Annotated in this window: 52 protein-coding genes and 1 pseudogene (2 of these 53 only partly in view); 25 read left to right on the forward strand and 28 right to left on the reverse strand. The window is 44.4% G+C overall.

From position 1 onward, the window contains the following. The 3 genes in view from E5Y90_RS07105 to E5Y90_RS07115 are tightly spaced (at most 9 nt apart) and all read left to right on the forward strand, a layout consistent with a single transcriptional unit that may run on beyond the window. Positions 1–162, forward strand: partial view of a cytochrome ubiquinol oxidase subunit I gene (locus E5Y90_RS07105; protein ID WP_151207663.1) — the 3' portion only. The gene continues 1284 nt to the left of window position 1, outside the view; the window shows 162 of its 1446 coding nt (coding positions 1285–1446); the start codon falls outside the window, past its left edge; the stop codon is at positions 160–162. Then, complete coding sequence (cydB, locus tag E5Y90_RS07110; protein WP_151205199.1) at positions 159–1163, forward strand: cytochrome d ubiquinol oxidase subunit II; 1005 nt, start codon at positions 159–161, stop codon at positions 1161–1163. Before E5Y90_RS07105 ends, cydB begins: the two co-directional genes overlap by 4 nt. A gap of 9 nt (positions 1164–1172) precedes the next feature. Continuing rightward, positions 1173–1280, forward strand: coding sequence for a DUF2474 family protein (locus E5Y90_RS07115; RefSeq protein ID WP_151205200.1), 108 nt, complete (start codon positions 1173–1175; stop codon positions 1278–1280). A 60-nt stretch (positions 1281–1340) separates the two neighbouring features. Here the strand turns inward: E5Y90_RS07115 and E5Y90_RS17640 are convergent, their stop codons facing one another. Together E5Y90_RS17640 and E5Y90_RS07125 are read right to left on the reverse strand one after the other, a co-directional pair. Next, positions 1341–1865, reverse strand: coding sequence for a thermonuclease family protein (locus E5Y90_RS17640; protein WP_227548237.1), 525 nt, complete (start codon positions 1863–1865; stop codon positions 1341–1343). Between the two features lie 251 nt (positions 1866–2116). Then, complete coding sequence (locus tag E5Y90_RS07125) at positions 2117–3034, reverse strand: LysR family transcriptional regulator (RefSeq protein WP_174659812.1); 918 nt, start codon at positions 3032–3034, stop codon at positions 2117–2119. A gap of 89 nt (positions 3035–3123) precedes the next feature. On the opposite strand from E5Y90_RS07125, the gene E5Y90_RS07130 reads away from it, so the two are divergent. The 6 genes from E5Y90_RS07130 to E5Y90_RS07155 all read left to right on the forward strand — a co-directional run bounded on the left by E5Y90_RS07130 (position 3124) and on the right by E5Y90_RS07155 (position 8613). Next, positions 3124–4368 carry an acyl-CoA dehydrogenase family protein gene (locus E5Y90_RS07130; RefSeq protein ID WP_174659813.1) on the forward strand — a complete coding sequence of 415 codons (1245 nt, stop codon included), beginning with the start codon at positions 3124–3126 and terminating at the stop codon, positions 4366–4368. Between the two features lie 126 nt (positions 4369–4494). Continuing rightward, positions 4495–5616: a phosphotransferase family protein gene (locus tag E5Y90_RS07135; protein WP_174659814.1), complete on the forward strand. Its 1122-nt coding sequence runs from the start codon at positions 4495–4497 to the stop codon at positions 5614–5616. Then, positions 5613–6311 carry a histidine phosphatase family protein gene (locus tag E5Y90_RS07140; protein ID WP_174659815.1) on the forward strand — a complete coding sequence of 233 codons (699 nt, stop codon included), beginning with the start codon at positions 5613–5615 and terminating at the stop codon, positions 6309–6311. The genes E5Y90_RS07135 and E5Y90_RS07140 overlap by 4 nt, the downstream gene beginning before the upstream one ends. Positions 6312–6341: 30 nt before the next feature. Then, positions 6342–7085 (forward strand): SDR family oxidoreductase, encoded by a 744-nt coding sequence (locus E5Y90_RS07145; protein ID WP_174659816.1) that lies wholly within the window; start codon positions 6342–6344, stop codon positions 7083–7085. Between the two features lie 200 nt (positions 7086–7285). After that, positions 7286–7996: an SGNH/GDSL hydrolase family protein gene (locus E5Y90_RS07150; protein ID WP_174659817.1), complete on the forward strand. Its 711-nt coding sequence runs from the start codon at positions 7286–7288 to the stop codon at positions 7994–7996. 32 nt (positions 7997–8028) lie between these two features. Then, positions 8029–8613 carry a uracil-DNA glycosylase family protein gene (locus E5Y90_RS07155; RefSeq protein ID WP_151207681.1) on the forward strand — a complete coding sequence of 195 codons (585 nt, stop codon included), beginning with the start codon at positions 8029–8031 and terminating at the stop codon, positions 8611–8613. Positions 8614–8766: 153 nt separating this feature from the next. On the opposite strand, the gene E5Y90_RS07160 is transcribed toward E5Y90_RS07155, so the two are convergent. Both E5Y90_RS07160 and E5Y90_RS07165 read right to left on the reverse strand, forming a co-directional pair. Further along, a complete protein-coding gene (locus tag E5Y90_RS07160; RefSeq protein WP_174659818.1) occupies positions 8767–9204 on the reverse strand; it encodes a hypothetical protein in 438 nt (145 codons plus the stop codon). Positions 9205–9377: 173 nt separating this feature from the next. Further along, positions 9378–10931, reverse strand: a complete 1554-nt coding sequence (locus E5Y90_RS07165) for a phospholipase D family protein (protein ID WP_174659819.1) — start codon at positions 10929–10931, stop codon at positions 9378–9380. 120 nt (positions 10932–11051) lie between these two features. Here E5Y90_RS07165 and E5Y90_RS07170 point away from each other — a divergent pair, with 120 nt between their 5' ends. From E5Y90_RS07170 to E5Y90_RS07180, 3 genes are all read left to right on the forward strand, one after another. Further along, positions 11052–12164 (forward strand): S-(hydroxymethyl)glutathione dehydrogenase/class III alcohol dehydrogenase, encoded by a 1113-nt coding sequence (locus tag E5Y90_RS07170; protein WP_151207687.1) that lies wholly within the window; start codon positions 11052–11054, stop codon positions 12162–12164. A 404-nt stretch (positions 12165–12568) separates the two neighbouring features. After that, positions 12569–13099, forward strand: a complete 531-nt coding sequence (locus E5Y90_RS07175) for a hypothetical protein (protein WP_174659820.1) — start codon at positions 12569–12571, stop codon at positions 13097–13099. 519 nt (positions 13100–13618) lie between these two features. Continuing rightward, a complete protein-coding gene (locus E5Y90_RS07180; protein ID WP_151203380.1) occupies positions 13619–14668 on the forward strand; it encodes a 3-deoxy-7-phosphoheptulonate synthase in 1050 nt (349 codons plus the stop codon). 453 nt (positions 14669–15121) lie between these two features. On the opposite strand, the gene E5Y90_RS07185 is transcribed toward E5Y90_RS07180, so the two are convergent. The 10 genes from E5Y90_RS07185 to E5Y90_RS07230 form a co-directional block, all read right to left on the reverse strand. Next, on the reverse strand, positions 15122–16294 hold the full coding sequence (locus E5Y90_RS07185; protein ID WP_174659821.1) for an MFS transporter: 1173 nt from the start codon (positions 16292–16294) through the stop codon (positions 15122–15124). A 254-nt stretch (positions 16295–16548) separates the two neighbouring features. Next, positions 16549–16923 carry a glycine cleavage system protein GcvH gene (gene gcvH, locus E5Y90_RS07190; protein ID WP_151203382.1) on the reverse strand — a complete coding sequence of 125 codons (375 nt, stop codon included), beginning with the start codon at positions 16921–16923 and terminating at the stop codon, positions 16549–16551. 81 nt (positions 16924–17004) lie between these two features. Then, positions 17005–18033: an AraC family transcriptional regulator gene (locus E5Y90_RS07195; RefSeq protein ID WP_151203383.1), complete on the reverse strand. Its 1029-nt coding sequence runs from the start codon at positions 18031–18033 to the stop codon at positions 17005–17007. Positions 18034–18413: 380 nt separating this feature from the next. Beyond that, entirely contained in the window at positions 18414–20270 is a 1857-nt protein-coding gene (locus E5Y90_RS07200; protein ID WP_151203384.1) for an ABC transporter ATP-binding protein, read from the reverse strand. A 274-nt stretch (positions 20271–20544) separates the two neighbouring features. Beyond that, positions 20545–21801 carry a mechanosensitive ion channel family protein gene (locus E5Y90_RS07205; RefSeq protein WP_151203385.1) on the reverse strand — a complete coding sequence of 419 codons (1257 nt, stop codon included), beginning with the start codon at positions 21799–21801 and terminating at the stop codon, positions 20545–20547. Positions 21802–21997: 196 nt separating this feature from the next. Then, a complete protein-coding gene (locus E5Y90_RS07210; protein ID WP_151203386.1) occupies positions 21998–22534 on the reverse strand; it encodes a DUF2058 domain-containing protein in 537 nt (178 codons plus the stop codon). Between the two features lie 15 nt (positions 22535–22549). After that, positions 22550–23224 carry a YoaK family protein gene (locus E5Y90_RS07215; RefSeq protein WP_174659822.1) on the reverse strand — a complete coding sequence of 225 codons (675 nt, stop codon included), beginning with the start codon at positions 23222–23224 and terminating at the stop codon, positions 22550–22552. 44 nt (positions 23225–23268) lie between these two features. Next, the gene (gene sstT, locus E5Y90_RS07220) at positions 23269–24465 is read right to left on the reverse strand and encodes a serine/threonine transporter SstT (protein WP_174659823.1); all 1197 of its coding nucleotides are present in this window, start codon (positions 24463–24465) and stop codon (positions 23269–23271) included. A gap of 326 nt (positions 24466–24791) precedes the next feature. Beyond that, complete coding sequence (locus E5Y90_RS07225) at positions 24792–26540, reverse strand: SulP family inorganic anion transporter (RefSeq protein ID WP_174659824.1); 1749 nt, start codon at positions 26538–26540, stop codon at positions 24792–24794. Between the two features lie 210 nt (positions 26541–26750). Further along, the gene (locus tag E5Y90_RS07230; protein ID WP_151206368.1) at positions 26751–27071 is read right to left on the reverse strand and encodes an ArsR/SmtB family transcription factor; all 321 of its coding nucleotides are present in this window, start codon (positions 27069–27071) and stop codon (positions 26751–26753) included. A 282-nt stretch (positions 27072–27353) separates the two neighbouring features. Between E5Y90_RS07230 and cysK the strand changes: the two genes are divergently transcribed. From cysK to E5Y90_RS07250, 5 genes and pseudogenes are all read left to right on the forward strand, one after another. Beyond that, entirely contained in the window at positions 27354–28352 is a 999-nt protein-coding gene (gene cysK / locus E5Y90_RS07235) for a cysteine synthase A (RefSeq protein ID WP_174659825.1), read from the forward strand. Positions 28353–28605: 253 nt separating this feature from the next. After that, a pseudogene (locus tag E5Y90_RS17685) lies at positions 28606–28713 on the forward strand (cation transporter); the annotation flags it as partial. Positions 28714–28806: 93 nt separating this feature from the next. After that, positions 28807–31239: a heavy metal translocating P-type ATPase gene (locus tag E5Y90_RS07240; RefSeq protein WP_416377167.1), complete on the forward strand. Its 2433-nt coding sequence runs from the start codon at positions 28807–28809 to the stop codon at positions 31237–31239. Then, positions 31236–31661, forward strand: coding sequence for a Cu(I)-responsive transcriptional regulator (cueR, locus tag E5Y90_RS07245; RefSeq protein WP_151203393.1), 426 nt, complete (start codon positions 31236–31238; stop codon positions 31659–31661). Before E5Y90_RS07240 ends, cueR begins: the two co-directional genes overlap by 4 nt. A gap of 54 nt (positions 31662–31715) precedes the next feature. Next, positions 31716–31913, forward strand: coding sequence for a heavy-metal-associated domain-containing protein (locus E5Y90_RS07250; protein WP_174659827.1), 198 nt, complete (start codon positions 31716–31718; stop codon positions 31911–31913). A 15-nt stretch (positions 31914–31928) separates the two neighbouring features. On the opposite strand, the gene E5Y90_RS07255 is transcribed toward E5Y90_RS07250, so the two are convergent. Next, the gene (locus E5Y90_RS07255; protein ID WP_151203395.1) at positions 31929–32558 is read right to left on the reverse strand and encodes a TetR/AcrR family transcriptional regulator; all 630 of its coding nucleotides are present in this window, start codon (positions 32556–32558) and stop codon (positions 31929–31931) included. A gap of 312 nt (positions 32559–32870) precedes the next feature. Here E5Y90_RS07255 and E5Y90_RS07260 point away from each other — a divergent pair, with 312 nt between their 5' ends. The 3 genes from E5Y90_RS07260 (at position 32871) to E5Y90_RS07270 (ending at position 37531) form a co-directional block, all read left to right on the forward strand. After that, positions 32871–34652: an acyl-CoA dehydrogenase C-terminal domain-containing protein gene (locus E5Y90_RS07260; protein WP_174659828.1), complete on the forward strand. Its 1782-nt coding sequence runs from the start codon at positions 32871–32873 to the stop codon at positions 34650–34652. A gap of 98 nt (positions 34653–34750) precedes the next feature. Then, a complete protein-coding gene (locus tag E5Y90_RS07265) occupies positions 34751–35920 on the forward strand; it encodes a thiolase family protein (RefSeq protein ID WP_174659829.1) in 1170 nt (389 codons plus the stop codon). Positions 35921–36034: 114 nt separating this feature from the next. Then, positions 36035–37531 carry a succinate CoA transferase gene (locus E5Y90_RS07270; protein ID WP_174659830.1) on the forward strand — a complete coding sequence of 499 codons (1497 nt, stop codon included), beginning with the start codon at positions 36035–36037 and terminating at the stop codon, positions 37529–37531. Positions 37532–37613: 82 nt separating this feature from the next. Here E5Y90_RS07270 and E5Y90_RS07275 read toward each other — a convergent pair whose 3' ends face one another. Continuing rightward, positions 37614–38681 (reverse strand): zinc-binding metallopeptidase family protein, encoded by a 1068-nt coding sequence (locus E5Y90_RS07275; RefSeq protein ID WP_174659831.1) that lies wholly within the window; start codon positions 38679–38681, stop codon positions 37614–37616. Positions 38682–39277: 596 nt separating this feature from the next. Between E5Y90_RS07275 and E5Y90_RS07280 the strand changes: the two genes are divergently transcribed. Next, positions 39278–40159, forward strand: a complete 882-nt coding sequence (locus tag E5Y90_RS07280; RefSeq protein WP_174659832.1) for a DMT family transporter — start codon at positions 39278–39280, stop codon at positions 40157–40159. A 59-nt stretch (positions 40160–40218) separates the two neighbouring features. Here the strand turns inward: E5Y90_RS07280 and pcaD are convergent, their stop codons facing one another. The 12 genes from pcaD to E5Y90_RS07340 form a co-directional block, all read right to left on the reverse strand. Then, positions 40219–40998, reverse strand: coding sequence for a 3-oxoadipate enol-lactonase (gene pcaD, locus E5Y90_RS07285; protein ID WP_174659833.1), 780 nt, complete (start codon positions 40996–40998; stop codon positions 40219–40221). A 67-nt stretch (positions 40999–41065) separates the two neighbouring features. After that, a complete protein-coding gene (gene pcaF, locus E5Y90_RS07290) occupies positions 41066–42271 on the reverse strand; it encodes a 3-oxoadipyl-CoA thiolase (RefSeq protein ID WP_174659834.1) in 1206 nt (401 codons plus the stop codon). Between the two features lie 148 nt (positions 42272–42419). After that, positions 42420–43073: a 3-oxoacid CoA-transferase subunit B gene (locus tag E5Y90_RS07295; protein WP_174659835.1), complete on the reverse strand. Its 654-nt coding sequence runs from the start codon at positions 43071–43073 to the stop codon at positions 42420–42422. A gap of 23 nt (positions 43074–43096) precedes the next feature. Beyond that, positions 43097–43765, reverse strand: coding sequence for a 3-oxoacid CoA-transferase subunit A (locus E5Y90_RS07300; RefSeq protein WP_151203404.1), 669 nt, complete (start codon positions 43763–43765; stop codon positions 43097–43099). A gap of 27 nt (positions 43766–43792) precedes the next feature. Further along, a complete protein-coding gene (gene benE / locus E5Y90_RS07305; RefSeq protein ID WP_174659836.1) occupies positions 43793–45010 on the reverse strand; it encodes a benzoate/H(+) symporter BenE in 1218 nt (405 codons plus the stop codon). Between the two features lie 52 nt (positions 45011–45062). Then, positions 45063–45848 (reverse strand): benzoate diol dehydrogenase BenD, encoded by a 786-nt coding sequence (benD, locus tag E5Y90_RS07310; RefSeq protein ID WP_174659837.1) that lies wholly within the window; start codon positions 45846–45848, stop codon positions 45063–45065. A gap of 16 nt (positions 45849–45864) precedes the next feature. Beyond that, positions 45865–46881, reverse strand: coding sequence for a benzoate 1,2-dioxygenase electron transfer component BenC (gene benC / locus E5Y90_RS07315; protein ID WP_174659838.1), 1017 nt, complete (start codon positions 46879–46881; stop codon positions 45865–45867). Between the two features lie 90 nt (positions 46882–46971). Next, complete coding sequence (gene benB, locus E5Y90_RS07320) at positions 46972–47463, reverse strand: benzoate 1,2-dioxygenase small subunit (protein ID WP_151206351.1); 492 nt, start codon at positions 47461–47463, stop codon at positions 46972–46974. Next, on the reverse strand, positions 47460–48848 hold the full coding sequence (gene benA, locus E5Y90_RS07325) for a benzoate 1,2-dioxygenase large subunit (RefSeq protein ID WP_174659839.1): 1389 nt from the start codon (positions 48846–48848) through the stop codon (positions 47460–47462). Before benA ends, benB begins: the two co-directional genes overlap by 4 nt. Positions 48849–48925: 77 nt before the next feature. Beyond that, positions 48926–49846 carry a catechol 1,2-dioxygenase gene (catA, locus tag E5Y90_RS07330; protein ID WP_174659840.1) on the reverse strand — a complete coding sequence of 307 codons (921 nt, stop codon included), beginning with the start codon at positions 49844–49846 and terminating at the stop codon, positions 48926–48928. Between the two features lie 157 nt (positions 49847–50003). Beyond that, positions 50004–50294: a muconolactone Delta-isomerase gene (gene catC / locus E5Y90_RS07335; protein WP_174659841.1), complete on the reverse strand. Its 291-nt coding sequence runs from the start codon at positions 50292–50294 to the stop codon at positions 50004–50006. Positions 50295–50309: 15 nt separating this feature from the next. Further along, complete coding sequence (locus E5Y90_RS07340; protein WP_174659842.1) at positions 50310–51419, reverse strand: muconate/chloromuconate family cycloisomerase; 1110 nt, start codon at positions 51417–51419, stop codon at positions 50310–50312. A 116-nt stretch (positions 51420–51535) separates the two neighbouring features. On the opposite strand from E5Y90_RS07340, the gene E5Y90_RS07345 reads away from it, so the two are divergent. The 4 genes from E5Y90_RS07345 to E5Y90_RS07360 all read left to right on the forward strand — a co-directional run. Continuing rightward, on the forward strand, positions 51536–52447 hold the full coding sequence (locus E5Y90_RS07345; RefSeq protein WP_151203413.1) for a LysR family transcriptional regulator: 912 nt from the start codon (positions 51536–51538) through the stop codon (positions 52445–52447). A gap of 224 nt (positions 52448–52671) precedes the next feature. Further along, positions 52672–54051 carry an MFS transporter gene (locus E5Y90_RS07350; RefSeq protein ID WP_174659843.1) on the forward strand — a complete coding sequence of 460 codons (1380 nt, stop codon included), beginning with the start codon at positions 52672–52674 and terminating at the stop codon, positions 54049–54051. Between the two features lie 103 nt (positions 54052–54154). Then, on the forward strand, positions 54155–55486 hold the full coding sequence (locus E5Y90_RS07355) for a DcaP family trimeric outer membrane transporter (RefSeq protein WP_174659844.1): 1332 nt from the start codon (positions 54155–54157) through the stop codon (positions 55484–55486). 678 nt (positions 55487–56164) lie between these two features. Then, positions 56165–57671: the 5' portion of a long-chain-fatty-acid--CoA ligase gene (locus tag E5Y90_RS07360; RefSeq protein ID WP_174659845.1), read on the forward strand. The gene runs 137 nt beyond the window's last position; only the first 1507 of its 1644 coding nucleotides appear in the window; it begins with the start codon at positions 56165–56167; its stop codon lies beyond the right edge, outside the window.

The following is a 57671-nucleotide window of genomic DNA, read 5'->3' on the forward strand; positions in this document are numbered from 1 at the left end:
TACATACTCCGTCTCATGCATAAAGGCCCGGAATTTATTCATTCCGCACCGGAAGATAAAACAGATAGTGCCGTCATTCAGGCTTCCCGTCGACCTCTCAGCAGTATTCGTGAACGCATTGAAGATGTGGCTGAAGACCCAAATCAGGGGGATAAAAAATGATTGATTTATCACTAGTTTGGATTGTCATCATTGCTATTGGCGTATTTATTTATGTCATTATGGATGGCTTTGATTTGGGTATTGGTATCTTATTTCCTTTCTTTTCACATCAGGATGAGCGCGATGTGATGATGAATACCGTGGCACCTGTATGGGATGGAAATGAGACCTGGATGGTACTCGGTGGAGCAGGGCTGTTTGCAGCCTTTCCACTGGCCTATGCAACGGTATTATCTGCTTTATATATGCCGATTATTCTCATGGTTATTGCCCTGATTTTTCGTGGGGTCGCGTTTGAATTCCGCTTTAAGGCCCAACATAGCAAACACTGGTGGGATAAAGCCTTTATTTGGGGCTCTACCTTGACCAGCTTCCTGCAAGGCGTAATCCTGGGAGCCTATATTCAGGGAATAGAAACACGTAATGGCGTATATGTAGGTGGTGGATTAGATTGGTTGACGCCATTTAGTTTATTCACAGGCGTGGGTGTGGTTGTCATGTATGCTGCACTAGGGTGTGGATGGCTAATCTTTAAAACTGGTGACAGCCTGCAGGATCGTATGTACCAGCTAATGCCAAAGCTGATTATTGCCTTGCTGATCATTCTGGGCGCAGTCAGTATTTATACGCCGTTGACCCATCCGGCAATTGCCGAGCGCTGGTTCAGTCAACCGCAGTTAACCTATTTTATGCCAGTACCGGTTCTAGTCTTGCTCTTTACCTGGTTGGCTTTACGCGCCTGTAAAAAACGCAGTGAATTAGGGCCATTTTCCTATATGCTAATTCTGGTATTTCTGGCTTATAGTGGATTTTTAATCAGTTTATGGCCTTATATTATTCCGCCATCTGTGACCATCTGGCAGGCTGCAGCTCCTGAAAATAGCCAGTTATTTACTCTGATTGGTGCCTTACTGTTAATTCCAATCATTATTATTTATACCGGTATGTCGTATTGGGTGTTCCGTCACAAAGTCCGTGTGGGTGATGATGGGTATCATTGAGGAGCAATCATGAAAGGCAAACAGTTATTATGGTTTGTCGGCTTGTGGCTGGCAGGATTTCTCACTCTGGCACTAATTGCAGGCGCTTTTCGCTTTCTGGTGCATTTGGCTTATTAAATTTCACTAGCAAAGTGATCATGATGTATAGATCACTTTGCTAGGTTGAGAATAGATAAATCAGGATTTTTGCTGCTTTCGGTACACACTTGGGCGAATTGGGCGGCTACTTTTCCATAATCCTTTTTTCTGTTTTTTGGCCTTGTTTTGTAGCTGAAGCATATAAGTCAAATGATGCTTATCATGGATATATTCTTCGTAGACCCAAGCTGCACCACGTTTGATAATTTCTTCATTAATATTCTTGCGGTAACGGTAAACTATCCCAACACAGCGGCCATAGCGATCAATATCGGTAATTTTGACCCGTACGATCTTATTTTGCACCATACTTTTAACCAGACGTTGGGATTCTTTTCCATAGGCCTGCTTGGATTCGGGAGCATCAACATGGGCAAAGCGCAATTTGGTTTCAGAGCGTCTGACATTGAAGCGGTAGCAGGTTAGGGTATCGCCATCACTAACGCTTCGGACTCTGCACCAATATTTTTTATTTTTTTTAAACGGGCGAAAGAGATCCTTTAAATAAACCACAAATTTATAAAGCAGATAATAAGAAAAGCATAATAAAACCAGGCCCAGCATAATTTGCCAGGTGAGAGAAAGATGTAGCAAGAGCAAGATCCAAATCAGCAGAAATTAGTGCAAGAACAGCACTAAAAGTTTAGACATTTTAGATTAAAGCCTGCATGAGAGTAGCTTAAAAGCTAAGCAGTCAGTATTTAGATTTGTACTTAGAAATAGCCTAAGTCTAAATATAGAGCCAAAAATTGTTTTATAAATAATAAGATTTCCTAAATAGCCTAAGCCTCTTAATATTTAATAAATAAAATAGCCTAAGCAAAAATTTTAGAAATTTCATTTCTCAAAAATTGATGTCTTTTATTCTCTTCCAGATCTTTATGCCAATACATCCCCATATTTATATGCGGTAGTTTAACAGGCACATTAAAAATATGGAGTGTATGTTCAATCTGTAAATGACTCACAATATTCTGTGGCAGAGTCAGCATGGCAGTAGGATACTGCTGCAAAATTTGCAGAGCAGTTGAATAATGCTGACAGCGCAGGAAAATCTGCCGCGATAGTTGCTTGCGACTTAAATATAAATCCTCAATCAACACACCAGTACGACGTGAAGAAACGCCAATATGAGGTGAGGCCAGATAAATATGTTCAGACATCTCGGTTTGCTGCGTACACACCACAAACTGGTCTTGAATCAAACGTTCAAACTTGATTTTTTCACCTAACACCTGTTCCAAGTCAATCACAAAATCAACTTGCTGGGCAGCCAGATCAGCAATGATATTTTTTCGGTCGAGCTTGATGCTACTGAACTGGATTTCTGGATTAAATTGCTGAAAATGTGCAACCAGTTTAGGAAAAACCATCGGTTCAATTTCATCATGTACCGCAATTTTTAAACTTTGCACTGCTTTAGGTTCAAACACCTGATGCGGTATTGAAATATTCTGTATCGTGATGAGTGCACGCTTAATTTCAGGATAAATCTGTTCAGACAAGGGCGTAGGTTGCATTTTGGCACCAGTACGGACAAACAGGTCATCCTGTAGTTGCCGTCTTAAACGCTGCAAGGCATGACTGGCTGCTGATTGGGTAATTGAGAGAATATGAGCTGCCTTTGAAATACTCTTTTGCTCAAATACCGCAATAAAAAGCGGATATAAATTAATGTCTATACCATGAAAAGCACGTAAATCCATGGTGGCTTTGTGATGAATATAATTCATAATGTTGTATTGAATAAAATCATTTTATTCATAATAGTTTTTGGGTTAAGGTCTTGTAAAGCAAAATAATCATATTCAGAGGAAGCAGCATGTTTGAATTATCAGCACGTGCACAAGACTATATTGAGCGTACCAAACAATTTATTAAAAATGAAATCGAGCCGATTGAAACTGATTTCTGGCAAAAGCTGCATGAACTCAATCAGGGCGGTGACTGGACCACCTGGCAATGGCCTGCTGAACTAGAAACCTTAAAAACCAAAGCCAAAACTGCCGGCCTATGGAATATGTTTTTGCCTTGCCCGGAGCTGGGCCAGGGTCTATCCGTTCAAGAATATGCGCATATTGCTGAGCTTTCCGGACGTAGTCTGATTGCGCCAACGGTATTTAACTGTAATGCACCAGATAGCGGCAATATGGAAGTCTTATGGCGTTATGGTTCAGAAGCCCAAAAACAGCAATGGCTAATGCCTTTGTTAGACGGAAAAATCCGTTCCGTATTCTGTATGACTGAACCTGCAGTAGCTTCGAGTGATGCGACCAATATGCAGGCTACAGCGGTGGTGGAGGGTGAGGAAATTGTATTGAATGGCCGCAAATGGTGGTCTTCAGGGCTGGGCGATCCTAATGCTAAAGTTATTATCTTTATGGCGCATACCCCAGATGCAAGCAAAGACCGTCATCATCAGCATTCAATGGTCTTGGTTCCGATAAATACGGCGGGTGTTAAAATTGAACGAATGCTGCCAGTATTCGGTGATTATGATGCACCGCATGGTCATGGCGAAATCAGTTTTGACAATGTACGTGTCCCGGTTTCAAACTTTATTGGCGGTGCAGGTCAAGGCTTTGAAATTGCGCAAGGTCGCTTGGGCCCGGGACGTATTCATCATTGCATGCGTTGTATTGGAGCCGCAGAAAAATCTCTGGAGCTGATGATTGATCGTGGTATGACGCGTACTGCGTTTGGCAAGGAAATCTTAAAACTGGGCGGTAATCTGGAGCGCGTTGCAGAAGCACGTGTGGCCATAGATCAGACACGACTTTTGACCTTGTATGCTGCCTATAAAATGGATACTTTAGGAAACATGGCTGCACTGACTGAAATCTCGGCAATTAAAGTGGTTGCACCAAGCGTGCTGGAAAAAGTGGTGGATATGGCAATCCAGATCCACGGCGGTGCCGGAGTGTCTCGTGATACGCCATTGACAGGATTTTTTGCCCAGGCACGTTCTTTACGTTTGGCCGATGGCCCAGATGAGGTGCATAAAGGCATGATTGCCAAACTGGAACTGGCAAAACGTGGATATAGTACGCGTCGTCAAAAAGATTAAATTAGAGAAATAGTTGTTGAGACTTCTTACAACTTGCCTAAAAAAGTTGCTGTGAATAGAAAATCAATTAGGTATAAATAAGTAAGTTAAGAAGTCTTTTAAAATTGAAGATTTAGGGAAATAAAAATGTCAGTTATTGATGTGGCTGGAAATGTCCGTACAGGTGAAGAGCTAGACGTAATTGCGGTAGAGCATTGGCTGAAAACACAAGGTGTCGATTTACAAGGCCAGGTGGAAGTCACTCAATATTCTGGTGGCGCTTCAAACTGGACATATCGTCTGAAATATAGCAATGCCGATTTAATTCTGCGCCGTCCGCCTAAAGGCACCAAAGCCAAGTCTGCACATGATATGGCACGTGAATATCATGTACAAAAAGCATTGGCCGAGTATTATCCGGTTGTACCTGAAATGCTGGCACTTTGTCAGGATGAATCCATCATTGGTTGTGATTTCTATGTTATGAATCGCATTGAAGGGATTATTCCACGTGCCAATTTACCTAAAGAGCTGAACTTTGATGAATCTCAGGTTCGGGAATTATGTATCAATGTAATCGACAAATTGATCGAGCTACATCAAGTGCCTTATGAAGGTACGGAACTGGAAAAATTAGGTAAGGGGGCAGGCTATTGCCGTCGTCAGGTCGAAGGTTGGGATGGTCGCTATGAAAAGGCCAAAACCATCAATGTGCCTTCGTTTAAATATGTACGAAACTGGCTTAAAGACAATATTCCGGCGGATTCAAAAACCTGTGTGATTCATAATGACTGGCGTTTTGACAATGTCATTTTAGATCCGAACAATGCGACTCAGGTAATTGGCGTACTGGATTGGGAAATGGCAACGCTGGGTGATCCGTTAATGGATTTAGGTTCAGCTTTGGCTTATTGGGTAGAAGATACAGACAACACACTTTTTAAGGCGACCCGCCGTCAGCCGACCAATCTAAAAGGCATGCTGAGCCGTAAAGAAGTCGTGGAATATTATCTGGAAAAAACAGGTTTACAGGCTGATAACTGGACATTTTATGAAGTGTTCGGCATTTTCCGTCTAGCTGTCATCGCCCAGCAGATTTATTACCGTTATTACCATAAACAAACCACTAATCCTGTATTTAAGGACTTCTGGGTGATCATTCATGCGTTGCATATTCGTGCTTTAAAACTGATTGGTTTACAGAAAATTGAAGCCAATGAATTGGCGCAAAAATATATCGCCAAATTTAAGGATTTGATGCCGTCATGACCACCATTTATATGATTCGCCACGGTCAAGCTTCTTTTGGGGCAAAAAGTTATGATCAGCTTTCCCCAAATGGTGAATTACAAGCGAAATTATTGGGACAATATTTTGACCAGATTTTAAAAGAAGCGCCTTATGTAATAGCTGGCTCCATGCAACGCCATCAGCAAACGGCGCAGCTATGTCTGGATCAGTGCTTTCCGGAAAGTAAAATCATAACGGATTCTGTCTGGAACGAGTTTAACCATCAGCAGGTTTTTGCCCAATACGAGCCGCGTTTCAATGAACCGGAACTACTTAAAGAGGATGTCGAAAAACATGCCAATCCGCGGGCATATTTGAGTAAAATCTTTGAAGGTGCGATTGAACGCTGGACCGGTGGTGACTATCACCATGAATATGAAGAAGCATGGCCGGACTTTAAGCAGCGAGTAGAAAGTGGATTACAGAATTTATGTGATCAACTGGCTGCCTCTCAACCGCGTTATGCAGTGGTGTTTACGTCAGGTGGGGTCATTTCTGTTGCAGCAGGGAAAATTCTCGGTCTGAGTCCGACTAAAACCTTTGCCCTAAATTGGGCGATTGCCAATACCAGCATGACTACGCTGCGTTTGGTGGGCAATGAGCCTCAGCTTTTAAGCTTAAATGAGCATCACTATATCAAGGCAAAGCGTCCAGATTTGCTGACTTGGATTTAATCCATTAAAAATAAGGTAAAGGGTATACACATGACAAAAACAATTTTAATTACGGGTGCAAGTTCAGGGATTGGTGCCGGGATGGCACGTGAATTCGCACAAAAAGGCTATAATCTGGCAATCTGTGCGCGCCGTCTGGAGCGTCTGGAGGCATTAAAGCAGGAGCTTGAAAGCCAGTATGGCATCAAAGTGATTGCAAAAACTCTGGATGTCACCAATTACGATCAGGTTTTTGAAGTCTTCCGTGCTTTTAAAGAAGAATTTGGCACCCTTGACCGGATTATTGTCAATGCTGGGGTTGGTGAAGGCCGCCGGATTGGTAAAGGTAATTTTGCAATCAACAGGGCCACTGTTGAAACCAACTTCATATCCGCTTTGGCACAATGTGAAGCGGCGGTGGAGATTTTCCGTGCCCAAAATTCAGGTCATCTGGTGATGATTTCTTCCATGAGTGCAATGCGCGGTATGCCAAAACATTTGACGGCGTATGGAGCAAGCAAGGCTGGTGTTGCTCATCTGGCAGAAGGCATCCGTGCAGAGTTGATCGATACACCGATTAAAGTGACCACCATTTTCCCGGGTTATATTCGCACCGAGCTAAATGAAGGTGCAAAAAAACTGCCTTTTGAAGTCGATGAAAAAACCGGTTCACATTTACTGGTCAAAGCTATTGAAAAAGCGCCAGTTAAGGCTTATGTACCTCAATGGCCTTGGTTGCCATTAGGTTTGGCGATGAAACTATTACCATTAAAACTGGTCAATAAACTGGGTTGATTGCAAAGCAATATTTAAAAAGAGGCGAGAAGAGCCTCTTTTTTTATTTGAGATATTTTTGAGTTCTGGCCAAGCGTTCGACAGGATAAAAGCAGCATTGATTCCACAATCATATTTTTTATGAGTAGATGATTCAGTCCACCAGAAGCAATAAAATATATTAATATTCCAATAAAATCTGTGCCAAGAAAATAAATCATATGCTATTAAAAACCATTACTGTTATGTTAATTCCGGCACTGGTGCTTCAGGGCTGGCGTGTCAAAAAAAATACGCTCAAACTTTCCGAACCTTTAGGAGAACGTGAAGGAATTAGCGGAAAAGGGAAAAAGCTGTCCTTATTAATTCTGGGTGACTCTGCGGCAGCAGGTGTGGGGGTGGAGCATCAGGACGATGCCTTATTGGGGGCGATTTTAAAGCAATTAAAAAATGATTTTGAAATTGAATGGAAACTCCAGGCCAAAACTGGTGATACGACTTCTAAAGTCTTGCATGCCTTAGATCAGCTTGAAAAGCGTCATTATGATGTTGTTGTGACTTCAGTAGGAGTAAATGACGTCACTCAATTGATGTCGGCCAAAACCTGGATTGAAAAACAACACCAACTCTATGGAAAAATTCAGCAAAACTTTAGCCCCAAGCTGGTGATTGCAGCAGGTGTACCACCGATGCACTTATTTCCAGCCTTGCCTCATCCTTTGGCCTGGTTATTTGGACAATATGCTCAAAAGATGAATCAGCAACTGGCCAAGTTTGTAGGGGAGCAAAATAATATGCAATGGATTGAATATGATCTTGAAAAATATCAGCAATTAAATTTACAGATGGCGCAGGATGGCTTTCATCCGAGCAAGGAAGTTTATACACTTTGGGGACAAGAAGTAACTCACAGGATTCGCCAGGCATTTTAAACTAACCGAAATGCCTGAATTTGGAATAGTTTATGTCGGATATTGAAACCCATCCATTCCTACCATTTTTACCGCCGAATGCCGAATTATTGATGTTAGGCAGTTTTCCACCACCTCCTACACGCTGGAAAATGGACTTTTATTATCCAAATTTTAATAATGATATGTGGCGAATTTTCGGATTAATCTTTTTTGACAATAAAGACTATTTTCTGGATTTACCGAATAAAAAATTTCAGGAGGCTTTAATCCGGGAGTTTTTAACCGAAACAGGGATTGCGATTTTTGACAGTGGCTATCAGATTAGACGTCTGAAAGGCAATGCTTCAGATAAGTTTCTGGAAATTATCGTACCGGCTAATTTACAGGAATTGTTGAAGAAAATACCTAAATGTAATCATATTATGACCACTGGTGATAAAGCGACTGACACCTTGATGCTCTCCATGCCGGAAGGAACCTTGAAACCCAGTATTGGCCAACCCACCCAGGCTCACTTTTTAGGTCGTGATTTTTATTTATACCGAATGCCATCTTCGTCCCGTGCTTATCCTTTGTCTGTAGAGAAAAAAGCTGAAAGCTACCGGATGATGTTTGAACATGTTGGCTTAATTTAAATTTACGATTTTAAAATAATTGGTCATTCGTGTTCTTTCATAGTCGCAGAAGCTTAGGGAGAAGCTCTTATCACAAGCTCCTCATCCTCTCTTTTGGGGCATGTTCCTCCTACCACCATCGGGAAAAAACTTTAAATACTCATGAACAACGCACTAAGCATCATATTCCACATAATCCCACAAATTAAGTCGTGCTTTTATTTCCTTGCGTATATGCGGCAGCATCGGTAACAGGCTGCCATCAAGCCATAGGCTTAAGGCTTGTGCAGAAAGTAATTGCTGCTGTTCATCAATCAGCTGGGCGCCTTTTACCACGACTAGAGTTTCTTCTGAAGCTTCGGTTTCTATCCCCTTAAAGAGTACCTGCAACTCATAACCGGTATCCTGAATCAGCCATTCCAGCTCTAGCTGAATATTTTCACTAGATTTTAGGACGACTTGACCTTCTATTAGGTCCGAATTAGATAAACAGTCATGTTCGACTCGAATTTTGCTCAGGAACCATTCCTGTTGCGATAGATCCTGAAGAGTTTTTACGGGTGTAAGAATATCACTGAGCTTAAACTGACGGCTTAAATCAAAAAATTGCATGGGAGAAAATGGCAAAAATTCGCAAAATACTAAAAACCAAGATTTTAAAGCACCGCCTCGCTACTGTACAATATTTTGGTGCAGTTTCTTTCTTTTGCTTGATTTATATTCAGCTGTTTAAAGTCAGTTTTATTTTTCAATGCATCTTTTCATCAATTGTGCTGATAATGTCATTACATCATCCATTCAATAGGAAGATAAGACACTGCTTTCATCGCAAAACGCTGGAATTTAGTAGATTCCGGATCGTATGAATATTCTGTACTTGAACCATCTTTATGATGGTCGAGCCAAATGACTTCACCTTGTGAATTGAGTTTGAGCTCATAGGCGATTTGCGGTAAATATGTATTTAAAGCCGTAGAAATCTGATTTTGTAAAAGATCAGATTCGACCACCAATCCCACTTCGGTGTTTAAATTGGCTGAGCGTGGATCAAAATTAAAAGAACCAATAAATACCATGCCGTCAATATCAAAAAATTTGGCATGCAAACTGGATGCATTTTTACCCTTAGCGGGAATTACATTACCGGTCACTATCTCGTACCAGGTTCTTTTGGTGCGCTCTATATAGGGTTTAAACTCATACAGTTTTACGCCATTTTTCAGTAAATCTTGGCGATATTGCTGATAGAAAGCATGAACCAAAGGCACATCATTGGCTAAAAATGAATTGGTCAATACCCGAACATTGACCCCATTTTGAACTAAAGTCGCCAAATAGTCTGCGCCTTTACGGGTAGGCACAAAATAAGCCGAAACCAGTTCCAGGTGCTGTTTGGGTTCTCCCATAATATTGATCATCTGCCTGTAAATCAGCTGGTCTGGGGAAGCTTGACCACGAATTTTATCGGGGGCATCGGCCACAAAATATGCTTTTGCCCAGTTCATTTTACGGGCTTTTAAATGCTCATTGATCTGTTGTGCGGCAAGTTCAATGCGGCTCTTTAATTGGTCTTTTTGTAAGGCCGTCAATTCATAATACTTGCGTAATCTAACCAGTTGTTCAGGGTGGCCTTCACCTAATAGTTGCGGAACCGGATAGCTTAAATCGTCATGCCAAAACTGGTGGAAAACTGTATTGGCATGCTTGACCGCAGTACCATAAAACAAAATATCCATATCGGTAAATTGGAAGTTGTCACTGGCTTCGAAATACTCACGGCTGATGTTGCGACCACCAGTAACGGCAATAGCGCCATCTGCAATGATCAGTTTATTGTGCATACGATGATTGATATTTTTGAATCGAAATGCGTAGTCAATCACCCGTAGTTTTCTAAATTTATAGGGATTAAAAATTTTAATTTCAAAGTTGGGATGCTGGGCTAATTGTTTGAGGCTGGAGTCCAGCTGAGTTCCATTTTGGTCATCAATCAATAAACGGACCTTGACACCACGATCTGCTGCCTTGAGCAGTTCAGCCAGCATGAGCTGTCCAATCGAATCATCTTCCCAAATATAATATTGTAAATCGAGATTGTACTGTGCTTTGTTAATCAGATGCAGTCGCGATGCGATGCTAATAAAGGCATCATCCAAAGCCAAATAGGCACTTAAACCCTGGGCGAGTTGTTCATCCACCTTTGCACCATTTAACCAATGCTCAGCATGCGCCTGAATAGGCAATTGCTTTTGTGATTCATTCATAGGCAAACTGCATCCTGTCAAAGTAATGACTACAGATGAAAGTAAAGCAGCTTGAGTGCGTGGTTTAATCTGCATATTTATTATGAAGTCATTAAGTTATCAATATATTAACATCATGTTAATGGTTGAATCCGATAATAAAAAGAGGTTACTGTAGCTCAACTGTTAAAGAACTAAATGAAGGATGAGTTATCTATGAAATCACGTGCAGCGGTTGCATTTGGTCCAGGTCAACCTTTGGAAATTGTTGAAATTGATGTTGCTCCACCGCAAAAAGGTGAAGTATTGGTTAAAATCACGCATACGGGAGTATGCCATACTGATGCATTTACTTTGTCCGGCGATGATCCTGAAGGGGTTTTTCCTGCTGTTTTAGGTCATGAAGGTGCAGGGGTTGTGGTGGAAGTCGGTGAAGGCGTAACCAGTGTGAAACCGGGGGATCATGTTATTCCGCTTTATACCGCAGAATGTGGTGAATGTTTATTCTGTCAGTCAGGGAAAACTAATTTGTGTGTGGCTGTCCGTGCAACTCAGGGCAAAGGCCTGATGCCAGATGGTACAACCCGTTTTTCTTATCAGGGCCAGCCGATTTATCACTATATGGGCTGCTCGACTTTTAGTGAATATACCGTCGTTGCTGAAGTCTCTTTAGCAAAAATCAACCCTGAAGCCAATCATGAACAGGTTTGTTTGCTGGGCTGTGGTGTAACGACAGGCTTGGGAGCAGTAAAAAATACCGCCAAAGTTCAAGAGGGAGATACCGTTGCGGTATTTGGTTTAGGCGGAATTGGTTTGGCCGTAGTTCAAGGTGCCAAGAAAGCCAAAGCCAGCCGTATTATTGCCATTGATACCAATCCTGAAAAATTCAAATTGGCTGAACAATTTGGTGCAACAGAATTCTTAAATCCAAAAGATTATGATCGTCCAATTCAAGAGGTGATTGTTGAAAAAACTGGCTGGGGAGTCGACCATTCTTTTGAATGTATTGGCAATACCAATGTGATGCGTTCGGCATTAGAGTGTGCGCATCGCGGCTGGGGACAATCGATTATTATTGGTGTGGCTGGGGCAGGTCAGGAAATTTCGACCCGTCCATTCCAGCTAGTTACAGGTCGTAGCTGGAAAGGAACCGCTTTTGGTGGGGTGAAAGGCCGTTCACAATTACCAGGCATGGTGGAAGAAGCCATGCAGGGGGATATTCAGCTTGAGCCTTTTGTAACTCATACCATGCCACTTGAGCAGATCAATGAAGCATTTGACTTGATGCATGAAGGCAAGTCAATTCGCAGTGTCATTCATTTTGACTAAGTCATTTGACTCAAAAAAGACCGGCTTTGACCGGTCTTTTTTTATATTTTTGCTTCCGGATACATTTGCCTATTAAAGCCGCACATAGATTAACTGAAAAAACACAAGCCTTCTAAGGTGATTACATGACATATGTTTATATTAGGAACTGTTGACACTTCTTCTATGCTTGCGACAACGCATGTTTTTTTAGCTGGTATAAGACATGAGACAGTAAATTTAGCCCTTTTAAATGAATGACTCATCACGAGATAGCAGCAACAAATATGCTGGTTCTAAAAGGCTGCAGCTAAAACTCTTTCAGTTTGCGCTGCACCACAATCCATTTATGAAATGTCAATAGTTTCTGATAAGAACGTATTTATACGTGATTAAAACCATTTTAAAAAATAAGGATAAGCACTATGTCGAATGATAATTTTGATCGTGATGAAATAAAGAACTCTCCAAAGGAAGTCCGGGATGATTTAAATGCCGATCCAATTACCGGTGAACCCGGTGCTCATCCGGTGGGGACAGGTGTCGGTGCTGCCGGTGGTGCAGCAGCAGGTGCAGCTGTTGGCGCTGCAGGTGGACCTGTCGGAGCAGTCGTCGGCGGCGTAGTGGGGGCAGTCGTCGGAGGTCTTGCTGGTAAAGAAGTCGGTGAAGCGATAAATCCGACTGAAGAAGCCGCTTACTGGCGTGAAAATTCAGTACATACCCCTTATTATTCAGAAGCACGTAGCACTTATAGTGATCTGGATTATGACCGTGACTATGACATAGCTTATCGTGTGGGTTATGAAAATCGCGGGGCTTATGATGCCAATACCCGTTTTGAAGATGCCGAGTCTGATCTGAAGCTCAAATGGGAACAAATGAAAGGTGAATCACGTCTGACCTGGGAACAGGCAAAATATGCAGTACGTGATGCATGGAACCGCGTGACACGCTAATTCTGCTTGTTTAGCAACGAAATGCTGCAAAATTGACAAGACCTGCTTGGATTCAGTGCTTGTCAATTTTGCACTGAGTTGACCAATAATCGGATTAATAAGTAAAAATCATCTAACTCATAAAGATTTTTTTGTATTTTAGGCTTGTCAAACCGGTTCAGAGCGCGTATTTTAAGTTAAGAACCACATTTTATGAACAGACATAAACATGTTAAAGCAACCTATCATTTCAAACGTTTATTTTTATTTTTGGCAGTTTAGATAATTGCCTGAATGCGTTTGGGCGATGAAAAGGTTGCCCACCAGTTGATACCTGATCGGCAACCCTGATCAGGTTTTTTTATGCATGTAATTTAACAATTTTTTCGGAGACAGCCATGACCAACTTTAACTATTCATACTTTAGCAACTTTTATTGGTCTTATTTTAGCCAGTTAGTAACTCTTTCGATTTCTTCGATCAGACCCATAACGCTCAAATAAAAGTTGGGACTGAGTAGCAGTCCCAGGATGAAAAGTCATGAATACCGCAAATACATTAGTAAAAAATCAAACTGAAACAATTCTAAGCTTACCCCAGCAGCTTAAGCAGCACTTGCCACTGTCTCCTCAATTGACTGCTCAGGTGGCTGAACATCGCCAAGTTATTCAAAATATTCTAACAGGTAAGGATCAGCGCTTGCTGGTGATTACCGGACCCTGTTCCATTCATGACGAAGCTTCTGCACTGGATTATGCAAAAAAATTAAAACAGCTCCAGACTCAAGTTGCCGATCAGATTTTTCTGGTCATGCGGGCCTATATTGAAAAACCACGTACCACCGTTGGCTGGAAGGGCTTTCTCTACGATCCAAATCTGGATGGCTCTTCTGATATGCAGCTTGGCTTGGAAAGATCACGTGCACTTTACTTAAATATCCTTGAGCTGGGTTTGCCGATTGCCTCAGAGGTCTTGAGTCCTATGGCAACGGTATATTTCGATGATCTTTTGGCTTGGGGTGCGATTGGGGCTCGCACCAGTGAATCCCAGATTCATCGTGAAATTTCCAGCTATATGCCTTATAGCATTGGTTTCAAAAATGGTACCGATGGTTCTATTCAGATTGCACTGGATGCCATCCAGTCCGCGTCTAAGCCACATCAGTTCTTAGGCATGAGCCAGTCGGGGCTGCCTTGCATGATTCACTCAGCGGGTAATCCTCAGGCTCATCTTATTCTGCGTGGTTCAAATAATGGACCAAATTACCAGTTGGCCGACATTGAAAAGATCAAGGTCCAGCATGCAGCAGAGTTGCCCGCTTTGGTAATTGATTGCAGTCATGGAAACAGCTCGAAAAATCCATTACTACAGCCGCAAGTGCTGCATACGATTGTGACAGAACGTCTGAAAACCAATGTGCGCGGAGTGATGCTGGAAAGCCATTTAATAGATGGTAACCAGAAAATTTCTACGGAGATGCAATATGGCCAGTCGGTGACTGATGGCTGTCTGGGCTGGGAGAAAACCGAGCAGCTTTTACTGGAAGTGGCTCATACTCTGGCATCGACTTGTTTAAAACGTAGCGCTTAAATTCAGAGAAAAGGACTTTCCCGAGGAAAGTCCTTTTTCGTTTAGCGCTTGATCGGCTTTATAAAAACAAGATAAATATGACATCTATCACCCCTTTAAAATAATATTTTTATTGTCAGTAAATTGTTTTGCCTTCTGGCACAAAGCATTGCACAATTCGTAAAAAATCATTGATTCAAATTTTTTATTGATTTATTACCGCAGATTTTCCGCCAAGTATTAAGTATCAAGGCCTGATAAAGCCGTTTAATCAGTAGGATTTAACTGGTAAAAAAACCAAGCTAGCAGACAGTTATTCTCAAGAAGAGCAAAAATCATTGTAAGTGCTGATCTAAGTAAAACTTCTCCTATAAGGTGTCCTGCCATTTATGTACACCCTTAAAATCCCGGCCTAAACTTCTAAAAAAAACAGGCAGATTGATCTGCCTGTTTGTATTTTTAATATGGAGCCTGTTAGGTTGATTTACGCTGAATGACCAGCTTAAAGTACACAATGCTGCTTAGAGTCAACAAGCTACACAGGATAAAGGCGAACTGGTAACTGTAGGCTGCAATAATGGCGCCAATCAACAGGGAACCAATGGCAATGCCCAGATCATAAAAGGTATAAAAAGTAGAAGTTGCATAGCCAATACGGTGTTTAGGTGCACGTTGAATGGCCAGCGTTTGCATACAGGGCTGTACGCTCCCAAAACCTACCCCCACCATCACCGCAGCCAGCATAAACCCCCATAAAGTTTGAATCTGGCTCAGTAGAAACAAGCCCAGACTAAAGGCCACCAGTGCAGGATAAATCACATATTGCGGCCCCTTACGATCATAAATTTTTCCGGTAATGGGGCGTAAACTCATCATGGAAATTGCAAAAACCACGAAGAATAAGCCGGCATAGGCCATTAAGTTTTTGCTTTCAGCAAAGGGGGCGATAAAGGACATGATACTGGCATAAGAAAATGAAATTAGCATCGCCAGTACGGCAATTGGCAGAACTTTCTTTTCCACCAAATCTGTCAGAGCAATAGACTTTTGATTGGAATGACCAGCGAATTTTTCAGGTTCTTTGACCGGAATCAGAAAACAGAAACCGAAACCGATAAAGACCAGAGCGATCAGCAGGGTACTCACCTCAACATAAGACCAGTATTCAATTAGGCTAAGCCCCAGCAATGGACCAAGCACAATGCCCAGATTGACCGACATGACGAAATAGCCCATACCTTCGCCTTTACGCTGTTCTGGAATAAACTGATTGACTACAGGGACACAAACCGTGGTCAATATACTGAACCAGATCCCATGTAAAAATCGGATGATGAACAGGAGAGTCAGCTGATCTGCCAGCAGATAAGCCAAAGAAAACAGGCTAAAGAATACTTCTGAAACAATCAGAGTTTTACGCACCCCAAATTTTTCAATAATCAGGCCACTAAAAGGGCGAACTGCAATTGCTGAAACCATAAACAAAGTCATGGCCAGACCTGCTTGGGTCAAGTTGCCACCAAGTTCATTTAAGATATAAATAGGCAAAATTGTCGTTTGCGCAAAATAGAAAATAAATAAAAACAGGTTGTTGGCCAGACAAAGTACAAAGGACTTGGTCCATAACGGCGATGGAGCAGTATTCATGATTTTCCTAAAATGATGTGCTGCGAGATGCGGGGCTTAATATGAAAAAATTATTGTGATAAATAAGCACGACATATCTAGGAGCGAAGCAAGATGTATAGGAACTTTAAGAAAAATACGTGAAAATTACAATAATATTTTAATACGATCCATTAAATTGAATACTCACAGGACTTTTATACCATTGAACTGATATAAAAAAATCAGCCCTTAAGCTGATTTTTTTATGGACCACTATTTTATAAAAAGTGGAATTATAAGCCTGCTTCATATTCTGTATTGGCGAGCAGCTTGCTCACATCATCCATATTGTCCGGTTTGATTTTATAGATCCAGCCTTTGCCATAAGGGTCGTCATTAATAAAATCTGGATCATCTTCAAGATCAGCATTAACTTCAACTACCACGCCCGATACAGGAGCATGAATATCAGAGGCGGTTTTAACCGATTCAACTACGCCGGCCTGCTGACCTGCGGTAAGCTGTGCATTCAGTTCAGGTGCTTCGACATAGACCAAATCACCTAGTGCATCCTGTGCATGGTCGGAAATACCGGTCACAACAAGATCACCTTCAATGCGTACCCATTCATGTGTACTTGCGTACTTTAGTTCTGAAGGATGATTCATTGATAACTCCTTAAATATCTTAAGATCATTTTCAACATGTTTTATACATTCTTTTTGGTCAAAACAAAAGGCTATGATCCTTTATAAATAAGGATCTTTACGCCAGCTGCTTGGGCTACGACCACTCCAGCGTTTAAATGCCCGGCTAAAATTGGCCACATCGCTATAACCGAGCTCATCGGCAATCTGTTCTAAAGTAAAGTCGGTCCGCGACAGCAGTGAGGTCGCATGCCGGTAGCGTACTTCATCGACCAGGGTTGAAAAAGAAGTGCCTTCAGCCGCCAACTGGCGTTTTAAGGTGCGGTCGGACATATGCAGACGATCTGCCACACTTTCAATACTCAGATAGTGCTGCTCCGAATGTGTCAGAATATCCCGAACCCGCATCGCAATCCGGTGCCGTTCGCCCAGTGCAGACAGTTCTGCTTCACACTGGTTAATGGCGATCTGGCTGGCAATTGGATCGGCGTGGACCAGCTTGTTCATTAAGTAGCTTTTATCAAAGCTTAAAATTAAATGTGGCTGTTCAAAACGGAACTGGTGATTTGGAAATTTCGCCATGAAACGTTCAAAGCCGTCGGGCTTTTTAAAGTCAAAATCAATTTCACCGGAGACATGATCAATGCCCGTAATGGCTTTGGCCATGCTGATCATGCCGATAATCAGCGCAATGGAAATTTCGGTACGCAGGGGTTCCAACTGAATATCTGTTTGTAACTGTACTGTGGCCTTGCTGCCAAAGGTTGAAAAAAATAGTTGCAGAAAGGGCATACGCAACTGGATAAAACGGTTCGCAAGTACCAGTGCATCCGTAATATCGTGAGCTGTCATGATGGCATAGCCGATAAAGCCATGAATCGAAATCCGCATTTGCGTACCCAGATGATAACCCAGTGTTGGTTCACCAGTCAGTTTAAGGGCATGCTTAACCAGCTCATTGGCCACAGGAGTCGGGATCCGAAAATCAGGATCGGCCAATTGTTCAGCGGTTAGGCCAAATGGTGTAAATAATGATTCACTGTTATATCCCCAGCGAGAAATCACATCGAGGAGTAAAAGACCGTATACACCAGGAATACCCTGGTCTTGGCGTGAGGCTATTATTTTCATGCGCGATCCGTTGCACTCATACAAGTTTTTCTACTTATGCCCTGATATTGGCATGAAACAGTCATTTTTTCATTCATATTGTTGGACAAAGGCTGGCTAAATTGTCCTGCTTAAATTAGAGAATGAGCCTGATTATAGCCAAAAAATGATCTAAAAGTTATATAATTCATGTATCTAAGAGAAAAATTTATTCTTTCAGAATAATCAAAACCGTTTTATTAAAAGGCAATCATGTCAACAGACCGCTTAATGAATGAAAAAAAGAGACATCACAATCAGTCTTAACCAAAGCCGCAGGCCTGATCCGAAAGATGTACATTTGGATCAGGCCTGCGGCTTTGGAAGCAGTATTTCTTTTAAATCAAAGCTATTTGAAAAAATTATAGATCGGTCGATGGCGCTTTGTGAGCCTGCTGTTCGATCAGGAAACCGCCTGTTTGTCGCTGCCAGAGATGAGCATAAATACCGTTTAACGCGACCAGCTCCTCATGCGTGCCTTGCTCTGCAATGCGGCCCTGATCCATGACAATCAGGCGATCCATCTGGGCAATGGTCGAGAGGCGATGTGCAATCGCAATCACTGTTTTATCCTGCATCAGGTCATCCAGACTGCTCTGAATTGCCGCTTCTACTTCAGAATCGAGCGCACTTGTCGCTTCATCCAGAATCAGAATAGGGGCATCTTTCAAAAAGACCCGGGCAATTGCAATACGTTGACGCTGGCCACCAGAAAGTTTCACGCCGCGTTCACCCACATAAGCCTCATAACCTTTACGTCCACGTAAGTCGCTCAAGTTCGGAATAAATTCTTCTGCCTTGGCTTTGCGCACAGCATCATACATTTCTTCATCGGTCGCATCCGGACGGCCATACTTGATATTTTCTGCGACTGTACGATGCAATAAAGAGGTGTCTTGGGTTACCAGGGCAATATTTTTACGCAAGCTGTCCTCAGTGACATGATCAATATCCTGACCATCAATCAGGATTCGGCCCTGATCCAGCTGGTAGAAATGTAATAATAATTGAATCAGGGTGGATTTTCCTGCACCTGAACGACCAACGATGCCGATTTTTTCACCCGGACGAATCGTTAGATCAAACTGGTCAATGACCGGTTTTTCATTATAGGCAAAGGTGATATTTTCAAACCTGATTTCTCCTTGCTTGAGCTGTAACTCTTTCGCATCCGGACGGTCTTCAATAGAAATTTTACGTCCCAGCGTACGCATTCCGTCCTGAATGGTGCCGACATTTTCAAACAGAGCAGAGGTTTGCCACATCATAAATTCGGCAATACTGTTCAATTTCAGCACCATGGCGGTGGTAGCTGCAATAATGCCGAGTTCAGCCTGTCCCTGCATCCAGAGCCAGACCGCCGTCCCCAAGACACCTCCATACAGAATCACGCTCAGAAATAAAATGCTGATTTCATATTGGGCGCCCAGACGCATTTGTTTATAAACAGTCTGCATAAACTCCTGCATGGAGGACTTGGCGTACTGACTTTCGCGTCCGGCATGAGCAAAGAGCTTGACCGTTTGGATATTGGTATAAGCATCGGTGACCCGTCCGGTCATCACTGCACGGGCATCAGCCTGTTGCGAGGAAATTTTACTCAGTTTTGGAATAAAGTAACAGGCAGCACAAATAAACAGCAGCAGCCATAATAACAGGGGCAGAACCAGTAAAGGAGAAATGGCGCCTAGTACGATATTGATCGTAATGAAGTAAATCAGGACATAGGCCAGCATATCGCCCAGAATCACCCAGAATTCACGAATCGCTAGAGAGGTTTGCATCACTTTGGCAGATAAGCGTCCGGCAAAATCATTATGGAAAAAATCCAGACTTTGCTTAAGTAACAGATTATGAAAGCGCCAGCGCAAGCGCATCGGAAAGTTACTGTATAGAATCTGATGCTTGATAAGCGACTGGGCACTGGCAAATAAAATATTGGCCAGCAGAATAAAGCTTAACCAGATAAGATTACGGGCATGTTCTTCTAAAAAAGTCTCTGGCTGGCTGCGGCTGAGCCAGTTGACCAGTTCGCCAATCTGGGAATAGAGCACGGCTTCAAAGCTGGCAGCACCTGCGGTACATAGCACCAGAATCAGTAAATAACGGCGCACTCCATAGGCCGCCTGCCAGACAAAAGGAAAAAACTGGGTAGGCAAGGGCTGATTCAGATGTTTGGTGGGATAAGGGTCCACCAGCCGTTCAAGCCATCGAAACATTGTCGTACTCTTTGCTCATGCATGCTGCTTTTCAGGAAGTATAAAGGATTCTATTTTTTAAAGTCTGCAATTGGGTGAAATTGCCACACAATGATTAACGAAATCAAACTTTAGATTGCAGGTTGAACGCTTAGATGAGTTGTATGTCTATTGCTGTATTTAAAAGAAATACTTGATGGCATTGGGTAAAGCAGCAGACAATACGCATATAAAAAGCCTGAAATGACGCATCATTTCAGGCTTGCATTTAGGCTTGCGCTATTCAGCGAAACGTTTAGTGAATAATCGGCGAAGGTGGTGGAGTAAAAGCTTCTTTTAGATCATGACCTGAAGGAGCCTGATACACTTTCAGTTCAAACTCGGGAATAATCGCCAAGATATGATCCATGATATCGGATTGGATATTCTCATATTCAGTCCAGGCAGTGGTATTGGTAAAGGCATAAATTTCAAGCGGTAAGCCTTCACTGGTCGGTTGTAACTGACGCACCATTAAAGAAAAATCTTTGGCAATCCCGGGATGCTGCTGTAAATAAAACTCCAGATAGGCACGGAACGTTCCTAGATTGGTCAGACGGCGCTGGTTATATTGGGAATGATGCTGTAACTGTTGGTTGAATTTTTCTATTTCTTCACTTTTACTATTCAAATACTGATCCAGCAGGATAAAATTTTTCAGCTTGGTCTGTTCTTCGGCACTCATGAAATGCACACTGCTTTGGTCAATGTGGATTGAACGCTTGATCCGGCGTGCACCCGCTTCCTGCATACCGCGCCAGTTTTTAAAGGTATCCGTGACCAGTTTGTTGGTGGGAATGGTCGTTATGGTCTTGTCAAAGTTTTGCACTGTCACGGTATGTAATGACATATCAATGACATCACCATCGGCATTCAGTGAAGGCATTTCAATCCAGTCACCAATACGTACCATGTCATACGAGGAAATCTGGACTGAAGCCACCAGCGATAAAATCGTGTTCTGGAAAACCAGCATCAGCACCGCGGCCATCGCACCAAAACCGGCGAGCAGGGTGAATACATCCTTTCTCAGGAAAGTGCCCAGAATCATCAAGCCGCAAACGATAAAAATAATCAGCTTTACCAATTGTAAATAACCTTTAATCGGTTTATTACGTGATTTTGGATTACGCTGGTAAATCAGGTTGAAAATATTGAGCAGCTCGCCGAGTGCCAGTGCAATGGTCAGGAAAATAAAGGCTTGTGCGCCCATTTCGATAAGGGCTTGAGCCTTATCTGATAAATGCGGTACGGTACTGATACCATTCATGATCACGATGGCCGGCACAATATTGGCAATCCGGCGAATCACGCTATGCTGAGCAAAAATCGTGTTATTGGCAAAAGGCATTTTGGAAATGAGTTTACGAATTCCACGAACAACCACTTTTTTAGCAAATAAATTGGTAATAAGGGCAAATAGAATCAGGATGCTTAATGAAGACAGCATTTCCAGCCAGGGATACTGATCTGTCCAATCCTGAATGTTCTGAATAAAATTAAACTGTTCCAACTGATCTTTCTCTTAGATTAAAAAATTTGATAGAGTTTATAGCTTTGAAGCTGACTTTTTAATCCTGGATAACTTTTTAAAACATATCCCTCTAGGTCTTATACTTTTTTAGCTTCATCGTTTCATTGAATATAAAAAACCGGCAGGTTTGCCGGTTTATATTTCCAGATGTTTTCTGGCGAGGTGGCAGAGCAAACTACCACATCAGGTCATCTGGAATGACATAGGCTGCATACGGATCTTCTTCATCAGTAATTTTTTCATTTTTCTCTGAATTGTTAACCAGAATAAAACCTTCCATTTTGGCATTGATACGCTCTGCCAATGCTTTAGGCAGGAAAGCATACTGGGTATTGTCACGTGCAATCACCAGACTGCCAGCCACCAAGGCATTATAAATCTGTTGATTGATATAGACTTTTTTGATTTTATCATTGTCAATGAACTGGTAGCTGATTTCGCCATCGGTATCGCGGATTTTATGCTGATTGATCATCTGTATGATGGCAGCTTGCAGTTCTTTTTCCTGTAACTGGGCTTTTTTTGCTCGCTCAATGGCCTGATCTTTGGCCAGCTTTTCCTGTTGGTCCTGTGCAATCTTCGCCTTGATTTCAGCTTCACTGCTGTCACCCGTACGTTTTTCATGTACTGCCTGTTTAGACAGTTTTTTTGCTTTTTTATTATCGACCAGGCCAGCTTTTAACAATTGTGCCTGTAATGCATTTTTAACCATGAGAATTTCCAGAAATTAGTCGTGTTGATGCCGATAACGCAAATAGATGATCCAGTAACTCAGGCTTAACAGAAAGCTGAGCGCCGTAGGAATCAGGAATGCATTCAATTTTAAATAAGGATAGGTCCAACTGGCAAGGATACCACCAATCAGAAAACCAAGAAAAATCAGCCCATGCAGAATGACGCGGCGAGATTCCACTTCCAGCCTTCGCAGGCGATAGCCCAAAGCCAGACCTAAGTCCGTGAGAACACCGGATAAATGAGTGGTCCTGATAATCGTACCTTTATAATGGCTGACCATGGCATTTTGCAGACCCATCGCGACACAGGCCCAAAGCAAGGCATACCGTGGAAAATAGGGCAGTAATAACCAGCACAGAAAAATAAAAAAAGCCACCAGACTGAGAGGGTAGCCATACAGGCGCCCCAGGCGAAAGTGGCTGTTTCCAAGAATCAGGCCACTATACATAGAACCCATTACATAACACAGGATGATCAATACCAGATATAGCATCATTTCTGGCTGCCATTCTAGTAAAGCCATAGTCAGCATGCTGACATTACCGGTCATATGGGAAACAGACTGATTCAATACGGTCAGCAGTCCCAGCACGTTAATCATACCTGCATTCAGGGCAAGTAAAAACGCACCCAACTGTACCCACACTGGCAAACGCTGTAACGGCATAACAACATCATTAACAAAAAAATTATTGATTAATCAATATAAAATCAATTTAAAGCGCGGTCTACTGCTACCGTAAATAAAACATCGGTAGAGGAGTTTAAGGCAGTTTCAGTCGAGTCTTGCAAGACACTAATCACCATACCAATCGCAACCACCTGTATGGCAATATCCGAAGAAATTCCAAACAGGCCACATGCTACTGGAATGAGCAACAGGGAGCCACCGGCTACACCTGAGGCCCCACATGCAGATACCGCCGCAACAACAGACAGAATCAGCATGGTGCTAAAGTCTACGCTGATGCCCAGCGTATGAACTGCGGCTAAAGTAAGTACTGTAATGGTGACTGAAGCACCGCCCATATTGATGGTCGCACCTAGGGGAATTGCTACACTTGAGGTTGACTCACTCACTCCTAAACGCTTGGCCAGATCCAGATTAACAGGGATATTCGCTGCGGAACTGCGGGTAAAAAAGGCGGTAATGCCACTTTCCCGTAAGCAGGTAAAGACCAGAGGATAAGGATTACGGCGTGTGACCAGCGCCACCATTAAGGGGTTAATCACCAGAGCAACAAAAAGCATGGTGCCCAGAAGAACCGTGAGCAATTGGGCGTAGTTGGACAAGGTTTCAAGACCTGCTTCAGCAAAGGTCACTGCCACCAGACCAAAAATACCGACAGGCGCGAAACTAATCACCAGACGAATCACATGATTCACGGCAGAAGCAGTGTCATTCAGCAAGGTTTTGCTGCTGTCCGAAGCATGGCGAAATGCCATTCCCAAAGCCACTGCCCAAGCCAGAATGCCAATAAAGTTGGCTTCCGAAATTGCCACTATCGGGTTTGCCACAAAGCTCAGCACTAAATTCTGCAAAATTTCACCCAGGCTCCCCGGTGGTTGCAAGTCAGCCTGGGCTGCAATGTCCAGAAATAACGTGCTTGGAAACAGCATGCTCGCCACAACGGCACTGAGTGCAGCCAAGAACATGCCGGCACCATACATCAGCATGATGGGACGAATCGCGACATTGGTCTGACCAACTTTAAAATTCGCGATTGAAGCTAAGACCAGAACGAATACCAGAATCGGCGCAACAGATTTTAGTGCTTTAATAAACAGATCACCCAACAGACGGAGTGACGGCGCAGCTTCGGGAAAAACCACAGCTACGGCTACACCTAAAATAATGGCGATAATGATTCGAGAGACTAAACTTATACGCGAAAGGGCAGAAAACATAAGGTTGCCTTGTGAAAATTACGAGGGCGAAATTTAAAAAAAATTGGCACTATTTTATACTTAAATTTCAAAGGGATTGAAAATATTTTCAGATAAAAAATAAACCCTTGATATGAAATGGAAATTATAGTTAAAACCTTTTTTAAAATAATCGATTCTGTCCGTAAAATATCTATTTTGGGGCTTATTTTACCTAGAATTCCAGATTTTCATTTATCAAATAAATAGCAATTAAATATTAATCACCTAAAATTATGATTGAATGCAAGATAAAATAACTCATGGTTGAAAGTCCATTTTAACCATGAGTTTGAGCAGGATTGGACTTAAAGATTATCCTCCTGAGGCGCTTCAAAAATTTCTGGGGCCAAGTCCTGAATAGCTTGAAAATGGGTCAAATAGATCTGACCACTTAAATAGGTCAACAGTTTGGAGGTATGTAAACGATCCATCACCGGGCCTTTGACTTCAGCAAAATGCAGGCGAATATTGAGCTTGGCCAATTCAGCATTCAGCTCTTCAAGCATTTCTAGTGCACTCAGATCAATCGCACTGATACTGGAGCAGTTCAGAATAACATGCTGCAACTGATCATTATGGCTCAGCTGATTAATCAGATACCCTTTAAAACTATTGGCATTTAAAAAGGTCAGGTTTTCATCAATCCTTAAGGATAAGACACGTTCAGAAGTCCGGGTTTGATGGCGCTGAATATTACGAAAATGCTGCGTACCTTCTACCAGTCCCAGCACGGCAATATGCGGCCGGCTGATTCTCCATAACATCAGGGCAAAAGTCGACACAATACCAATCAGCAGGCCTGCACTAATATCAATCAGCACCACGCTGAAGAAGGTAATCCACATCGCAATCCCGTCGGCTTTGGAATAACGCCACGCATCTACAAAAGGCTGAAAATCAACCAGCTTCCAGATGGAAACGATAATCGTAGCGGCCAGAATGGTCAGCGGCAAATCTTCGAAAAAACTGGTAAAGAACAGGCTGACAATAATCAGGGACAATGAAGACAGCACACCTGCCATAGGACTTTTGGCACCCGCATCGGCATTCACCACAGTACGTGACAAACTGCCAGTTACAGGAAATGCCGAACTGATTCCGGCACTGATATTGGCCACCCCAAGTGCAATCAGTTCCTGATTACTGTTTAAATTACTGCGTTGCTGTAAGGCTGTGGCTTGAGCAATGGAAAGTGATTCGACAAAGCTGATCATGGCAATCATGGCGGCACCCGGTAACAGGCTGATCACCAGATCCCCGTTCCAGTGTGGAAAAGACAACGGTGGAAAGCCAGATGGAATTTCTCCCACCGTCTGAATACCTTGAAGTTTAAGATCCAGAAAAACCACAGCAGTAATCCCGAGACAGACCAAGATCAGCGGTACGGCGCGCACCAGAAAGTCAGTTGACCCGATCAGGCTCTGAATGCGTTGCGATTTTAAAATCTTGGGAAGATAAATCAGTATCAGCAGGGCACAAATGCCGAAAATCAGGCTGGGCAGATGCAGACGCGGCAGATATTCCCATAAGCTTAGCGCCAGTTCCGGAATATTATTGGCTTTTAAGGGTAAATCCACCAGAAACTTGAACTGGCCCAAGGCTATCAGTAAAGCGGAAGCTATAATAAAACTGTGAATGACCGGATGACTGATCAGCTGAATTAAGAAGCCAAACCTGAGCAGACCCAAAAGTAGGGAAATGATACCGACCAGCAGAGCCAGCAATGTGGCTGCTTCAATATACGCCGCTGAACCGACCTCAAACAGGGGATTCAAGGTGGCAAAAGTCATCATTGAAATGATGGCGACGGGACCAATAGACAAAGTAGAACTGCCACCGAGCAAGGCATAAATGATCATCGGCAGAATACTGGCATATAAACCCATCATGGGTGGTAATCCTGCCAGCATTGCATAAGCCATCCCTTGCGGAACCAGCATAGCCACCACAATAAATGCAGCCAGTGCATCAGACTTAAATTTGATTGAATTATATTGGCTTAACCAAGCCCAAGCAGGGATTTTATGCAGCAGTTTGGACTTGGAATTGGGCATATCAAGGTCTAAATCACAAATATAGATATATTATGCACAAATTCTGCTAAGAAGTCTTAAAAATAAAATGCAGCTGATAAATTTTACGCAGCATGAGTAAAAAAGCCTAGATGAAACCTGATCGTCTAAAACTGTTTGATTAAACCTCCATTTAAAATGGTTTCATCTATAACTTAATGTATTTTAGGAATTTAAATTAGAGTCCATTCTTTAACCCAAGAGTTCCTGGGGGCAATAAAGCCGGTATAAGGTATTCAGCATTTCCACCAAGTGAGGATCTTTAATAGAATAATAAATCTGTTTACCATCGCGGCGTGTACTGACCATATCGTTCCTGCGTAGCATCATGAGCTGCTGGGAAAGGGTGGGTTGTCTAATCTCGGTCATTTCTTCAATTTGAGAGACGTTCATTTCTGATTGAGAAAGATGACATAAGATAAGCAGACGGTCCGTATTAGCCAGAGACTTTAAAATAGCGACGACCTGTTGTGCTGAATCCCGCATGATGTCAATTTCGAGATCGGTTTTCATTCAGAATGTCCATTTATAAAATTACAGCGCCCCTGATTATATGAACTCATACAGGGGATTACATTGCTCAAAAAGATTAAGTTTTATTATTTTTAATGCATCCAGTTATTAAAAAAAGTTATGTATTTGATGTTAATATATAAGCAGACTTTAATGCATAGTAAAAATGTTATTTCAGCAAAGTCTCGCCATTTTGTGTAGAAGTCATCGGGCATCTACAAACAGAAAAAATGCTTGTATGATGGTGCCAACACTTGAACTTATAACATTAGGGATATACTCATGAGTACAGATCCAGCTTTTCCAACTCCTTCAAATCTCGGTATCGCCGTATATAGTAATAATGCAGACGCGATTGGAAATACACCACTAGTTCGTATTAACCGTGTAATTTCGACTGCGGCAACGGTACTTGCAAAAGTTGAAAGCCGTAATCCTGCTTTTTCAGTGAAATGCCGTATTGGTGCCGCGCTGATTGCCGATGCAGAAAAGTCGGGCAAGTTAAAGCCGGGCATGCATATTGTTGAGCCAACCAGTGGTAATACTGGTATTGCGCTGGCGTTTGTGGCTGCCGCCAAGGGCTATGATATTACTTTAACCATGCCTGCCAGCATGAGTATTGAGCGCCGTAAAGTGGTCAAAGCTTTGGGGGCGAATCTGGTACTGACAGATCCGGCCAAAGGAATGAAAGGTGCAGTCGACGAAGCCACACGTCTTCTCAATGAGAATCCGGATCTGTATTTCCTGCCACAACAGTTTGAAAACCCGGCCAACCCGAAAATTCATGAAGAAACCACCGGACCGGAAATCTGGGAAGCTACTGGTGGTAAGGTGGATATTCTGGTTGCAGGTGTCGGTACGGGGGGCACGATTACGGGTATTTCGCGTTATTTTAAACAGGTTAAAAACCAGCCTTTATATACCGTGGCAGTGGAGCCTGCTGAATCGCCAATTATCGGTCAGGCAAAGCGTGGCGAAACCCTGACACCAGGGCCACACAAAATTCAGGGAATTGGGGCGAACTTTATTCCAGCTAATCTGGATCTGGACCTGGTCGATGAAGTCATTGCCATCAACAGTACTGATGCCGTTGAATGGGCACGTAAGACAGCAACCCAGGAAGGAATTCTGGTGGGTATTTCCTGTGGCGCGGCAATGGCGGCGGCGGCACAACTGGCTGCACGACCTGAAAACGCGGGTAAAAATATTGTGGTCATTTTACCAGACGGTGGTGAGCGTTATCTATCTTCCATTCTGTTTGAAGACATCTCTGCTGAATAAGCTGATTTCGCCATCGTACTTGCAATAGACCACACAAAATGTAAAAGACCCGGAGCAGCTTCCGGGTCTTTTATTTTAAAAATCAGGTTTTAATTTTTATAGTCACCAGATAGAGAAATACTTGACCTTCCCATAGTGGGAATGTTTAAGCTATAGACTCATAAAAGTAAATATATTCCATGAGCCAGTGGAGAGCATGATGAGCAAAGTCGATAGCCCCCAACTGTATGAACAACAATTGCAGATTTCAGGAATGACCTGTGCTTCATGCGTAGCGCGGGTAGAGAAGGCTTTAAAAAAGGTGGAAGGCGTGACGGATGCACAGGTCAACCTGGCTACAGAAAAGGCCTGGGTAAAAAGCCAGCAGCCCGTTGCAGCCGCTACCTTGCTACAGGCCATTGAAAAAACCGGCTTTGCTGTGGCGACCCAGCAATTGAATCTGGGCATTGAAGGCATGACCTGTGCCTCGTGTGTGGCACGGGTAGAAAAGGCCTTGAAAAAGGTGGAAGGTGTGACGGATGCGCGAGTTAATCTGGCGACTGAACAGGCACAGGTCATTGCTCTTTCCTCACTGCAGACCTCCACTCTGGTTCAGGCGATTGAAAAGGCAGGATTTCATGTCCGTGCGGAACACATTGAGTTAAATATTGAAGGGATGACCTGTGCCTCGTGTGTGGCACGGGTAGAAAAGGCTTTGCTTAAAGTCGAAGGTGTTCAAGGAGCACAGGTCAATCTGGCGACTGAAACCGCGTGTGTACAGGCATCACGCAGCCTGCTCCCCCAACTGATTGCTGCGGTCGAAAAGGCGGGTTTTCAGGCCAGGGAGCTGAGTCATGCAACCATGGATACTCATGCCGCGTTTCAGGAGAAAAAAGCCGAGGAAACCGCAGAACTCAAGCGTGACCTGTGGATGGCGCTGGCTTTGGCGATTCCGGTATTTATTTTGGAAATGGGTTCGCATCTAATTCCTGCATTTCATCATTTTATTTTGCAGACTCTGGGGACCCAGAATAGCTGGTATTTACAGTTTGTATTGACCACCCTGATTCTGGTCTTTCCGGGAAGACGTTTTTATCAGCATGGAATTCCTGCCTTATTGCGTCTGGCACCGGACATGAATTCGCTGGTGGCAGTAGGTACACTTGCTGCCTATAGCTTTTCCTGTATTGCAACCTTCCTGCCTGAGCTTTTACCACAGGCAACCGTACATGTGTATTTTGAAGCAGCTGCCGTTATTGTGGCGTTAATTCTACTGGGACGGTATCTGGAAGCTCGGGCGAAAGGCAAAACCTCGCAGGCTATTCAGTATCTCATTGGTCTGCAGCCTAAAACGGCGCGTATCCAGCAAAATGGAGTCTGGATTGATCTGGATATTGCAGAAGTCCAGCAAGGTATGCTGATTGAAATCCGCCCGGGTGAAAAAGTGGCCGTCGATGGGGAAGTTGTCTCTGGTCAAAGCTATATTGATGAAGCCATGATCAGTGGTGAACCGCTACCGGTCATTAAACAGTCAGGTGATCAGGTCATTGGCGGTACCGTCAACCAGAATGGAACCTTGCAGATCAAGGCCACTGCGGTTGGACAGGATTCGGTACTGGCCCAGATCATTCAGATGGTGGAACAGGCACAGGGCGCCAAACTGCCTATTCAGGCGCTGGTAGACAAGGTCACTTTATGGTTTGTACCTGCGGTGATGGGGCTGGCAGCACTGACCTTTATTATCTGGTTCCTGTTCGGACCGGAGCCGAATCTAACCTATGCACTGGTCAATGCGGTTGCTGTATTGATTATTGCCTGCCCATGTGCCATGGGCCTGGCGACCCCGACTTCCATTATGGTAGGTACAGGCCGGGCCGCCGAGTTAGGGGTTTTATTCCGTAAAGGGGAAGCTTTGCAGCTTTTGCAACGTACGCAAGTGGTTGCTGTCGATAAGACCGGTACGCTGACAGAGGGTAAACCGGCTTTAACCGATTTTGAGGTTACGGAGGGTTTTGAACCTCAACGAGTTTTACAAATTGTGGCCTCAGTAGAAGCCAAGTCTGAACACCCGATAGCCCACGCAATTGTAGAGGCGGCACAGCAACAGAAGCTTGAGTTACTGGACGTGAGTGAGTTCGACTCGATTACAGGGGCAGGCGTCAAGGCGCAGGTGGCAGGACATCAGGTACATATAGGTGCCGAACGGTTGATGCTGGAACTGGGACTGGATCTTGCCCTGTTTAAACACATGGCTCAGCAATTGGGTGATCAGGGCAGAACGCCGTTATATGTCGCACTTGACCAGCAACTGGCTGCAATTATTGCGGTGGCCGATCCAATCAAGCCGACGACCTATAGCGCAATTCAGGCTCTGCATGATCAGGGGCTAAAAGTGGCCATGATCACTGGAGATAATGCCTATACTGCACAAGCCATTGCCAGAGAGTTAAAGATTGATCAGGTGATTGCAGAAGTGCTGCCGCATGAAAAAGTTGAAGCTGTACAACAATTACAGCAGCAACATGGCGTTGTGACTTTTGTGGGAGATGGGATTAATGATGCACCGGCTTTGGCTCAGGCTGATGTAGGTATGGCGATTGGCACTGGAACAGATGTCGCAATTGAAGCTGCAGATGTGGTGTTGATGTCAGGAAATTTACAGCATGTGGCGACTGGTATTGGCTTAAGTCAGGCCACAATGCGTAATATCCGCCAGAACCTGTTTTGGGCCTTTATTTATAATATCGCCTTGATTCCGATTGCAGCTGGTGTACTGTATCCATTTTTTGGCATTCTGCTTTCTCCGATGTTTGCCGCCGGTGCGATGGCTTTGTCTTCGGTATTCGTAGTGTCGAATGCGTTAAGATTAAAGACCTATCAGGCCGTCCAGTTTAAGGAACAGTCATGAATATTGGCCAGGCCGCCAGACGCTCGGGGATCTCGGCAAAAATGATCCGCTATTATGAGGAGATCGGATTATTGCCCGAACCGAAGCGCAGCACCTCAGGTTATCGCCTCTATACCGAGCAAGATATTAAAACTCTCAGCTTTATACAGCATGCGCGCGAACTGGGGTTTTCATCGACCCAGATGAAAGAACTGCTGGATTTAAGGCTGAACAGTGCCAGACATAGTGCGGATGTCAAACAGCTGGCGGAACAGCATATACAGCGTTTACAACAGAAAATTGCCGATATGCAGAAAATGATTCATATTTTGCAGCAGTCGGTAGATCAGTGTGCTGGCAATGAAGAATCGGATTGCCAGATTTTAAAACAGATCGAGCAGGGTAGCTTGCCCGAATGTTCCGGTTCAGACTGTCAAAAATAGTCCGGTATTTAAAGCATACACTCAATGAATTTACTTAATGCAATGGAGAAAGAAATGAAATTCCGTATTAACAATATGACCTGTGGTGGCTGTGCGCGCAGTGTGACAGCGACCATTAAAGATCTGGATGACCATGCAACAGTGGCGATTGATGTGGAAAGTAAACTGGTCGAAGTGCAAAGCAGCCGTAGCGAAGCTGAAATTGTCGCGGCCCTGACTGAAGATGGTTTTCCACCGGTCCCAGCAACTTAAAATAAGATCAAATGCCTAACTCAAGTTAGGCATTTTTGATTCCATGGAAGAAATTTTATCTGGCGTCATCAGCGCCTGATTAATATACAGCTTGATCAGCCGCTCACGTGAGCCGATTGATTTTTGATAGTGGGTCGAATTGAGCAGCAGTGAAGCTCCATAGGTGACTGTCCAGATATAAGATAGATAATCCCGTATTGACATGGCACTGTCTAAAGACAATAGATAATCATGCGTCATGTCTTTGATCCGGATAATTCGTTCTTCTCGAATCTGATACAGCTCCTGAAAAAGCTCTTTCAGGTTTTTTTCATTATTAGTCAGACGTTCCTCAATCACATGCAATAAAATGGTGCGATTAGAATTCAGCATGTGATACAGCATATATTGGGATACATAGTGCTTGATATCGTTATTATGATTTTTCGAAATTTCCAGAATTCTTTTTTCGTTGCGAATAATCAATTCCAGATAAAGCTGATTCTTGCTTTTAAAATGTTTATAAATTGTTCCCTTCGCGATATCCAGCTCACTAGCCAATTCACTCAAGGTAATATCCTGATGATTGTCCAGTAACAGGCATTCAGCCATGTTTAATATCTTCTCTTTACGAAGAAGAAAGTTCTGCTGTCTTACAGTCGTCATCTTCTTGGTCCATACGTCTCGAAAAAGAACAGACCCAGATTATGCAATATTTTTGCCAGTGAATATAAAACTAAGGTCGTTATTTTGCTTCAAAGCTGTATGTTTATTCATCAGTTAGCGTATTTGACTTATATAGAGCGCATCCTTCCTCAAGGATTGTCAAGAAAAATGAACCCTAAAGGTCAGTTTGCTTAAATAAAATTCCCTTTTTACCCTAATTATTCTATTTTCTGCCAAGTAAAGTCATACAGTCATGTAGCTATCACAATATTCAGCTACAGATTTGGGTATCACCATTTAAGGAAGTTGAACATGCCAATTTATAGTGCGCCTCTCAAAGACATGGAATTTATTTTAAAGGATGTGTTTCAGGCTGAAAAATTCTGGCAAGACAATGAAAAGCTGGCTCATCTTGACCTGGCCACAGCCCATGCGATTCTGGAAGAAATGGCCAAGTTTTCAAAAAACGTCATTCTGGATCTGAACCGTCCGGCCGATGAAAGCGGTGGCGCTCAATTTCATCAGGGTGAAGTGACCACCCCGGCAGGTTTTAAAGAGGCATTTCGCCAGTTTGCCGAAGGTGGCTGGGTTGGTCTGGGCGCACCCGAAGAATGGGGCGGCCAGAACATGCCTAAAATGCTCACCGTGCTGGCAGACGAGATGATCTGGAGTACCAATCCTTCCTTTATGCTTTATCCGCTATTGACGGTAGGTGCCGGCATGGCGATCAATGACCGGGCTTCTCAGGCGCAAAAAGAAACCTATCTGCCAAAATTTTATACAGGTGAATGGTCTGGCACCATGTGTCTGACTGAGCCACACTCAGGAACCGATTTAGGCATTATTAAAACCAAAGCCGAACCGAATGCTGATGGCAGCTACAATATTACCGGCACCAAAATCTTTATTACCAGTGGTGAGCATGACCTGTGCGACAACATCATTCACCTGGTTCTGGCCAAAACGCCAGATGCGCCAGCCGGTTCGCGCGGAATTTCTCTGTTTATTGTGCCGAAGTTTCTGGTCAATGCTGACGGTTCTCTGGGTGAGCGAAATGCCGTATCGGCCGGTTCTATCGAACATAAAATGGGGATTAAAGGCTCTGCAACCTGTGTAATGAACTTTGACGGCGCCAAAGGCTATCTGGTGGGCAATGAAAATGAAGGTCTGGCCGGCATGTTCGTAATGATGAATTATGAACGTCTGTCGATGGGCATTCAGGGAATTGGTGCTGCGGAGTTTGCCTATCAGAATGCCGCCCAATATACGACCGACCGTTTACAGGGACGTGCCTCAACAGGTGCAAAATCACCTGAAAAACCGGCAGACTCAATTCTGGTTCATGGTGATGTACGCCGTATGTTATTGAATGTCCGTGCTAATAATGAGGCTTCACGGGCATTTGCGGTATATGTGGGACAACAGCTCGACATTACCAAATATTCTAATGACCCGGAAGCAATACGTAAAGCCACAGACCGTGTCGCGCTACTTACCCCAATTGCCAAAGCCTATCTGACCGATAAAGCACTGGATTCTGCACTGGAAGCGCAAATGTGCTTCGGTGGTCATGGTTATATCCGTGAATGGGGAATGGAGCAATGTATTCGCGACCTGCGTATTGCACAGATTTATGAGGGCACCAACGGGGTCCAGGCAATTGACCTGATTGGCCGTAAGACTACCAAATGCAAAGGAGCGTATTTAGCTGAATATCTAAGTGAAATTCGTGAGTTTGCCCAAGGCTTGGATGACAGTCTAACGATTAAAGCAGTGACTCTGGATGTGTGTCAAAAACTGGAAGATATTACCGCCTATATCATTACCCAGTCTCAGACTGATTCTAATTTCTCCAATGCCGTTGCAGTAGACTATCTGCATGCCGTGGGACTGCTCAGCTTTGTGTATATGTATGCACGTATCAGTCAGGCAGCCAGCTTAAAAGCGGAAAGTTTTTATCAGCATAAACTGGTTCTGGCCGACTATTATATTGCCAAAGTTCTGCCGGATCTGGATGCACGTTTGCAACGCATTCAGGCAGGTGCCGATCTGGTCATGCAGTTGCCGGAAGATTATTTTACTGCTCAGGCCTAATGATTAAAAAAGATCAAAAAACTGGTCACCAGAGAGACATTGCAGTCTATATGCACTGCAATGTCTGATTACTGAAAAAGAATAGAAGGATGAATATCATGATCGTAATCGTAGAAGCTGTACGTACCGCCATGGGCGGTTTCCAAGGTTCACTCTCTAGCTACACAGCACCAGATTTGGGGGCGGCTGCAATTAAAGAAGTGGTGGCACGTTCGGGTTTACAGCCCAATGAAATTGATGAAGTGATCATGGGCTGTGTACTGCCAGCAGGGCTTAAACAGGGACCGGCACGTCAGGCGATGCGTCAGGCAGGCTTACCTGATGCTACGGGTGCAACCACCATCAATAAAATCTGCGGCTCAGGCATGAAAGCCGTGATACAGGCCGCAGATGCAATCAAAGCGGGTTCGGCTGAAATTGTGGTAGCAGGTGGCATGGAGTCTATGTCAAATGCGCCCTATTTGATGGATAAGGCGCGTGCCGGTTTTCGCATGGGGCATGGCAAAGTCACTGATCATATGTTTCAAGAAGGGCTGGAAGATGCTGAGACAGGCCTGTCAATGGGAATTCTAGCGCAGGACATGGCAGACAAAAAAGGCTATACCCGTGAACAGCAGGATCAATATGCGATTGCTTCACTAAACAAGGCGGTTGCAGCGATTGAGGGCGGGTTCTTTAAAGATGAAATTGTACCGGTGGTGGTCAGCAGTCGCAAAGGCCAGGTCACAGTTGATCAGGATGAACAGCCTTTAAATGCCAAGGTAGACAAGATTCCAAGCTTGCGCCCGGCCTTCAAGAAAGACGGCACCATTACTGCGGCAAATGCCAGTTCAATTTCAGATGGTGCCTCTGCATTGTTAGTAACTTCAAGCGAGATTGCAGCAGAGCGGGGCTTAACACCGCTTGCCAATATTGTGGCTTATGCCAGCCATTCACAACATCCAAGTGAATTTACCATTGCACCGGTTGGCGCCATTGAAAAAGTATTAAAGCAAACCGGTTGGAATGCCAAAGAAGTCGATCTGTGGGAAATTAATGAAGCATTTGCCATGGTGACGATGGCTGCAATAGATGCCTTTGATCTGGATACAGCCAAAGTCAACATCAATGGCGGTGCCTGCGCTTTAGGTCATCCACTCGGTTCTTCAGGCTCGCGTATTATTGTGACCTTGATTCATGCCTTAAAACGTACCGGCGGCAAGAAGGGCATTGCCGCACTCTGTATCGGCGGCGGTGAAGCAACTGCGATTGCAGTAGAACTGGTTTAAGTCCGTCCAGAACTCAATGCTCGAATGAGCAAAATTAACTATTGATTCAGAGAGTTATGCTTTTGGTTCGCCAGAAGCAAACATTTGTTTATTTTATATTTTTTGAGATTTTTTATGAACGGTTTAGAGCGCATTCGTTTGCTCCCATTACAAGATAAAGTGGTATCTGTAGAACAAGCACTACAACTCATTCAAGAGGGCGATGTAATTGGTTTAAGCGGTTTTGGTGGAGCAGGTGAGGCGAAAACTGTGCCTTTGGCATTGGCTGAGTATGCACAGAAGCATCCAATCCATATTACCTTGGCGACAGGTGCAAGTCTGGGGAACCAGATTGATGGCAAACTTAATGAAGCGCACGTTATAACCCGCCGTTATCCTTATCAGGCCGATCCTTCTTTACGTAAAGCGATTAATGCGGGCGAAGTCATGTATGTCGATCAGCATCTCTCTGAGCTGGCCGACAATATCCGTCATAAAAACCTGCCCGCAATTAATGTAGCTATCATTGCAGCCACCGCCATCACCGAAGATGGTCAGATTATTCCAACAGGCTCTTGCGGAAATTCTGCAAATTTCATCGAAATGGCAGACCGGGTCATCATTGAAATTGACATGACGATTAACCCTGTGCTTGAAGGGGTTCACGATATTTATTTGCCACAAGCTCGTCCAAACCGCGGGCCAATTCCGCTGATACAAGCCAGTGACAAGATTGGAACGATCGGGATTCATGTGGCGCCTGAAAAAATTGCTGCGATTGTGATGAACGAGATTCCAGATACTTCCTTTGGTATGGACCAACCAGATGAAGAAACGCTGGCAATTGCAAGTCACCTGATTGATTTTTTTGAGCAGGAGGTCGCAGCAGGGCGTTTACCGGAAAATCTGGGGCCACTGCAATCAGGTGTGGGCTCAGTGGCTAATGCGGTATTTGCCGGCTTTGAACACTCCAGTTTTAATAACTTGGAAATGTATTCTGAAGTTTTGCAGGACTGCACTTTCCAGCTTATCGACTCCGGCAAGATGACCTTTGCTTCTGGCTGTTCCATGACCCTGAGCGATGGCTGGGCCGCACGGGTGATGAAGAATTTTGATCAGTATAAAGATAAAATTGTTTTGCGCCCGCAGGAAATTTCCAATAATCCCGAACTGATTCGCCGCCTCGGTATTATTGCGATTAATACGGTACTGGAGTTTGATATTTACGGAAATGTGAACTCCACTCATGTCGCGGGGACCAAGATGATGAATGGTATTGGTGGCTCGGGAGATTTTACCCGCCATGCGCATCTTGCCATCTTTGTGACCAAATCCTATGCCAAAGGTGGGGCAATTTCTTCGGTAGTTCCTCTGGTGAGCCACATTGACCATACCGACCATGACGTAGATATTTTGGTGACTGAGCAAGGTTTGGCAGATCTGCGCGGCCTGGCGCCGCGTGAACGTGCCCGCAAGATTATTGATATCTGTGCTCATCCGGATTATCGCGAAAGTTTGAATGATTATTTTGAGCGTGCTTGTGCACGTGGTGGCCATACACCGCACTTATTAAATGAAGCATTGTCCTGGCATGCTCAATTTGAAGAAACCGGTTCAATGAAAATCGCTTAAAATTCTGAATTGCATTGATTGTAAAATAAAGCCCGTCTAAGACGGGCTTTATTCAGTTTTTGTCGTTTCAACATTCTTTGAACTATTTAAAAACTTTTTCCAGTACATGGCGGTGAATGAAACGCAGTTTATCTTTGACGCTTTCTGAGAGCTTGAAAGGATAGGCATCTTCTAGCCCCATACTGCGGTTCAACGCATTCAGATTGAAAGTCAGCGTAATCCAGTTTTCTAAAATATGTTCAAAATCCTGTCCGCCAATCGGGCATTCCTTAAAATTCATACTGGCCAGGTCTCGATTATTTCCTTGCACACGCAGGCCCGCATAATAGGCAGTTTCGAGAGTTTCCATCATGTGCAGATAATGCGCCCAGGTTTCGGCCCAGTCTTCCCACGGGTGAGCCGACGCATAGCTGCTGATATAGTTCTCCTGCCAGTTGATGGGTGCGCCTTTGTTATAGTGACGTTCCAGAGATTGACTATAATCTTGCTGTTCATTACCAAAATACAGGCGAAACTCATCCAGCAGTTCAGGATGTAAATGCTGCATGACATTAAAATAGTAATGACCGCTTTCATGGCGAAAGTGCCCCAATAAAGTCCGGTAATTTTCACCCATATTTACCCGTGTTGTTTCTCGATAAACCACATCTGCCTCAATGGCATTCAGGGTAATGACGCCATTGGAGTGTCCTGTCAGCACTGGTTTATCTTCTTCGGGCAGAATAAAGTCAAAGCGTATTCCAAAGGGATCATTCTCTGAATATTTCGGACGCGGCATCATATTCATGCCCAGGGCCAGATATAGAAAACGGCGCTTGGCTTCTTCCAGACGGAACCAGTAAATCAGGTTTTCTGTATTCTCCAGATTGGGAATTACATGGGTCAGCTGGCAGGATTCACAGAAATCTTCTTCATCACTGCTGGGAATCATCCAGTTACAAACCTGATAGTGGGTATAGTTATGACAGGGCTTGTAACTGGTATGCCGATATTGCTTGGCCACCGGAATCCATTCCGTCGGGCTTTGTTTCTTGAATGTACACAGCTCTTTTTCAGAAGCGACATAACCGATGGGAAGCAGGCAATGATCACATACTGATTTATAAAAAAAGATCTGTCGGTGGCAAATTGCACATTCAAAATATTTCATTTCTGCTCCCTTGCAGTTTTATCTTCTTTACTTACCTCTTTATAAAATAGAGAGGTGATTCCAGAAACCAAACTGCATCACGGCATATGTGTTTTAATAAGAATAATAAAAACTTCAGCAAAAACCTGATACTTATAATTTGTAAAGACAAGCATAAAAGTCATATCTGCTATGTTTTTCAGATTTTTTAATTTAAAAATCAAAAGGATAGATAGGTGATGAAATTAATTTTACGGTTTTAAATTTAGGCAGCCTCTAAGTTATTACCCAATTCGATTGAAAGTGAATGCTTTATTTCGATGCACAAAGATTATTCTGCCGGGTTTGAGCCTCAACTTCTTAGAGTTCAATAAAGCAGCTATTAAAGAGTAAGGTTTTATTGATCGCCCATTTATCCATACTTTATTTTTCTTCGGCAACTCAGACTTCAACTTAGATGCTTATGTGTCGCTGCTATTTGCGTATTGATAAATTTAAATTATTTTTTAAACCATAAAATTAAACTTTCAGCTATTAGATCTCATCCCATTTTTAATTAGTCATACGATGGGCTAAGGCATAGAATTAATTTACTTTTGTGGTCGTGGCATAGGGCAATGAGCTGGATTTTCTTTACTTTAATGGCGGCATTTATGCAAGCCTGGCGTAATGCCTTCCAAAAACAGCTAAGTACAACGGTAGATGTTTGGGGAGTTACCCTTGCACGCTTTATCTTTGGATTGCCATTTGCCGCGCTTTATCTCAGTAGTTTGTATGATCTGAAACCGGCTGAAAATATCGTGCATTTTAGCCCAAAATTCTGGATCTATATTGTGATTGCCGGCTCAAGTCAGATTTTAGCGACTGCGCTGATGGTGCAGCTCTTTAAGCAGAAAAATTACGCCATTGGCGTAGGACTCGCTAAAAGTGAAGCCATACTGGCTGCCATGATTGGGGTTGCCTTTTTATCCGACCAGTTGTCTGTTTTGGCCTGGACAGGCGTGGCGCTGGGTGCTTATGCCGTTTTTCTCTTGAGTAAAGGTCGGGAGGTGACTGGATTTTCTCCCAAAACTCTGGTTATTGGAATCGGAAGTGGTTTAAGTTTTGCAATTACCTCACTTCTGGTACGCGAAGCCAGTCTGGAGCTGAATACCTTGCCGACTTTACATCGGGCGGCCTGGGTCTTGATGATGGTCATCAGCTTTCAGTGCCTGAGCATGCTGATATATCTGAGCATTTTTAGTCGCCAGACTTTAGTAGAAATGTGGCAGCGTCTGGGGTTGGTCTTTAAAGTTAGTATCTGCAGTTTTATGGCATCACTTGGTTGGTTTACCGCCATGAGCATGATGAGCGTACCGGTAGTCAAAACCTTGGGACAAATCGAGATTTTGTTTAGTATGCTGATTTCTGCTTATTTCTTTAAAGAAAAACTGGCCCGTACTGAACACTGGGGCTTGGTTCTGGTGGTGATGGGGGCGGTTTTGGTGATCTGGGCCTAGAGTCTGTATATAAAAAAGCCACTGTTGAGCAGTGGCTTTTCCTTGATTCAATAATGCGTTTAAGCAGCAAGAAATGCCTGAACTGCCTGATTAAAGGCTTCAGCTTGCTCTACACTGGAAATATGTGAGGCATTGATTTCACAGAGCTGGCTATTGACGATACTGTGTTGCATGGCCTGAGCGTCTGCCACTGTGGTAACCGGATCTTGCTGACCTGCCACAATCAGTACCGGTACCAAAACTGATTTGATTTGCTCACGTAAATCCGCTTTAGCCAAAGCTTCACAGCAGCTTGCATAACCTTCCGGGCTGCCAGCTCCAAGGTCGTTTGAAAGTTCTGCCACAATTGCTGCGTTGCTTTGGATAAAGGGTTCAGTAAACCAGCGTGATGCGGCAGTGGATGCGATCGGTGCCAGACCTTGTGCACGAACCAAGGCCGCACGTTCCAGCCAGGCTTGCTCCTGACCGATCTTCGCGGCTGTATTGGCCACAATCACGTGATTAAAACGTTCAGGGTGATTAATTGCCAACCATTGCCCGGTTAGCCCACCCATAGAAATACCGCAAAAAGCGGCTTTCTGGATATTCAGATGATCCAGTAAATGGATGACGTCTTGACCTAACTGATCAAGTTGATAGGGGCCTTGTGGTGCTGTTGAGCCTCCATGACCGCGAGTGTCATAACACACCACAAAATAATCTTTTTGAAAAAATTCAATTTGTGGCTGCCACATACTGAATTTAGTACCCAACGAATTGGAAAAAACCAGCGCAGGCTTGGTGGCATCGCCAAAAGTCTGATAATTGATCTGTGCATCATTTGATGTAAATGTTGGCATGAAATATTCCTTTGTAGGTCCTAAACCCTCTTGTTTTATCAAAGGGAGCTGAGGAAGAATTCTTTATTTAAACACGCTCAATAATTAAAGCGATACCTTGACCCACCCCAATACACATGGCGCAGAGGGCATATTGTCCACCGCTCTGTTCCAGCTGATTTAAGGCCGTAGTAACCAGACGCGCACCGGATGCACCGAGTGGATGACCCAAGGCAATCGCACCACCATTCGGGTTAACTTTCTCCGAGCCATCTGCAAGGCCCAGGTCACGGGTGCAGGCCAGAGCCTGAGCTGCAAAAGCTTCGTTTAACTCAATCACATCCATCTGCTCTAGAGTCAGACCGGTTTGAGTGAGCAGCTTTTTGATCGCAGGTGCAGGACCAAACCCCATGATGCGCGGTTCAACCCCTACGACAGTTGAGCCAATAATTTTGGCCCGTGCTTTTAAGCCGTGTTGTGCCATTGCTTCATCCGAGGCAATTAACAGTGCAGCCGCACCATCATTAATCCCTGAGGCATTACCGGCGGTGATGGTTCCGTCTGCTTTGACCACAGGTTTCAGTTTGGCCAACGCCTCTGCCGTGGTTGAAGCACGTGGGTGTTCATCCTGATTCACGACAACCGGATCGCCTTTACGCTGTGGAATGACCACCGGAATAATTTCATGAGTAAAGAAGCCTTTGGCTTGTGCTGCCGCTGTGCGCTGCTGACTGGTCAGGGCAAAACGGTCCTGATCTTCACGGTTAATGTTGAACTGTTGCGCGACGTTTTCCGCCGTTTGCGGCATGGTTTCAACACCATATAATGCTTTGAGTTTTGGATTGATAAAACGCCAGCCCATGGTGGTATCTTCAATGTTCTGGCTACGGCCATAGGCGGTTTCAGATTTGCCCATTACAAAGGGCGCGCGCGACATAGATTCTACCCCACCAGCAACTATCAGGTTGGCTTCACCGGCTTTAATTGCACGTGCTGCCAGGGCGACTGCATCCAGCGACGAGCCACACAGACGGTTGACAGTGGTGGCAGGGACTTGATAAGGCAAACCGGCCAGCAAGGCTGACATACGGCCCACGTTACGGTTATCTTCACCCGCCTGGTTGGCGCAGCCATAGATGACATCATCTAGCTGTTCCCAGTTGACGGATGGATTACGTTCCATGAGGGCTTTGATCGGTAATGCGCCCAAGTCATCTGCACGAACAGGCGCGAGACCACCAGCATAACGGCCAAATGGGGTACGAATGGCATCGATAATATATGCGTTTTTCATATCTAATCTCTTCTTTATAAAGTTCCCTCTACTTTATTGGAGAGGGTTAGGGAGAGGTTTGTTAAATTTTCCCTCATCCTAGCCTTCTCCCAGAGGGAGAAGGAACCTCAGGTATCTTTTAGAATGGGGTTTGAATTTGCTAAAGTTCTTAACCCCGAGTCGCATCAATCAGCGTTGCACCCGTCATCGACTGTAATTCTGCAAATGACAAACCTTCTACTTTTTCGACCACTTTCATGCCATCCGCAGTTATATCAATGATGCAGAGGTCAGTATAAATGCGGTCTACACATTTCAGACCGGTTGCCGGATAGCTCAGCTCAGCCACAATCTTAGCTTCCCCATTTTTGGTGACATGATCAGTAGTGATAAAGACTTTTTTGGCGCCCACAGCCAAATCCATTGCACCGCCAACGGCTGGAATCGCATCTGGTGCGCCGGTATGCCAGTTGGCCAAATCTCCATTTTCAGCCACTTGGAAAGCTCCAAGTACTGCAATATCCAGATGACCGCCCCGCATCATGGCGAATGAATCACCGTGATGGAAAAAGCTGCCTCCGGTGAGCATGGTGACGTATTCTTTACCGGCATTAATCAGCTCCGGATCACGGTCTTTTTCCGCAGGAGGCGGGCCGAACGCCAGCAGGCCATTTTCCGAATGCAGAAAGACGTCTTTATCGTCAGGCAGGTAGCTGGCAATTTTAGTCGGCAGGCCAATGCCCAGATTGACATAGGCGCCATCTGGAATGTCTTGTGCCACACGCTCGGCAATCTGGTCACGGGTCAGTTTGATATAGCTCATGAATCCTCTCTCCTTAGCTGCAATTACTGTGCAGGTTGAACCTGAACCACGTGTTGAACAAAAATCCCCGGGGTAATAATGTGCTCCGGGTCCAGGGCACCGAGTTCAACCACTTCAGAAACCTGGGCGATGGTGACATCGGCTGCCATCGCCATGATCGGGCCAAAGTTACGGGCAGATTTACGGTATACCAGATTGCCCCAGCGATCGCCTTGAGACGCTTTGATCAGGGCAAAATCTGCCTTGATCGGATTTTCCAGTACATAGTCTTTGCCTTCATAGTTGAGGGTCGGTTTGCCTTCAGCCAGCAAAGTACCGAAACCGGTGGGGGTATAAATAGGTCCTAAGCCCATGCCAGCCGCCTGAATACGGCAAGCCAGATTGCCCTGCGGTACCAGTTCCAGTTCAATCTTTCCGGCACGGTACAGCTCATCAAAGACCCAGGAGTCGGATTGACGCGGGAAAGAACAGATAATTTTACGAACAGCACCAGATTTGAGCAGCTTAGCCAAACCATAATCACCATTTCCGGCATTGTTATTGACAATAATCAGGTCCTTGATGCCCAATTCGATCAGACCATCAATCAGTTCAGCAGGCTGACCTGCTGTACCAAAGCCACCGATCATGACGGTTGAGCCATCCTTAATTTGTGCAAGTGCTTCGGTTAAAGCAGATGATTTATCAATCATAATATTTCCTAATTCAACAAATGGTCATTAACGCTGGGTTTGAGTGCCCGTCACAGCAACAGTCTGGCCAGTGCGTTTGGTTAAAATCACATGTGCCACAATACCGATACAAATGCCCCAGAAGACGGAACTGAGCCCTAAAAAACTCATGCCTGATGCGGTGGCCATAAAGGTAATTAATGCCGAATCACGTTGTGATTCATTGTGCATTGCTGTGGAAATATTAGTGGCAATCGCGCCAAGTAGAGCCAGTCCTGCAAGAGCCGCAACCAGTTCTTTGGGCAAGATGCTGAACAGCATGACAATACTGCCTGCAAACAAACCGCCTAAAATGTAAAAAATGCCGTTGGCAATACCGGCGATATAACGCTTTTCCTTGAGTTCGTGGGCATCTTTACCGGTACACAGCGCGGCGGTAATCGCAGCGAGTACAATCGTAATCCCGCCCACAATCGCCACGCCTACAGAAACAATACTGGCCAGACTCAGGATCGGTTTGGCCGGCATGTCATATCCACTGAGCTTTAAAATGGCCATCCCCGGTAAAAACTGTCCTGTCAGACTGACAATGGTCAAAGGCAGGGCTAGGTTTAAAGTGGATGACCAGGTCCATTGCGGCATGATCAGCTCCGGAATAGCCAATGAAAAACTCATGGCAACCGGATTGATCTTCCCAAAGATAAAACTGAGGCTAATGCCTGCAATCAGAACCCAAATAATGGCATAGCGGGGAGAAAAGCGTTTGGCCAGTAAAAAGCACAGCAGCATGCCAAAGACCACATAAGGCATGCTGTCGGTTGCTTTAAATAATCCGATCCCGAATTGAAAGAGAATACCGGCCATCATGCCGGCAGCCAGTCCTTGAGGAATGGCTTTTAAAAGCCGGTCAAATGATCCGGTGACCCCAATGATAAAAATAATGATGGCTGAGCTAATATAAGCCGCCACCATTTCATTGAGAGTAATCCCTGGAAACAGGGCAACCAGTAAAGCTGTACCCGGAGCGGACCAGGCGGTAATCACCGGGACTTTAAATTTGATGGATAAAATAATACCGGTGATGGCTGCCCCAATTGAACTGCCCCAGATCCATGAGGCCATCATGCTGGATGAAACGTCAGCCTGTTGGGCGGCCTGAAAGAAGATAATCATGGGGCCGGCATAGGAAATCAGCACTGCTAAAAATCCTGCAACAGTGGCTGAAATAGACCAGTCATTTTTTAATGTTTTAACTAGGGTTCCCATTGCGATTTGCCTCCTTGCATTCAATGATCCCGTAAACGTTCAGATAATCTGGTTAACCCAGATCGCCACCGCCTACAGGCACAACCGTTCCAGTAATATATGAAGCATCATCAGAGGCCAGAAATAAAATGGCATTGACCTGCTCCAGAATCGTTCCGTAACGCCCCATAAAAGTGCGGTCAATCGTCTGGTCGACTACTTCCTGCATCCAGAATTTTTCCTGCTCTGATAACGCCTTACTGTTACGAGGGATTTTGCGTGGTGGTGCTTCAGTTCCACCGGTTGCAACGGCATTCACACGAATACCATCTTTGGAATGGCAAAATGCCAGTGATCGGGTTAGTGCATTGACTCCACCTTTGGAGGCCGAGTAAGGAATACGATTGATACCGCAGGTTGCAATGGAAGAGACATTCACAATCACGCCCTCCTTATGTTTCAGCATCTCAGGTAATACTGCATGGCAGCACCATAGCGTCGGAAATAATGAGCGGCTGACTTCTTTTTCAATTTCTTCAGGTGAGAACTCAACGAAGGGCTTCATCCAGATGGCACCCCCCACATTGTTAATGAGCACATCTACACGGCCATAGACTTCGATGGCTTTGGCCACAACGGCCTGAGCGCCGGCATAGGTTTCCAGGTCGGCTTTGACAACAATGGCATCACCCTGAAAAGCTTCGATTTCAGCCAGTGTTTCTTCGACATAATCGGAAAAATCAGCCAAGACTACTTGTGCACCTTCGCGGGCTGCTTGCAAAGCCACCCCATGACCAATACCCTGGGCGGCGCCTGTGACAATCACAACTCTGTTTAAAAATCTTTGACGTGCTGACATGGAAAACTTCCTTTTATTAATTCGCAGAAAATTTTTCAAACAGGAAATTCGCAGGCTTTATGCCTTCTGTGTCTAGCCAGCTTCTGACCGCTTCAACCATAGGCACCGGCCCACATAAATAAATATCGACATCGCCGTCATTTAACCATTCATTTTCGATATGACCCGTGACATAGCCTTTACGCTTATGTGCCGATTCCGGACTTGCAACCACTGTGCGATATTCAAACCAAGGGCATTTTTCTTGCAGTTCATTTAACTTTTCAAGGGCCACCAGGTCAAAATCATTGGTCACCCCAAAGACCAGACGGACAGGTTGTTCTGAGCCTTTTTCTTCTAATACTTGCAGCATCGACAGGAATGGAGCGATCCCGGTACCACCAGCCAACATCAATACTGGACGGGTCACAGGGCGTAAGTAAAAACTACCGAATGGACCGGCAAAGGTGATTTTATCGCCCGCGGTGGCATTCTTACTCAAGAATTCACTCATTTTGCCATTGGGTACGTTGCGCACCACAAAGCCGGTTAAACGGTTACCCGGTTTAGAGCTGAATGAATAAGAACGGGTTTCTGTTGTACCCGGAATCGTTACATTGACATATTGACCTGCCAGAAAATGAATGTCCGGTTGACCTTCATCGAGCTGAACATCAAAGGTAATGGTAGATTCCGACAGGTTGTCTACACGTGCCAGGGTGCCCTGAAAAGCATGGATGGTAGTTTTGCAGACTTCTGAAGATGCCTGAATCTGGAACACAGCATCTGAAGTCGGCTTGCATTGGCAGGCCAGAATATAACCCTGTTCAGCTTCTTCCGGCGTTAATGCATCTTCAATATAAGTTTCTTCCGGCATGTCATACGCACCTGATTCACAAAAGGCACGGCATGTTCCGCATGCTCCGTCACGGCAGTCCAAAGGAATATTAATCTTTTGACGGTAAGCTGCATCCGACAAGGTTTCACCTTGGGCAACGCTAATAAAGCGTGTCACGCCATCTTCAAATTGAAGTGCAATATTGTGGTTTGACATGGCTGAATATCCTATATAAATCTTTGAAACTAAACCTTTCAGCCAATTTTCCATCTGGCTGAAAGGTGATACCTGGCTGTGCAGGCAGTCTTACAGGTGATAAATGTCGACGACCTGGTTGATGTAGTCGTTTTTCAGTACCACGTATTTGCTTAAAATTTTTGGTTGTTCACCCGAAAAATCGATCACATAACGTGACATGCCGAAGTAGCTATAATTGGTCTTGTAGCGGAAGCTCAAGGTATTCCAGTTAAAACGTACAGTAACCTTGTCACCGTCGCGTTCCACAACTTCAATATTGTTGATGTTATGGCTGGTCCGGGTGTCCGGTATGGTGGCCGATGAACGTTCCGTCTTGATACGGAAGACCCGGTCTTCCAGACCTTGACGGTCCGGATAGTAGATCAAGGAAATTTCAGACTGTGGATCTACAGTCAAGCTGTCATCGTCATCCCATGCCGGCATCCAGAAAGATGCAGTAGGTGCATAACAGTTCAGCCAGTCATCCCATTGCTTGTCATCTAAAAAGCGGGCTTCCTGATAAAGAAACTGGGCAATATTTTCTAAACTGATGTCGCTCATACGGTTTCTCCTTCAGTCTGCGCTGCCAGTTCTTTTTCAGCTGCAATGCCTTTTTTCATCAACTCTAACCAGTACTGGTGCTGGGCCAGATACAGACCTTCATCTTCAGTCTTGATTCCGGACAGTTTTGGTTTTAAGCCAATTTCATTGGCTGCATCATCTGGGCCTTGAATCCAGTGTTTGGAACCACGGCACATGTCGTTCCATTCCAGCGCGATACCGGCATAACCCGCCTGACAGGCGCGGAATTCTTCCAGGTCATCTGGAGTCGCCATGCCGGATGCGTTAAAAAAGTCTTCATATTGACGGATACGGCGAGTACGGGCTTCCGGCGCTTCGCCGATAGGGCCGATACAGTAAATGGTGACTTCGGTCTTATTGACAGAGATCGGGCGCAATACACGAATTTGTGAGCCAAACTGGTCCATGAAATAAACGTTCGGATAAATACACAGGTTACGTGAACGCTCGATCATCCATTTCGCCATCGCTTCACCGTATTTCTCGGTATATTCATCCTGCTTGGCAAAGTTTGGACGGTCTTCTGGGTTGGCCCATTGTGTCCACAGCAGCATATGGCCATGTTCAAAGCCATAACAACCGCCACCTTGTTTGCCCCATGCACCGGCGCTCATGGCACGAATGTTATCACCGGCTTCTTTTTCTTTACGCTGCTGGGTAGTGGCCGCATAGTTCCAGTGCACTGCAGATACATGATAACCATCCGCACCATTTTCAGCAGTCAGCTTCCAGTTACCATCATAGGTATAGGTCGAAGAGCCGCGTAAAACTTCTAAGCCTTGATCTGACTGGTCTACAATCATGTCAATAATTTTGGTGGTTTCACCCAAGAATTCTTCCAGACTTGGCACATCCGGGTTTAAGCTGCCAAACAGAAAGCCTTTGTAACTTTCAAAACGGGCTACTTTTTTCAGGTCATGTGAGCCGTCCTGGTTGAAGCAGTCTGAATAGCCGGCATCTGTCGGATCTTTTACTTTTAAAAGTTTGCCAGAGTTGTTAAATGTCCAGCCGTGGAAAGGGCAGCTGTAAGTCGCCTTGTTGCCTTTTTTATGACGACACAGCTGTGCACCACGGTGTGAACAGGCATTAATCATGGCATTCAGCTCACCCTGGCGGTTACGCGCAATAATAATCGGCTGACGACCAATATAGGTGGTGTAATAGTCATTGTTGTTCGGAATCTGGCTTTCATGTGCCAGATAGACCCAGTTGCCTTCAAAGATGTATTTCATCTCCAGGTCAAACATGGCTTGGTCTGTAAAGACCGAACGGTGGAGTTTAAATTCACCGGATTCAAAATCATCGACCAGTAATTCATCAATACGGTCTAAATGGCTGGTGTTAATTACAGGAATACGAGGCATGTCCAGTCTCCGACTTTCCAAACAGGGTAAGTCATCGGGATGTCGTTCTTAGACTCTCATCCCGATTCCATAGGGAATTATGCGCTTGCGCGGCGACGTTCAACGTCAGTGCTAGGCGCAGCAGCTTGATCTTTCACAAGTTCAATATTGAATTGAATGTGTTTGAAAGGGCCGTTTAAACCACGACGTGCGATTTCAGCTTCATCGGTAACATCAACTGCTGTAGCGACCAGGCCATCACGTGTTGCAAAGGCAAAGTCATCCCACAGGTATTGATCACCTTCGATGTTGAACTGCGTGGTTAACTTGCGATAGCCCGGTGCAGATACAAAATAATGTACGTGTGAAGGGCGGTTACCGTGACGGCCTAATTTGTTCAGTACAAACTGGGTCGTACCTTCTGGGGGACAGCCATAACCGACCGGCATGGTGGTAAGTGCCACATATTTACCGTCCTGATCCGTGAAAATAGAACGGCGCAGGTTAAAGTCAGATTGTGACTTATCAAAGAAAGAGTAATTGCCTAAGCTGTTGGCATGCCAGATTTCAACCTTGGCACCTTCAATCAGGTTGCCTTGCGTGTCGGTGACCGTACCTTCAATGATCAGCGTTGGAATTTTGCCTTCCTCGGAGCCATCATCCATGCGGGCAAAACCAACTGATTCTGGCGCACCTGCCACATATAAAGGACCTTCGATGGTACGTGGCGTCCCCCCTGTAATGCCTGCTTTTGCATCTGCAGCATCAGCACGAAGATCTAAATAATGTTCCAGCCCCAATCCTGCAGCCAGTAAGCCTAATTCATTGGCCTGTCCTGCATCGGTAAAATATTCAAGACCTTTCCAGAGTTCTGACTGGGAAATGTCCAGATCTTCAATTGCCTGGAAAAGGTCCCCCAATAAACGCACAACAATTTGCTGTACACGCTCATCTACTGGACCTGTCGCTGTATCGACATTCATTTTCTTTACTAGCGCATCAATTTCTTGGCGGTTCATACTAGTGCTCCTTAAGTATGTTTTTTATATTTGGGTGGCCCATGTTTTTAGCTTGCGTTCGGCTGGCTAAATCTTGCTGGCCACAATCCTTGTGGGGTCGCTCTCTATTGTGTGGATTAGAGGCAAAATCCGGTAACTCCCGTGTTAAAAGGTCTGCTCAGCGGTCATCATCACGAACCGAAGACGGATGACGGTTCAAGGGCATCACTTCAATCTTCATATAGGGATAAAGGGGCAAACCTTGTAACAGGTTGTGCAGCTCTTCATTGTTCTCTACATCAAAAATACTGATATTTGAATATTGGCCACTAATACGCCAGATATGACGCCATTTCCCTTGACGCTGTAAGTCCTGAGAATAGGCTTTTTCTACCGCTTTAATTTCATTGGCCTGTTCCACTGGCATATCTTGTGGAATATTCACGTCCATCCGTACATGGAAAAGCATGGGTTTCTCCTTGAATTATTGACGACGTAAGTTGTCAATCTTGTTGTCATCCAGCTCAATTCCCAGACCTGGGCCTTTGGGAAGCTGAAGTTCAAAGTTTTGATAATTGAGTGGGGTTTTTAAAATGTCTTCGGTCAGTAAGAGCGGGCCAAACAGCTCAGTTGCATAGGCCAGATTCTTAAAGGTAGAGAACACATGTGCAGAGGCAATGGTTCCCACCGGACCTTCCAGCATGGTACCGCCGTACAGATCAATACCTGCAAGCTGTGCAATGGTGCCGACCTCACAACCTTCAATCAGACCACCTGACTGGGCGATCTTGACGGCAAAAACTGAAGCGCCATTCTGCGTGGCAATCTGATAGGCAGATTGCGGCCCCATCAGCGACTCGTCTGCCATGATGGCGATGTCAAAACGGCGGGTCAGGCGTTGCATTGCCCCCAGATTAGCAATTGCACAAGGCTGTTCGATAAGGTCTACGCCACCATCCTGAAGCAGCTGAATACCTTTAATGGCCTCCAGTTCGGACCAGGCGCGGTTCACATCCACACGGACCGAGATGTCTTTGCCTAAGGCGCGTTTAATGGCCAGCACATGCTCAACATCTTCTTCAACCGGGCGTGAACCAATTTTTAGCTTGAAAATATTGTGGCGTTTTGCCGCAATCATTTTTTTTGCTTCTGTAATATCTTTTTCGGTATCGCCAGAAGCCAATACCCACAGTACCGGCACACTGTCGCGTAAACGGCCCCCTAAAACTTCTGAAAGCGGTAAGCCTAAACGCTGCGCCTGAATATCCAGCAGGGCAGTTTGAATGGCACATTTCGCAAAACGGTTGCCATTAATATTCTTTTTAATTGCTTGTAAGGTCTGAGCAACATTTAAACCGGATAGCGCTTTTAAAAGCGGGGTGAAATAAGTATCAATATTCACTTTGACACTTTCCGGACTTTCATCCCCATAACCCAATCCACCAATGGTCGTTGCTTCGCCCCAACCCACATAACCGTCTTCTGTGGTAATTTTGACAAGTACCAAAGTCTGGGTTTGCATGGTGGCCACCGCCATCTTATGTGGGCGGATGGTGGGAATTTGCAACAGCAAGGTTTCAACTGATTTATACATAATTACGGTTCACATTCTTGCTTTCATGCATTAACTTAATATACCTTAAAGGAATAGTTTCGATCAGTCGAAGATCGATTTGGCATTTTCTTATACTTTAAAGGTATTGTTTTGGGATGGAACTTAGACATTTACGCTACTTTGTTGCGGTAGTAGAAGAGCAAAGCTTTACCAAAGCGGCAGAGAAACTATTTATTGCTCAGCCACCTTTAAGCCGGCAAATCCAGAACTTAGAGCAAGAGCTTGATATTCAGCTATTTGAGCGCGGTAGCCGTCCACTCAAGACCACGGAAGCCGGCCAGTTTTTCTATCAGCATGCCGTTAAACTTTTGTCTAATGCAGAAGAAATCAAGTCCATGACGCGACGCATTGGAATTGCAGACCGCAGCATTACTATTGGTTTTGTCGGTTCTTTATTATTCGGTTTGCTATCACGAATTCTGTTTTTATTTAAACAGCAGCATCCTTATCTCAAGATTGAGATGATGGAAATGAATACCTATGAACAGATTCAGGCGCTGAAAGAAGGGCGTATTGATGTAGGATTCGGACGGTTGAGAATTTCCGATCCTGCGGTTAAACGAATGTTACTGCGTGAAGAACGTCTGGTGATGGCAGCACATACCAGTCACCCCTTGGCACAGCAAGAAGGGGTGTATTTATCTGAACTGGTAGAACAGCCTCTGTTTTTATATCCCAATAGCGGTAAAGCCAACTTTGCCAGCCAGACTCTGGGGATCTTCTCTGAATATGGATTAGAGCCTAAAAACATACGGACTGTACGTGAACTACAGCTTGCCCTGGGTTTTGTGGCAGCAGGGGAAGGAATATGCATTACACCAGAAAGTGCCAAGAATATTAAACTGGCTCATCTGAACTTTATACCCATACTCGACCATTTGGCCGTCAGTCCAGTATTTATGGCAATCCGCAATATGGATGAAAGTGAATATATCCGTCATCTATTCGATTCGGTTTATCAGGTCTATGACCTTGAGGCTATCTCCTATGACCGTTCAGTATTTTGAAAATATGCAGCCTGAGTTGTTTATGATAAAGGATTGCAAATGAAACCTGTCTGCTCACAGAGACTTATGTTTTTCTTTTTTAAATATATTCTTTAATAAAATAAACCACTTGGATAACAGTAGACTTTATAGGTATGGAAGCATGCCTATTCAGTTTTGGACATTTTTTCCTATCTTCTGCATTGTGAGCCTCATTCATTGAACTTCACAGTTAGGAGGTGGAGATGTCTACGAATAAAGTGAATATAAATACACTCATCGATGAAGCGAAGTTTACGCCTTTTCACTGGGGAGTACTGATCTGGTGTTTGCTGATCATTATTTTTGATGGTTATGACTTGGTCATTTATGGGGTCGCATTACCACTTTTAATGCAGGAATGGGCATTGACCGCAGTGCAGGCAGGAATGCTGGCCAGTACCGCACTGTTCGGGATGATGTTTGGTGCCATGACTTTTGGAACCCTGTCAGATAAGCTCGGCCGTAAAAAGACCATTATGATCTGTGTGGCAATTTTTAGTGGTTTTACCTTTATGGGCGCTTTTGCCACCACACCGGTTGAATTTGGTATTTTACGTTTTATTGCAGGTCTCGGGATTGGTGGAGTCATGCCCAACGTAGTGGCATTGATGACAGAATACGCACCAAAACGTATCCGTAGCACGCTGGTTGCTTTAATGTTTAGTGGCTATGCCATTGGTGGTATGACATCAGCTCTGTTAGGTGCCTGGCTGGTTCCTCAGTTTGGCTGGAAAATCATGTTCTATCTTGCGGGTATTCCACTGCTGATTTTGCCAGTGTTATGGCGGTATCTACCAGAATCCTTGATGTATCTGACCAACAAAAAGCAAACTGCTGAGGCACACAGTATTATTCAGAAAATCTCTCCAACCCAAGTGATTGGCCAAGATACTGAATTTGTATTGAGTGAAGTACAAAAAGGCGATGAAGCCCCATTAAAAGCACTGTTCCAGCACGGTCGCAGTTTCAGTACCTTTATGTTCTGGCTGGCTTTTTTCATGTGTTTATTGATGGTTTATGCCCTAGGCAGCTGGTTGCCGAAACTCATGATTCAGGCAGGTTATTCGCTAGGCGCGAGTATGATCTTCCTGTTTGCCCTGAATATTGGGGGAATGATCGGTGCAATTGGCGGTGGCTATCTGGCTGACCGTTTCCATATCAAGACAGTACTGACCATTATGTTCCTCGGTGGTGCAACAGCCCTGATCCTGCTAGGTTATAACAGTCCACAATTTGTTTTATATACCTTGATTGCCGTGGCAGGTGCCGCCACCATCGGTGCACAAATCCTGCTTTATACTTTCGTCGCACAGTACTATCCGTCTACTGTACGCTCTACAGGAATGGGCTGGGCATCGGGTATAGGCCGCATCGGTGCTATCGTTGGACCGGTTTTAACAGGTGCTTTATTGACCATGAACCTGCCTCACCAAATGAACTTCTTTGCAATTGCGATTCCTGGCCTAATCGCTGCGATGGCAATTTTCCTGGTCAATTTAAAATACTCCGTCGATGGTAAAAGCCTTGCAGCATCTGGGCTAGAAGCGGATTCAACATCGAAAAAAGCCAACCCATCATTTTGAAATAGTTGAAAAGTGTAATTTCCTCAATGATATAGATCGCCATCGCAAGCCTTGGCGGTCTATTGCTAGAATCCGATCGGACAATAAAAAAAGTGAGTTTAGGATGAACACAGCTGCATTATTTAACCAACCAACAATTACATTGAAACGTACAGTATTGATGAGCATGATCGCTGTGAGTCTAGGGGGCATCAGTCTATCGACCCAAGCGCAAACCACAGCGCAGGCAAACCAACAGGAAATTGAGCAGCTACGCCAAGAAGTGCAAGCTTTACGTAGCATGATTGAACAGCAGAAAGCCCAAACTCAGCAGATTGCAACGGCAGTGCAAACACCTGTTGCACCCCTCCCGCCAGTACCCGCCAAAGCTGCAACAAGCCCGGTGATGAGAATTGCCAGCGGCGCCGAATTTAATCTTTATGGAAATATTCGTGCCGATGCTTCTTATCAGGTAGAAGGTGGTGCTAAGGATATGCCTTATAACCAGATTAATGCGGTACCACTTGAAGGTAATGGTGAAAATAGCGATCGTCTCAGATCGACTTTAGCTGCTACACGTTTAGGAATGGACTTTAAAGCACCTGTAGGTGCCGGGGACAATGCCCTTAGCGGTAAACTTGAAGTCGACTTCCTGGGTGGAGCGAACTTGGATAACCTGCGTATTCGGCATGCCTATATTAGCTATGCGAACTGGTTGATCGGGCAAACCTGGTCAAACTTTGCACTCCCTGATTATATGCCGGAAACTGTAGATGCTTTGGCTTATGCAGGGGGAGCGGTAAAACGTACACCGCAGGTTCGCCATACTACGACGTTTAGCCCGGCTACCAATCTGGTTGTTGCAGTAGAAGATCCAAAAGACAGCTCTATTCAGCAACGTTTACCTGCTTTAACTGCACGTTTAAACCATAAACTGGCAGATAATTTTGCAGTAAGCGCACGTGCCATGGGCCATGAAAAGCGTATTAACGAGCAGGAAGAAACCGCATGGGGCGTGGGGCTGGGCGCAAAATATGATGTTATGCCAGGAACGACTGTAAAAGCGGATTATTACCATGTAAAAGGCGACAGCAGTTTTGTCTCTTATGCTAACCCGGGTGTCGTTGCAGCAGGTGGAAACCTTTATCAAAGCGAATTTGACTCAATTACTGTCGGCCTGACTCAGCAGTTTAATGACAAATTACGTGGCACTTTAGGTTATGGTTATATGACCTTCGATCAAGATGCTAATTATGTGCAGAGTGTTACAGATAAAACCAAAATCAATAAAGACCTCTGGCAGGCGTGGGCCAATGTCTTCTATAGTCCGACGAAGACTCTAAGTTTTGGTCTGGAATATGTCTATGGTGAACGTGAAGCTGTAGCTTCAGCGTCAAATGGCAGCACCAAAGGTGAAGATAACCGAATTAATGCGGTTGCCGTTTACAACTTCTAAGCTACTTTTAAACTGAAGTTATTCAACTGATAAAAACGCGGATGGATTCATCCGCGTTTTATTTTTTCCAAATGATCTGTACTGCAGTGCTTTTTTGGCTCTTGATAAAACTTTTTTATCTATTTCTTGATTTTTCAAATGATGCCGAAACTGCCTTAAAATTTTCATCATGAGAATATGAAATACATTTGATGCGTGCATTTGGAGGATAAGGGAGGCTCTATTAACGGGCTTATTCACTAGAAATATCGAGTTGTATCAGCATAGAATTAAATTGCCAGGTTTCGTTAAGGCTTAAGTGCTTCAATAAGCCTATACCATTCTGATTGTTATTACTGCTTTTTTAACCGGTTAAGCCCAAATTTGCATGAATCTAGACTGATATAACAGCTCTCTATGTGCAAAGCCAAACTCAAAGTACAAACTGTGTAGAAAGCTAGAAGACTCAGGAGATTAGATTTGTTTATTAGCTCTTTGAATGACTTTGATTGATTTGCTGTACGTCCCAGTCACTTCTATTAATTTGTCACAATTTGACAATCACACCTGAGCCATTCCCTGTTAAATTCAGTGGGCATGATGACCGGAACTGACTGATTTTTTTTCAGTCAGTCCTATACTGTCAGGCTAAGAAAACAAATAAAACATGGACTAATAAAAATGAAACGGGAGTGTGAAATGCTGGGAAATATGATGTTTCAGCCTTTATTGATCAGTAGCATGATTGAACATGCCGGGCGTTATCATGCCGACACTGAAGTGATTTCCAAAAATACCGATACCAGTATAACGATTACCAACTGGGGAGAAATTCGACAAAATTCAAAACGTTTTGCCAATGTTTTAATGCAGTTTGGCTTAGAACTGAGTGATCGTGTTGCAACAATTGCCTGGAACAACCACCGTCACCTAGAGTCTTGGTATGCCATTTCAGGAAGTGGTCTGGTCTGCCACACGATTAATCCGCGTTTGTTTCCAGAACAGCTGGTTTTTATTATTAATGATGCTGCGGACCGCGTTCTGCTCTTTGATAAAACCTTTGCTCCTTTGATCAAGGCCATTAAGCCGTTATTAAAAACCGTGGAGCAATATATCTGTCTGGATGCCGAAGATCCGGCAATAACTGAAGCATTGCCAGAAGTCCAGTTTTATGACTCCCTTATTGCCCAGCAAAGTGCAGAATTCAGCTGGCCTGAGCTGGATGAAAATATTGCCAGTTCACTCTGTTATACCTCGGGAACCACGGGAAATCCGAAAGGCGTATTGTATAGCCATCGCTCTACCACCTTGCATAGTTATGCCATCAGCCTGCCTGATTCTTTAAATGTCTCTGCACGTGACATCATGCTACCGGTTGTGCCGATGTTCCATGTGAATGCTTGGGGAACGCCATATGCTGCTGCGATGGTGGGATGTACCTTAGTCTTGCCAGGACCTGGCCTAGATGGAGCGAGCCTGGTCAATATGATTGATACTTACAAAGTCTCCGTTGCACTCGGTGTGCCTACCATCTGGCAGGGGCTGATTGCCGCTGCCCAGCAATCTGGTTCAAAGCTGGAAAGCCTGAAACGCAATGTGGTGGGCGGTTCAGCCTGTCCACCCGCCATGTTGAAAGTCTTTAAAGAACAATTTGATTGTGAAACCATTCATGCTTGGGGAATGACCGAGACCAGTCCGCTCGGTAGCGCGAATCAGATTAAAACCAAACATCTTAATCTGTCAGAGGAAGAATGTCTGAAAGTGCGTTTATCGCAAGGTCGTCCACCTTTTGGTGTAGATCTGCGCTTGACGGATGAAGAGAAAGGCACCCACGAAATTGCCCGGGATGGCAAAACCGTTGGGAATCTGCAAATTAAAGGTCACTGGATTATTGATCATTATTTTGGCAAGGATGAATCTGCACTGACCACAGATGGCTGGTTCGATACCGGTGATATTGCCACTTTAAATGAAGATGGCTTTATGACCCTTTGTGACCGTGCGAAGGATTTAATCAAGTCGGGCGGGGAGTGGATTTCTTCAGTCGAACTGGAAAATATTGCCATGGGTCATCCGGAAGTTGCGATGGCTGCTGTGATTGCAGCACAACATCCGAAATGGGATGAGCGCCCGGTTTTGATTGTGGTGAAAAAACCTGAAAGCCGAATCAGTGAAACGGAACTTCTCGATTATTATGATGACAAGA

The organism is Acinetobacter sp. 10FS3-1, assembly GCF_013343215.1.
GTDB classification, from domain to species: domain Bacteria; phylum Pseudomonadota; class Gammaproteobacteria; order Pseudomonadales; family Moraxellaceae; genus Acinetobacter; species Acinetobacter lwoffii_C.

Bases quoted from the DNA above. Each gene is read 5' to 3' on its own strand.
- cydB (WP_151205199.1), top strand. From the start codon at position 159: ATGATTGATTTATCACTAGTTTGGATTGTCATCATTGCTATTGGCGTA.
- E5Y90_RS07115 (WP_151205200.1), top strand. From the start codon at position 1,173: ATGAAAGGCAAACAGTTATTATGGTTTGTCGGCTTGTGGCTGGCAGGA.
- E5Y90_RS17640 (WP_227548237.1), bottom strand. From the start codon at position 1,865: ATGCTGGGCCTGGTTTTATTATGCTTTTCTTATTATCTGCTTTATAAA.
- E5Y90_RS07125 (WP_174659812.1), bottom strand. From the start codon at position 3,034: ATGAATTATATTCATCACAAAGCCACCATGGATTTACGTGCTTTTCAT.
- E5Y90_RS07130 (WP_174659813.1), top strand. From the start codon at position 3,124: ATGTTTGAATTATCAGCACGTGCACAAGACTATATTGAGCGTACCAAA.
- E5Y90_RS07135 (WP_174659814.1), top strand. From the start codon at position 4,495: ATGTCAGTTATTGATGTGGCTGGAAATGTCCGTACAGGTGAAGAGCTA.
- E5Y90_RS07140 (WP_174659815.1), top strand. From the start codon at position 5,613: ATGACCACCATTTATATGATTCGCCACGGTCAAGCTTCTTTTGGGGCA.
- E5Y90_RS07145 (WP_174659816.1), top strand. From the start codon at position 6,342: ATGACAAAAACAATTTTAATTACGGGTGCAAGTTCAGGGATTGGTGCC.
- E5Y90_RS07150 (WP_174659817.1), top strand. From the start codon at position 7,286: ATGCTATTAAAAACCATTACTGTTATGTTAATTCCGGCACTGGTGCTT.
- E5Y90_RS07155 (WP_151207681.1), top strand. From the start codon at position 8,029: ATGTCGGATATTGAAACCCATCCATTCCTACCATTTTTACCGCCGAAT.
- E5Y90_RS07160 (WP_174659818.1), bottom strand. From the start codon at position 9,204: ATGCAATTTTTTGATTTAAGCCGTCAGTTTAAGCTCAGTGATATTCTT.
- E5Y90_RS07165 (WP_174659819.1), bottom strand. From the start codon at position 10,931: ATGCAGATTAAACCACGCACTCAAGCTGCTTTACTTTCATCTGTAGTC.
- E5Y90_RS07170 (WP_151207687.1), top strand. From the start codon at position 11,052: ATGAAATCACGTGCAGCGGTTGCATTTGGTCCAGGTCAACCTTTGGAA.
- E5Y90_RS07175 (WP_174659820.1), top strand. From the start codon at position 12,569: ATGTCGAATGATAATTTTGATCGTGATGAAATAAAGAACTCTCCAAAG.
- E5Y90_RS07180 (WP_151203380.1), top strand. From the start codon at position 13,619: ATGAATACCGCAAATACATTAGTAAAAAATCAAACTGAAACAATTCTA.
- E5Y90_RS07185 (WP_174659821.1), bottom strand. From the start codon at position 16,294: ATGAATACTGCTCCATCGCCGTTATGGACCAAGTCCTTTGTACTTTGT.
- gcvH (WP_151203382.1), bottom strand. From the start codon at position 16,923: ATGAATCATCCTTCAGAACTAAAGTACGCAAGTACACATGAATGGGTA.
- E5Y90_RS07195 (WP_151203383.1), bottom strand. From the start codon at position 18,033: ATGAAAATAATAGCCTCACGCCAAGACCAGGGTATTCCTGGTGTATAC.
- E5Y90_RS07200 (WP_151203384.1), bottom strand. From the start codon at position 20,270: ATGTTTCGATGGCTTGAACGGCTGGTGGACCCTTATCCCACCAAACAT.
- E5Y90_RS07210 (WP_151203386.1), bottom strand. From the start codon at position 22,534: ATGGTTAAAAATGCATTACAGGCACAATTGTTAAAAGCTGGCCTGGTC.
- E5Y90_RS07215 (WP_174659822.1), bottom strand. From the start codon at position 23,224: ATGCCGTTACAGCGTTTGCCAGTGTGGGTACAGTTGGGTGCGTTTTTA.
- sstT (WP_174659823.1), bottom strand. From the start codon at position 24,465: ATGTTTTCTGCCCTTTCGCGTATAAGTTTAGTCTCTCGAATCATTATC.
- E5Y90_RS07225 (WP_174659824.1), bottom strand. From the start codon at position 26,540: ATGCCCAATTCCAAGTCCAAACTGCTGCATAAAATCCCTGCTTGGGCT.
- E5Y90_RS07230 (WP_151206368.1), bottom strand. From the start codon at position 27,071: ATGAAAACCGATCTCGAAATTGACATCATGCGGGATTCAGCACAACAG.
- cysK (WP_174659825.1), top strand. From the start codon at position 27,354: ATGAGTACAGATCCAGCTTTTCCAACTCCTTCAAATCTCGGTATCGCC.
- E5Y90_RS07240 (WP_416377167.1), top strand. From the start codon at position 28,807: ATGACCTGTGCCTCGTGTGTGGCACGGGTAGAAAAGGCCTTGAAAAAG.
- cueR (WP_151203393.1), top strand. From the start codon at position 31,236: ATGAATATTGGCCAGGCCGCCAGACGCTCGGGGATCTCGGCAAAAATG.
- E5Y90_RS07250 (WP_174659827.1), top strand. From the start codon at position 31,716: ATGAAATTCCGTATTAACAATATGACCTGTGGTGGCTGTGCGCGCAGT.
- E5Y90_RS07255 (WP_151203395.1), bottom strand. From the start codon at position 32,558: ATGACGACTGTAAGACAGCAGAACTTTCTTCTTCGTAAAGAGAAGATA.
- E5Y90_RS07260 (WP_174659828.1), top strand. From the start codon at position 32,871: ATGCCAATTTATAGTGCGCCTCTCAAAGACATGGAATTTATTTTAAAG.
- E5Y90_RS07265 (WP_174659829.1), top strand. From the start codon at position 34,751: ATGATCGTAATCGTAGAAGCTGTACGTACCGCCATGGGCGGTTTCCAA.
- E5Y90_RS07270 (WP_174659830.1), top strand. From the start codon at position 36,035: ATGAACGGTTTAGAGCGCATTCGTTTGCTCCCATTACAAGATAAAGTG.
- E5Y90_RS07275 (WP_174659831.1), bottom strand. From the start codon at position 38,681: ATGAAATATTTTGAATGTGCAATTTGCCACCGACAGATCTTTTTTTAT.
- E5Y90_RS07280 (WP_174659832.1), top strand. From the start codon at position 39,278: ATGAGCTGGATTTTCTTTACTTTAATGGCGGCATTTATGCAAGCCTGG.
- pcaD (WP_174659833.1), bottom strand. From the start codon at position 40,998: ATGCCAACATTTACATCAAATGATGCACAGATCAATTATCAGACTTTT.
- pcaF (WP_174659834.1), bottom strand. From the start codon at position 42,271: ATGAAAAACGCATATATTATCGATGCCATTCGTACCCCATTTGGCCGT.
- E5Y90_RS07295 (WP_174659835.1), bottom strand. From the start codon at position 43,073: ATGAGCTATATCAAACTGACCCGTGACCAGATTGCCGAGCGTGTGGCA.
- E5Y90_RS07300 (WP_151203404.1), bottom strand. From the start codon at position 43,765: ATGATTGATAAATCATCTGCTTTAACCGAAGCACTTGCACAAATTAAG.
- benE (WP_174659836.1), bottom strand. From the start codon at position 45,010: ATGGGAACCCTAGTTAAAACATTAAAAAATGACTGGTCTATTTCAGCC.
- benD (WP_174659837.1), bottom strand. From the start codon at position 45,848: ATGTCAGCACGTCAAAGATTTTTAAACAGAGTTGTGATTGTCACAGGC.
- benC (WP_174659838.1), bottom strand. From the start codon at position 46,881: ATGTCAAACCACAATATTGCACTTCAATTTGAAGATGGCGTGACACGC.
- benB (WP_151206351.1), bottom strand. From the start codon at position 47,463: ATGAGCGACATCAGTTTAGAAAATATTGCCCAGTTTCTTTATCAGGAA.
- benA (WP_174659839.1), bottom strand. From the start codon at position 48,848: ATGCCTCGTATTCCTGTAATTAACACCAGCCATTTAGACCGTATTGAT.
- catA (WP_174659840.1), bottom strand. From the start codon at position 49,846: ATGAACCGCCAAGAAATTGATGCGCTAGTAAAGAAAATGAATGTCGAT.
- catC (WP_174659841.1), bottom strand. From the start codon at position 50,294: ATGCTTTTCCATGTACGGATGGACGTGAATATTCCACAAGATATGCCA.
- E5Y90_RS07340 (WP_174659842.1), bottom strand. From the start codon at position 51,419: ATGTATAAATCAGTTGAAACCTTGCTGTTGCAAATTCCCACCATCCGC.
- E5Y90_RS07345 (WP_151203413.1), top strand. From the start codon at position 51,536: ATGGAACTTAGACATTTACGCTACTTTGTTGCGGTAGTAGAAGAGCAA.
- E5Y90_RS07350 (WP_174659843.1), top strand. From the start codon at position 52,672: ATGTCTACGAATAAAGTGAATATAAATACACTCATCGATGAAGCGAAG.
- E5Y90_RS07355 (WP_174659844.1), top strand. From the start codon at position 54,155: ATGAACACAGCTGCATTATTTAACCAACCAACAATTACATTGAAACGT.